The sequence below is a fragment of the Leptospiraceae bacterium genome, from assembly GCA_025059995.1.
Lineage (GTDB): Bacteria > Spirochaetota > Leptospiria > Leptospirales > Leptonemataceae > SKYB61.
Genome location: JANXCF010000005.1, coordinates 57,672 through 115,342, shown reverse-complemented (window position 1 = coordinate 115,342; position 57,671 = coordinate 57,672). Strand labels below are relative to the sequence as shown.

Annotated in this window: 49 protein-coding genes (2 of these 49 cut by a window edge); 30 read left to right on the top strand and 19 right to left on the bottom strand. The window is 35.0% G+C overall.

Translation table 11 applies throughout. The annotated features are described in order from the left end of the window. Positions 1-373 carry the 3' portion of a 4Fe-4S binding protein gene (locus NZ853_08275; GenBank protein ID MCS7205680.1) on the top strand. The gene continues 263 nt to the left of window position 1, outside the view, so the window shows 373 of its 636 coding nt (coding positions 264-636); its start codon lies beyond the left edge, outside the window; the stop codon is at positions 371-373. On the opposite strand, the gene NZ853_08270 is transcribed toward NZ853_08275, so the two are convergent. Genes NZ853_08270 through NZ853_08255 form a run of 4 tightly spaced genes read right to left on the bottom strand, consistent with a single transcriptional unit; the run spans position 374 to position 4,465 of the window. Continuing rightward, positions 374-1,300, bottom strand: coding sequence for a hypothetical protein (locus tag NZ853_08270; GenBank protein MCS7205679.1), 927 nt, complete (start codon positions 1,298-1,300; stop codon positions 374-376). Between the two features lie 5 nt (positions 1,301-1,305). Then, positions 1,306-2,058, bottom strand: coding sequence for a 3-deoxy-manno-octulosonate cytidylyltransferase (gene kdsB, locus NZ853_08265; GenBank protein MCS7205678.1), 753 nt, complete (start codon positions 2,056-2,058; stop codon positions 1,306-1,308). Positions 2,059-2,068: 10 nt separating this feature from the next. Beyond that, positions 2,069-2,884, bottom strand: coding sequence for a dihydropteroate synthase (gene folP / locus NZ853_08260; protein MCS7205677.1), 816 nt, complete (start codon positions 2,882-2,884; stop codon positions 2,069-2,071). A gap of 9 nt (positions 2,885-2,893) precedes the next feature. Further along, the gene (locus tag NZ853_08255; protein MCS7205676.1) at positions 2,894-4,465 is read right to left on the bottom strand and encodes a tetratricopeptide repeat protein; all 1,572 of its coding nucleotides are present in this window, start codon (positions 4,463-4,465) and stop codon (positions 2,894-2,896) included. 56 nt (positions 4,466-4,521) lie between these two features. Here NZ853_08255 and NZ853_08250 point away from each other — a divergent pair, with 56 nt between their 5' ends. The 8 genes from NZ853_08250 to NZ853_08215 are packed head-to-tail and all read left to right on the top strand — an operon-like array spanning position 4,522 to position 11,730. Beyond that, complete coding sequence (locus tag NZ853_08250; protein MCS7205675.1) at positions 4,522-5,259, top strand: ABC transporter ATP-binding protein; 738 nt, start codon at positions 4,522-4,524, stop codon at positions 5,257-5,259. Continuing rightward, positions 5,252-5,983, top strand: a complete 732-nt coding sequence (locus tag NZ853_08245) for an ABC transporter permease (GenBank protein ID MCS7205674.1) — start codon at positions 5,252-5,254, stop codon at positions 5,981-5,983. The genes NZ853_08250 and NZ853_08245 overlap by 8 nt, the downstream gene beginning before the upstream one ends. A 21-nt stretch (positions 5,984-6,004) precedes the next feature. Further along, positions 6,005-7,861 (top strand): GldG family protein, encoded by a 1,857-nt coding sequence (locus NZ853_08240; protein MCS7205673.1) that lies wholly within the window; start codon positions 6,005-6,007, stop codon positions 7,859-7,861. Beyond that, a complete protein-coding gene (locus tag NZ853_08235; GenBank protein MCS7205672.1) occupies positions 7,858-8,823 on the top strand; it encodes a hypothetical protein in 966 nt (321 codons plus the stop codon). The genes NZ853_08240 and NZ853_08235 overlap by 4 nt, the downstream gene beginning before the upstream one ends. After that, entirely contained in the window at positions 8,820-9,338 is a 519-nt protein-coding gene (lptE, locus tag NZ853_08230; protein MCS7205671.1) for an LPS assembly lipoprotein LptE, read from the top strand. The genes NZ853_08235 and lptE overlap by 4 nt, the downstream gene beginning before the upstream one ends. Positions 9,339-9,361: 23 nt before the next feature. Beyond that, positions 9,362-10,465 (top strand): dihydroorotase, encoded by a 1,104-nt coding sequence (pyrC, locus tag NZ853_08225; GenBank protein MCS7205670.1) that lies wholly within the window; start codon positions 9,362-9,364, stop codon positions 10,463-10,465. Further along, positions 10,437-10,925 carry a phosphoribosyltransferase domain-containing protein gene (locus NZ853_08220; GenBank protein ID MCS7205669.1) on the top strand — a complete coding sequence of 163 codons (489 nt, stop codon included), beginning with the start codon at positions 10,437-10,439 and terminating at the stop codon, positions 10,923-10,925. Before pyrC ends, NZ853_08220 begins: the two co-directional genes overlap by 29 nt. Before the next feature lie 4 nt (positions 10,926-10,929). Further along, on the top strand, positions 10,930-11,730 hold the full coding sequence (locus NZ853_08215; GenBank protein MCS7205668.1) for a hydroxymethylpyrimidine/phosphomethylpyrimidine kinase: 801 nt from the start codon (positions 10,930-10,932) through the stop codon (positions 11,728-11,730). Here NZ853_08215 and NZ853_08210 read toward each other — a convergent pair. Continuing rightward, the gene (locus NZ853_08210) at positions 11,725-13,434 is read right to left on the bottom strand and encodes a hypothetical protein (GenBank protein ID MCS7205667.1); all 1,710 of its coding nucleotides are present in this window, start codon (positions 13,432-13,434) and stop codon (positions 11,725-11,727) included. The genes NZ853_08215 and NZ853_08210 overlap by 6 nt on opposite strands. Between NZ853_08210 and NZ853_08205 the strand changes: the two genes are divergently transcribed. Beyond that, positions 13,433-14,269, top strand: a complete 837-nt coding sequence (locus tag NZ853_08205; protein ID MCS7205666.1) for an endonuclease/exonuclease/phosphatase family protein — start codon at positions 13,433-13,435, stop codon at positions 14,267-14,269. The two genes, NZ853_08210 and NZ853_08205, sit on opposite strands and share 2 nt — an antisense overlap. Here NZ853_08205 and NZ853_08200 read toward each other — a convergent pair. After that, positions 14,262-14,894, bottom strand: coding sequence for a hypothetical protein (locus NZ853_08200; GenBank protein MCS7205665.1), 633 nt, complete (start codon positions 14,892-14,894; stop codon positions 14,262-14,264). The two genes, NZ853_08205 and NZ853_08200, sit on opposite strands and share 8 nt — an antisense overlap. Positions 14,895-15,073: 179 nt before the next feature. Between NZ853_08200 and recN the strand changes: the two genes are divergently transcribed. From recN to NZ853_08180, 4 genes are all read left to right on the top strand, one after another. Then, entirely contained in the window at positions 15,074-16,792 is a 1,719-nt protein-coding gene (gene recN / locus NZ853_08195; GenBank protein MCS7205664.1) for a DNA repair protein RecN, read from the top strand. Positions 16,793-16,876: 84 nt separating this feature from the next. Beyond that, positions 16,877-17,410: a helix-turn-helix domain-containing protein gene (locus tag NZ853_08190; GenBank protein MCS7205663.1), complete on the top strand. Its 534-nt coding sequence runs from the start codon at positions 16,877-16,879 to the stop codon at positions 17,408-17,410. A gap of 239 nt (positions 17,411-17,649) precedes the next feature. Next, a complete protein-coding gene (metK, locus tag NZ853_08185) occupies positions 17,650-18,813 on the top strand; it encodes a methionine adenosyltransferase (protein ID MCS7205662.1) in 1,164 nt (387 codons plus the stop codon). Positions 18,814-18,996: 183 nt separating this feature from the next. Then, a complete protein-coding gene (locus tag NZ853_08180; protein MCS7205661.1) occupies positions 18,997-20,865 on the top strand; it encodes a cache domain-containing protein in 1,869 nt (622 codons plus the stop codon). Positions 20,866-20,976: 111 nt separating this feature from the next. Here the strand turns inward: NZ853_08180 and NZ853_08175 are convergent, their stop codons facing one another. Both NZ853_08175 and NZ853_08170 read right to left on the bottom strand, forming a co-directional pair. Further along, positions 20,977-22,173, bottom strand: coding sequence for a GAF domain-containing protein (locus NZ853_08175; protein ID MCS7205660.1), 1,197 nt, complete (start codon positions 22,171-22,173; stop codon positions 20,977-20,979). 46 nt (positions 22,174-22,219) lie between these two features. Next, positions 22,220-22,726, bottom strand: a complete 507-nt coding sequence (locus NZ853_08170; protein MCS7205659.1) for a hypothetical protein — start codon at positions 22,724-22,726, stop codon at positions 22,220-22,222. 85 nt (positions 22,727-22,811) lie between these two features. On the opposite strand from NZ853_08170, the gene NZ853_08165 reads away from it, so the two are divergent. From NZ853_08165 to NZ853_08150, 4 genes are all read left to right on the top strand, one after another. Next, a complete protein-coding gene (locus tag NZ853_08165; protein ID MCS7205658.1) occupies positions 22,812-24,119 on the top strand; it encodes a TolC family protein in 1,308 nt (435 codons plus the stop codon). A 2-nt stretch (positions 24,120-24,121) separates the two neighbouring features. After that, positions 24,122-27,262: a CusA/CzcA family heavy metal efflux RND transporter gene (locus NZ853_08160; GenBank protein MCS7205657.1), complete on the top strand. Its 3,141-nt coding sequence runs from the start codon at positions 24,122-24,124 to the stop codon at positions 27,260-27,262. A 96-nt stretch (positions 27,263-27,358) separates the two neighbouring features. Next, complete coding sequence (locus NZ853_08155; GenBank protein ID MCS7205656.1) at positions 27,359-27,958, top strand: hypothetical protein; 600 nt, start codon at positions 27,359-27,361, stop codon at positions 27,956-27,958. A gap of 263 nt (positions 27,959-28,221) precedes the next feature. Further along, entirely contained in the window at positions 28,222-29,076 is an 855-nt protein-coding gene (locus NZ853_08150) for a DHHA1 domain-containing protein (GenBank protein MCS7205655.1), read from the top strand. 2 nt (positions 29,077-29,078) lie between these two features. On the opposite strand, the gene dut is transcribed toward NZ853_08150, so the two are convergent. The 8 genes from dut to NZ853_08110 are packed head-to-tail and all read right to left on the bottom strand — an operon-like array spanning position 29,079 to position 37,877. Beyond that, complete coding sequence (dut, locus tag NZ853_08145) at positions 29,079-29,528, bottom strand: dUTP diphosphatase (GenBank protein ID MCS7205654.1); 450 nt, start codon at positions 29,526-29,528, stop codon at positions 29,079-29,081. Continuing rightward, positions 29,528-31,822: a polyribonucleotide nucleotidyltransferase gene (gene pnp / locus NZ853_08140; GenBank protein ID MCS7205653.1), complete on the bottom strand. Its 2,295-nt coding sequence runs from the start codon at positions 31,820-31,822 to the stop codon at positions 29,528-29,530. The genes dut and pnp overlap by 1 nt, the downstream gene beginning before the upstream one ends. Positions 31,823-31,832: 10 nt before the next feature. Then, positions 31,833-32,102 (bottom strand): 30S ribosomal protein S15, encoded by a 270-nt coding sequence (gene rpsO / locus NZ853_08135; GenBank protein ID MCS7205652.1) that lies wholly within the window; start codon positions 32,100-32,102, stop codon positions 31,833-31,835. Positions 32,103-32,160: 58 nt separating this feature from the next. Beyond that, positions 32,161-33,072 carry a tRNA pseudouridine(55) synthase TruB gene (gene truB / locus NZ853_08130; protein MCS7205651.1) on the bottom strand — a complete coding sequence of 304 codons (912 nt, stop codon included), beginning with the start codon at positions 33,070-33,072 and terminating at the stop codon, positions 32,161-32,163. Further along, positions 33,069-33,446: a 30S ribosome-binding factor RbfA gene (gene rbfA, locus NZ853_08125; protein MCS7205650.1), complete on the bottom strand. Its 378-nt coding sequence runs from the start codon at positions 33,444-33,446 to the stop codon at positions 33,069-33,071. The genes truB and rbfA overlap by 4 nt, the downstream gene beginning before the upstream one ends. A gap of 7 nt (positions 33,447-33,453) precedes the next feature. Continuing rightward, a complete protein-coding gene (gene infB, locus NZ853_08120; GenBank protein ID MCS7205649.1) occupies positions 33,454-35,847 on the bottom strand; it encodes a translation initiation factor IF-2 in 2,394 nt (797 codons plus the stop codon). A gap of 5 nt (positions 35,848-35,852) precedes the next feature. Further along, positions 35,853-37,292: a transcription termination factor NusA gene (gene nusA, locus NZ853_08115; protein MCS7205648.1), complete on the bottom strand. Its 1,440-nt coding sequence runs from the start codon at positions 37,290-37,292 to the stop codon at positions 35,853-35,855. A gap of 21 nt (positions 37,293-37,313) precedes the next feature. Next, the gene (locus NZ853_08110) at positions 37,314-37,877 is read right to left on the bottom strand and encodes a hypothetical protein (GenBank protein MCS7205647.1); all 564 of its coding nucleotides are present in this window, start codon (positions 37,875-37,877) and stop codon (positions 37,314-37,316) included. A gap of 213 nt (positions 37,878-38,090) precedes the next feature. On the opposite strand from NZ853_08110, the gene NZ853_08105 reads away from it, so the two are divergent. The 8 genes from NZ853_08105 (at position 38,091) to NZ853_08070 (ending at position 45,486) form a co-directional block, all read left to right on the top strand. Next, positions 38,091-38,780 (top strand): hypothetical protein, encoded by a 690-nt coding sequence (locus tag NZ853_08105; GenBank protein ID MCS7205646.1) that lies wholly within the window; start codon positions 38,091-38,093, stop codon positions 38,778-38,780. Positions 38,781-38,843: 63 nt separating this feature from the next. Next, on the top strand, positions 38,844-40,124 hold the full coding sequence (locus NZ853_08100; GenBank protein ID MCS7205645.1) for a hypothetical protein: 1,281 nt from the start codon (positions 38,844-38,846) through the stop codon (positions 40,122-40,124). A gap of 12 nt (positions 40,125-40,136) precedes the next feature. Then, entirely contained in the window at positions 40,137-41,024 is an 888-nt protein-coding gene (locus tag NZ853_08095) for a metal ABC transporter substrate-binding protein (GenBank protein ID MCS7205644.1), read from the top strand. Beyond that, on the top strand, positions 41,021-41,671 hold the full coding sequence (locus tag NZ853_08090) for an ATP-binding cassette domain-containing protein (GenBank protein MCS7205643.1): 651 nt from the start codon (positions 41,021-41,023) through the stop codon (positions 41,669-41,671). Before NZ853_08095 ends, NZ853_08090 begins: the two co-directional genes overlap by 4 nt. Next, a complete protein-coding gene (locus NZ853_08085) occupies positions 41,668-42,495 on the top strand; it encodes a metal ABC transporter permease (protein MCS7205642.1) in 828 nt (275 codons plus the stop codon). The genes NZ853_08090 and NZ853_08085 overlap by 4 nt, the downstream gene beginning before the upstream one ends. Before the next feature lie 21 nt (positions 42,496-42,516). Beyond that, positions 42,517-43,731 carry a Re/Si-specific NAD(P)(+) transhydrogenase subunit alpha gene (locus NZ853_08080; GenBank protein ID MCS7205641.1) on the top strand — a complete coding sequence of 405 codons (1,215 nt, stop codon included), beginning with the start codon at positions 42,517-42,519 and terminating at the stop codon, positions 43,729-43,731. 9 nt (positions 43,732-43,740) lie between these two features. Beyond that, positions 43,741-44,058: an NAD(P) transhydrogenase subunit alpha gene (locus tag NZ853_08075; GenBank protein MCS7205640.1), complete on the top strand. Its 318-nt coding sequence runs from the start codon at positions 43,741-43,743 to the stop codon at positions 44,056-44,058. 15 nt (positions 44,059-44,073) lie between these two features. Next, positions 44,074-45,486 (top strand): NAD(P)(+) transhydrogenase (Re/Si-specific) subunit beta, encoded by a 1,413-nt coding sequence (locus NZ853_08070; protein MCS7205639.1) that lies wholly within the window; start codon positions 44,074-44,076, stop codon positions 45,484-45,486. Positions 45,487-45,519: 33 nt separating this feature from the next. Here the strand turns inward: NZ853_08070 and NZ853_08065 are convergent, their stop codons facing one another. Further along, complete coding sequence (locus NZ853_08065) at positions 45,520-46,464, bottom strand: histone deacetylase (protein MCS7205638.1); 945 nt, start codon at positions 46,462-46,464, stop codon at positions 45,520-45,522. A gap of 51 nt (positions 46,465-46,515) precedes the next feature. Next, entirely contained in the window at positions 46,516-49,281 is a 2,766-nt protein-coding gene (locus NZ853_08060; GenBank protein ID MCS7205637.1) for a biotin carboxylase, read from the bottom strand. Between the two features lie 175 nt (positions 49,282-49,456). On the opposite strand from NZ853_08060, the gene NZ853_08055 reads away from it, so the two are divergent. From NZ853_08055 to NZ853_08040, 4 genes are all read left to right on the top strand, one after another. Beyond that, the gene (locus NZ853_08055) at positions 49,457-50,155 is read left to right on the top strand and encodes a hypothetical protein (GenBank protein MCS7205636.1); all 699 of its coding nucleotides are present in this window, start codon (positions 49,457-49,459) and stop codon (positions 50,153-50,155) included. A gap of 60 nt (positions 50,156-50,215) precedes the next feature. Further along, positions 50,216-51,244 carry an aldo/keto reductase gene (locus tag NZ853_08050; protein ID MCS7205635.1) on the top strand — a complete coding sequence of 343 codons (1,029 nt, stop codon included), beginning with the start codon at positions 50,216-50,218 and terminating at the stop codon, positions 51,242-51,244. 192 nt (positions 51,245-51,436) lie between these two features. Further along, positions 51,437-56,020: a glutamate synthase large subunit gene (gene gltB / locus NZ853_08045; protein ID MCS7205634.1), complete on the top strand. Its 4,584-nt coding sequence runs from the start codon at positions 51,437-51,439 to the stop codon at positions 56,018-56,020. Beyond that, positions 56,013-57,449, top strand: coding sequence for a glutamate synthase subunit beta (locus tag NZ853_08040; GenBank protein MCS7205633.1), 1,437 nt, complete (start codon positions 56,013-56,015; stop codon positions 57,447-57,449). Before gltB ends, NZ853_08040 begins: the two co-directional genes overlap by 8 nt. A gap of 75 nt (positions 57,450-57,524) precedes the next feature. Here NZ853_08040 and NZ853_08035 read toward each other — a convergent pair whose 3' ends face one another. Next, positions 57,525-57,671, bottom strand: partial view of a hypothetical protein gene (locus NZ853_08035; GenBank protein MCS7205632.1) — the final stretch only. The gene runs 468 nt beyond the window's last position; 147 of the gene's 615 nt are visible here — the last part of the coding sequence; its start codon lies off the right edge, out of view; it ends in the stop codon at positions 57,525-57,527.

Sequence of the window (57,671 nt, the reverse complement as noted above, 5' to 3'; positions counted from 1 at the left end):
CTGTAAAAACTACGCCATATTCCGTATTCCAGAGATTGAAGGTCCTGTGATGAATCCGAATTACAAAGCATGCCTTTTATGCGAGGATTATCCTTGTATTTCTGCATGTGATACAAAAGCTCTCAGACCCTTAGAAGAAGGAGCACTTCCCTATTTTGGCTTTGCCAAAGTGAAAGAAGAAAAATGCCTGAATTTCCCATTGAAAAACACAAAAAAGAGAAAACTGAATTGTAATTTGTGTTATGAACATTGTCCTATTGAAGATGCGATATCGTTAAAAAATAAAGTTCCTGAAATTCAGTCAAGCTGTGTGGGTTGTGGAATTTGCAAGAGTAAATGTCCTACGAATGCTTTTGAAATTGTTTTGGAATGATTAGCCTTCGTATTTTTTTCTCAATAATTGAAATTGATTGATTTTGAGTTGCGCAATACGCTTTAGTTCTCGTATCTCTTGTAAGTGATTTCTTAATTCTTTGTCGAATAAACTTCGTTCTTCCATTTTTCGCAAAGAATCTCTTAAAAAAATTAAATCCTCTTCTCGAGCTATTCGTTTTTGTAGAAGTAACTTCTTCAAAATATCAAATTCTAATTTCCTCAAATGGACCCGTATCAAAAAGTTAACCCCGAATTTTTGGACAGCCAATCCCCAATTCCCTGATAAATTCATTCTGGATAATTCTTGGTATTCTTCGGTATCGACTGCTCTTCTTTTGGGAGTTTCAACTGAAATGGTAGTTTCTTCTCTTTGGATTTTCTTTTCTTGGAACTCATCTTCTTCTTTAGGTAGATATTGTTTTAACTTTACAAAACGATAAGTATCCTGGTATTCCTCCGGTTTTTCTTTGATAATACGAATAAACTGATCCAACATGATGCAAACATTGAGAACCTTCCCTAAGTTAGAGTTATTATATTGTTTGATGTAGGGTATCATTTCTCGAATGATCGTATCTGCTGAGGCTTTTTTTTGTTTTTCCATTTCGTAGAGGATTTCTAATTTCTTGTTGAACTCTCTCAGTAAAGACTCTATGATTTCTAATTCACTTACCACATATCCGTAAATTCCGGGAATACGTAAAATAGGGTCAGGCTCAACGATATGTAATATAAAAATAAAATTGGTTTCACTCAAGATTTTCAAAAAGTACAAGGTCTGATCTTCTGAATCGGTGAGATCCATAAAATATCTTCTATATATAATGTCCGATGTTGGTATGGGTTCTTCGTAAATTTGTTTATTGATATCTCGGATTCTATCGCGAATTTGAATTAGCGTCGAAAACAAATCCCGGCTTGGCATATGAGTTATTTAAGCTTATTTGATTTTCTGAATATCTCTGTGATTAGTTTTAAATCTTCTGGCGTATCAACTCCTGGCAATGAGTCATCAGTAATATAAACTCCAATGTTGTAATCATTCTCTAAAACTCGTAGTTGCTCTAAAGATTCCACTTCTTCAAAGACAGAACGAGGAAGTGTCGTAAAATGAAGTAAAAAATCCCTATCATAAGCATAAATCCCCAAGTGTAAATAAACAGTATGGTGAAGGTTATTTCTTGGAAAAGGGATCAACGACCTCGAAAAATACAGAGCTCTTCGTTTTTTTGTGATTACTGCCTTCACACGATTGGGTTGCAGTGGGTCTTCGTTTTCTTTGAAGGGTCGAACGGCAGTTGCAACTTCCCATTCTGGGTGTTGAAGTTTTTCTAAAATAACCCCATCAATCAGACTTGGTTCAATCCCCGGTTCATCACCTTGAACATTGACAACAATTTCATACTCAGGAAATAGATTCGCAACCTCTGCTACTCGATCTGTCCCACTTTTATGTTCTTCACTAGTGATGATACATTCCGCACCAAAACCTTTTACTACTTCTCTGACTCGTTCATCTTCTGTTGCAATGATAATTTGATCCACCATCTTTGCTGACCTTACAGCTTCGTATACATACTGAATCATGGGAAGACTTCCAATCTTCTGAATGACCTTGCCGGGAAATCTCGTAGAAGCGTATCGAGCAGGTATTACTGCTAAGACCTTTTTTTGTTTTTCCATAAATCACTCCTCAAATCTGAATGTGTTTTAACACCTTGATAGCATCTCGTAAGGCTTTAGGTTGATGTGTGCGAATCCAATCAATATTTTTCGATAAAAGAGCGATTTCACAAGCCAAAGTCGCATAATCTCGATCTTTGGGATTTTCAATTCCTGCTGCAACTCCCAAAAAAGACTTTCGAGAAACAGAAACATAAATGGCTTTTTTATAACGTTTTTTGAGTTCAGGAAGTAGATTGATCATACGAAATGAATGTAAATAATCTTTCCCTAAAAAAAACCCCATACCTGGATCCAACAAAATCCGATCTTCGGAAATTCCATGAGAAAGAAACTGTTCTATTTTTTTATCAAAAAATTGTATCATTTGTTGCCACAACTTATCAAATTCTATCTCATAAGTTGGATCAGCTTTACCAGGATTGTTTGAAACTTGATGCATCACTATGCATTTTGTTTCTGTATCTTTTAGTAAAGAAAAGATTTCGGGATGAGAAAACCCTGTAATATCATTAATAAAATCAACATGATATTCTAAACAAAATCTTTGGGTTTCAAATCGCCAAGTATCTACCGAAATGGGAATTTGATTTTTCTTTGCTATTTCCAAGATGGGTTGGAGTCTTCTGATTTCTTCTTCGATGGGAACGTCTTTTCCTTTGGGATTGCTAGACACTGCTCCGACATCCACGACATCTGCACCTTGTTGAAGTAAATCCCACATCTTTTCTTCCGCCTTTTCTAAAGAAAGATACTCCCCTCCATCAGAAAAAGAATCTTCAGTGATGTTTAATATCCCTGCAATTTTTATGTTCCAATTCCACATGAGGATTTTTTATAAACTGAGGATATTGGTGTTAGTTTCAATCAATTTTTGCCATTTTTCATCTTTTGAGATCAGTTCTTGATAAAGAGGAAGTTCTTTTAGAATTATCTTATAATCTGAGTTTGACGAAATCACCTTTTGAAGTAATTCATAACCCTCATTGTAGGATCTTGCTTCTAAAAAAGATAATGCTTTGAGGAATAAAAATAAATTTTTCTCATTGAATGAATTCAGCTGATTTTCAATTGGAATAAGAATCTCATAAGCTTTTGTATAGTTTTCAATTTTTGTAAATCCCAATGCCAAAATCAGTTCTTTATGGAATTGAGATTTAAAAAATTCTTTTTCCAAAAAAGTCAAAGGTTGGGTCAAATAAAAATTGTATTCATTCCAAAAAACAGAACCCACTTCATTCTTAAAAATTCCTTCGAAGTTGGAGTTGTTCAAAAAGTTCAAAAGAACTTGTAGCCGATTTCTATCATTTCGAAATTCCATGATCAAAACAAGATAAAATTGATTTATATATCTTGACCAACGAGGAAGATTAGGATATTGATAAAAATCATTTATAAATAAGTTATATAAATTTTCATAATCTTTATTATAAAATGCTTCCATCATTCGATAGAGGTAAACTTTCTCATCCCTCTCATCAAAAGAAACATACGTAAATACTCTTTCTTTGATTAACTTTAACATGGCTTGTAGAACCTCATAATTTCTTTCTTTTTGAAAGTGAAAGTTAAGTTTATCGATATGATTTAAAATTTCTTCTACTTTTGAGAAATTTTCTAATCCCATGAAAACAGACGCACGTATCAAAAGTAGATTATAGTAATTACGAGATTTTTTGTTTTCGATGTTTATTTGGGATTTGTTTAAATATTCTATGCTTTTTTCTAAATCCCCTTTTTGATAATGATACATTCCTACTTGGTAGTTGGCATACCAATTTTCTGGATAATAGCGAATTACTTTTACAAAAACTCTGTGTGATTCTTCTATATCGTTAGCTTCTTTGAACAAATTCCCTGCTTTCATCAAAAACTCTATTTTTGGATTAAGATCATATAAACTTTCGTAAAGGTAAGCTGCTTTTCGAAATTCATTTTGTTCTTCCCATTCCTTTGCTTGATTTAATTTTTCTTGGATTTCGTTGGAGTTTTTATCTTTCTTTTGTTCTGCTATGTTTACGTATTTTTCAACTTCTTTGTTGTATTTGAAACTCAAAAAAGATTTTCCAACTTGATAAATGTTGTTCCAATCTTGGAGGAATTTATAATAATTAAAAGCCTTCCAGTAAGCTTGTTCTTTTAGGTCTGGTGAGCATGAGGTTTTCGTTGCTTGAACAAAATACTCAACGGCTTTTTGTTTTTGATTGAGCTTTTCGTAGGTAATCCCTAAGTAGTAATACCCCTCACAACGTTGAGGATTTTTTTGTATTTCTTTTTGAAAATGTTTGATGGCTTCATTGTAGTTCTGGGTGGCTATGGCTTTTTTTCCATAGATGATGTTTTCTGATTGCGTGTAAAGAGGAAAGATTACAATCAAATGGACGAAAATTTGAAACAAAATCTTCATAAAATTCTCGCCAAAAAGAATTGACGTAAAACATCGAATTTTGATTTCATTCCCTTGTGTCAATCACATTGATTGAAGTTAGCAAACTCAAAAAACAATACGAAAACAAAGTTGTTTTAAATTCTATCAACTTCACAATCCAAAAAAATGAAGTATTAGGAATTTTAGGACTCAATGGTGCTGGGAAAACAACCCTTTTAAAAATCTTGGCAGGCATACTTCCCCCTACTGAAGGAGAAATCTATCTCAATGGCAAATTGGTTTATTCTTCTTTTGACTCACAAAATAATTATGACTTTCTCAATTACAAAAATATCATCAAGATTGGATACCTTCCCGAGTTCGTGACATTATATCCAGAGCTCACAGTCAAAGATTTTTTGTATTTCATCATGACCATAAAAAATATCCCCAAAGATAAACAAAAAGAAGAGTATGAATACATCATTCGAAAAGCCCACTTAGAAGGTTATCAATCCGTTTTCATAAAACATTTATCACAAGGGTATCAAAAACGAACTGGGATTGCCCAAACCATAGCAGGGAATCCTGACTTCATCATTTTAGACGAACCCATAACGGGATTGGATCCAAAGCAAATCATTGAGATCCGAAACCTCATCCGAGAGCTGGTCAAAGAACATACAATCATTTTATCCAGTCATATTTTATCCGAAGTAGCACAAACCTGTGATCGGGTCTATATCCTACACAAAAACACTTTCGTGAAAGAAGTCACGAAAGAAGAAATGCCAAACATAGAAAAAATCTTTATGGAGGCTACCAATGCTTGATCGTTTCCAAGCCATCCTCAAAAAAGAATTATTAGTTTTACCCCTTTCTACCATTCCTTTGGTTTCGATTGGGATTTTGAGTTTTTCCGTTGGACTCATTTCCATCATGCTTCTTCTATCGCGGGGACTTACTTATGATAGTGCTTCCTATGTGCTAATTCATTTTTTTTATATTCTCAGCTTATTTACAGGTATGTTCTTAGCCGTGCCCTCTATCATTTATGAAAAGCGCTACAAAATGTTAGATTTCCTGTTTATTTATCCTGTTACTGAAACAGAATTTATCACAGCCAAGATTGTTTTTTATACCCTACTGAATTGGATTGTGATTAGTATCTTGTTTTTTGTTTATGCCTTCTTTTTTCTTCGAACTCCTTTGTATGTGATTTTCCCCACAATTTTGGGATTTTTGTTTTTGTCGTATTATGCCTCTTCGATCGGAGTTTTTGCTTCTACTCTTGTCAACAGCATTACTGGTTCTTTGATTTTAGCAGGATTTATTTTACTTTTGATTGATATTGGGGGATTTTTATCAGGTTTGTTTCCTTCTCCCGCTAAAGAAATCTTTTCGTATTTTCATGCCATTGTTCAGTTTCTTCCTTTAACAAAGGGAATCATCACCCTTAAGGGTTTATTTTTCTTTTTTAGTATCGGCTTGTTCTTTCACTATCTGAGTATTTTGATTTTACAATTCTATAAAACCAAAGGAGTCAAAGATTCCTAAATTTTCCAAAAGGAGCAAACCATGAAAAAATATACAATCGGACTTTTAGGCGCTTTTATCCATTTGATTGGAATTATTTTTTTGAGTTCTGTTTTGTATTTGCTTCCCCAAAACCCTTGGGGTTATTTGGTTTTGGCAATAGCAATGATTTTTCTGGGGTATGATTGGTGGCAAATCCTAACGGAAAAACAAAACCTAACCGAAAAGATTTCTTGGAAATGGTTAGCTATTTTTGATGTCGTAGTATTACTTCTATTTTTGATTATCTGGTTCATTGAAGTTCCAGCACTAAAAGGTGAAGACAAAACCTTCTGGAATAATCTAAAAAACTTTTTTATCTTTTTGTTTTTGCTGGGTTTGTTTATCAATTTTGTTTATCGAAACTACATTGGCTTTTATCTTTATAACTTGATTTATCAAAAAGCGAATATCCAAATCCAATTTCGTAAATCCTTGAACCAAGTGGTTTTTTTGATTGTGATTTTGGTTTTAATCAACATTCTTTTGGTGAAGTGGGAAATTACGTGGGATATTACCCCGGGGTATTATTCAATAAGTAGCAAATCCAAAGAAATTATCCGAAACATAAAAGGACAAAACATCAAAATCTTTGTATTTCTTCCTGACCAGCAAATGGTCGTTTCGAAAAGGGATACCACAACAGCAGAACTATTTAATTTTTCAGAAGAACTCCGAATTTTGTTTCAAGAAATTCCCAAAATCAACCCCGAAATCCAAGTTGAAATTTACAACGCAGATTTGATAGAAAGCAACCACCAAGTTTTTGGAAATGTATCCAATGGAACCATCATGATTCGCAACTACAAAAGCGAATTAACTACCCTTCCTTATTTAGAAAGAAGGTTTTATGTTTTTACTGAGTCTGACATGGAAAACTTAGAACAAAACTTGATTCGGTCTCTACTTCAAGTAGCAAGTGAACCCATCAAGGTTTACTTCTCAACGGCTCTGGGAGAACGTTTTACAAGTCCTCATAAAAAACCCTTTCAGATTGACCTTTTTGTGGATGTGCTCAAAGTCTATAACTTTGAAATTTATGAATGGAATGAAAACTCAGGCTTTCCAAGAAGTATACCTGAAAATGCCCAAATCTTAGTTTTTGCTGGAGCTCAATTTCCCTTTCCAGAAGAACTAAAAACAACGTTAATAGATTACATTTCCAACAAAAAGGGGAAAGTTCTTATCTTAGCTGACTCATCAGGTAAAGAAAATTATGATTGGTTGTTCCAAGCTTTTTCAAACTTTTATCGCTATGAAAAAGTTCCCTTACATCAATTAGAAGGAAATCCTCAACTTCTCTATACGGATCAAATAAGCATCATAGACCTTACCCAAAATATCAAAACTTTCGATAAACCCAAGTTTTTGCTTCATGGTGGAGGATACCTCAAAAAACGAATCACCGAAGAATCATCACAACATAAAGACTATATTACAAAAGAATTCCTATTCACCACTTACACAACTTGGGTAGACGTAAATCGAAATGGTAAAAAAGACAACCTCCAAGAAGAAGAAAACAATCGATTCCCATTAGGAGTCTTGATTTACAAAGAAGACTCAAAAATTGTTTTCTACTCTGATGTAGAATGGATTACCAATCGATATTTGTCGCAGAATATCTATAATTTAAATCTCCAATTGATGACTGATACGTTGTTTTATTTGGGGAATCGAATGGAAGTGCCCGGTATCTTAGAAGAAAGGCGCGAAAAACAAAGTATTTTACTTGAAGACACCACTAAAACCCAAATCTTAGTGTTTGGGATAATCATCATTCCGTTGTCGATGATGGGCTCTGTTGGATTCCTAATTTTTCTTTACAACAAAAGACACAGACCTATCGAAAACCTATGAGTAGAAATAATGATAATGACAACCAACTTATAATCATGACGCTTACTGCTACAACGATAATTTTGATGGCAGTAGTATTGAACATGAATTCTAAGAAAAACTGTGATTCTCAAAAAACATCTTATTTGGTTTTAACGAAAACTCCCTTCGAAGTTCGTATTCGAAAACAAAGAAAAGAATATTACTTGGATATAAAAAAAGATCAAATCCAAAGGTCCTATGTTGCATCTTCTTATATTGTGAATTTTTTTCAAAAAGTTGTTCCTCTGTGTTCGGATATAATTTATGATATTTCGAAAGAATACTTTACTGAATCTTTTTGTTTTGAAGCCGATGATTATTCCATTTGCAGAGGAAAAACCCTACAAAAAGGATATCCTGTTGCCATAAAAAAGAACAATGAATTTTCATCAAGAATGTTCATTCTCGATACTTACCCTTGGTCCCGCATCGAAGAGGCTTTGAAAGAAGACAACGAAAAAAAAATCCAAGAAATTGAAAGCTGGATTGATACCAAAATCTTTTTCTTACCCGAAAAATCCTATGTAAAAAGAATCAAAATCATTGATCAGGATCAAAAGCAGTTTTTTTTAATTCGGGGTCCCAAAAATGAGTGGATTCTTCAAAATCGTAATGTTTCTTCTTCGACAGCCGTTAGTTTTGTCAATAGTGTGATTACTTTAAGACAATTAGTGGATTTAAATCAACTTCAAGACATACAAATACCTGATAAGCCATACTGGACGATCGAATTTGATTTAGGGTTTGATGAATGGAAATTTTCTCTTTTTGTTCGAAGTAAGTTTCAAGCAGAATTATACGTAGATGAAGAAAAACAAGTTTATGTCATTAAGTTTGATGGTCAAGTATACCCCATTTCGAAAGACTATTTTGATGCCATGAAAAGTAACTTTGAACTTCTACTGAAAGAATTCGAATCACCCAAAGAACAAAAAGAGTGAAGTTTCATTTCTCTTTCTTTTTGATTTTTGTTTTTTTCATTCAGTGCCAAACGTATCACAAAGAATTGAAGGTTTATCCCGAGGATTTACGTTCCATCTACATCGAAAATTTTTCGAATTTTACCTTTGAGCCCTACGTTCATCAAGAATTTTACGATATTCTTCTTCAGAAGCTCCATAGGAGAAATACCCTCAAAGTAGTCAAAAACTATAACGAAGCAAGCTACTTTTTGAAAGGAATGGTCACACTATTTCGAAGAGAGGTGCTCTTATATCGAGATGATTTTACTCCTTCTTATTACAAAATTGATGTGGTGGTAGAAATCAGAATTTCCAATCGGCAATCCCAAATCCAACAATATGAAATTTACGAAACTTTACGATATTCTACTTATGATCCCATGAGGGATAATGACTTTTTAACAAGGAATCGTATTTATGAAAGGTTGAGTCATAAAATCCTACAAACCACCGAACAAGTAATCCTTTCAGACCTCAAAGGGAAAATCCCATAAAAACATGAAAAACACGAAAAAATATGAAAAGCACAAAAATTCTATTCAAACTTCCTAAGGCTGATGATTTTCATTTACATCTTCGCGATGGAATTTATTTAAAACACACAGTTCCCTATACAGCAAAATCCTATGCGAGAGCTGTCATCATGCCAAACATAAAACCACCGGTAACATCTATTGTCTTAGCAAAGAATTATCGTGAACGGATTATACAAAACGTCCCCTCAGACACAACGTTCGAACCCTTGATGACGTTATACTTAAATCCTCAAGTGAAACTCCAGGAAATCCAAGAAATCCCTCATCACCCAGAGATTATAGGGATCAAACTTTATCCATCAGGAGCTACCACCCATTCCGAAGAAGGAGTCGAAACCATAGAGGATTTTTATCCTTATTTTGAGTTCATGGAAAAGTATCATGTTCCTTTGATGATCCATGCAGAAGTAGTTGATCCCGATGTTGACATATTTGACCGAGAGAAGGTTTTCATCGACCGACATTTGATAAAAATTCGAGAGAGCTTCCCAGAACTAAAAATCACCTTTGAGCACGTCTCAACAAGAGAAGCCGTGGATTTTGTTAACGCATATCGCAACACAGCAGCCACCATCACCCCACAACATTTACTCCTTACAAGAAATGAACTTTTGGTTGGTGGGATTCGTCCTCATCATTATTGTTTACCTGTTGTGAAAACCAAAGAGGACCAAAAAGCAATCTTAGAACAAATCGTAAAACAAAATCCAAAGTTTTTTGCTGGCACAGATAGCGCTCCTCACCCAAAGCAAAAGAAAGAAAGCCATCGAGGACCAGCAGGAATTTTCACTTCTCCTATTTCGATTGAACTATATTTTTTTGCTTTTTTTTCTTACATAAAAAATCAATCTTTAGATATAACAGTTCTCGAAGACCTCATGCAAAATTTTTTGTGTCGGTTTGGATCTGAGTATTATGGACTACCTATTAATCAAAATAAGGAACTATATCTCGTAGAAGAAGAATTTGTCATACCTGATAGTTATCCTTTTGGAGATGAAGAAGTTGTTCCCCTTTGGGCTGGAGAAAAGCTTCCATGGAAAATATACACAAAAGATGAGTTCGAAAAGTACCATAAGATTTGAAATTGATTTCACTTACCAAGATTTTCTTTTGGTAGCAAACAAAGGATACTTAATCATAAAAGAAATTTTAGAAAAGAATCCGAATTACTACGCAGGAATTTTGTGTCCATTGCGAGGTGGATTTTATTTTAGTGATTTTCTTTCACGAAAGTTAAATCTGAAGCTCTTTTTTCTTTCAATCACATCATATGGAAATACGAAGACTCAAAAAGATTTTCAAATTGATTTCTACCCAGAACTTCAAGCAAAACAACGATATTTGATTTGTGATGACATCATTGCAACAGGAAATACAATTCGCAAAATCCTTAGCTTATATCCTAACGTCGAATTCGAAACGATCGCTCTATTCAAACATAAAGATAGAAAGTATGATTTTAAGCATTACGCTATAAGGGAAGTTCCTTCTTTTGTGTGGGTTAATTTCTTCTGGGAAACTTACGATAAGCTTTCTTTTTGAGATTATGAATGTTTGTTTGACGATTGCTGGAATTGATAATCTTGGATTTTCTGGAGTTTATGCGGATTTAAGGACGTTTCATGCTTTGGGTTGTTATGGTGTGGCTGCTATTACTGCTTTAACCATTCAAACTCATGATCAAGTGATGGAAATCAAACCCACATCAGAAGAATTCCTCAAGAAACAGATCCAAGCTGCTTTCAATGTATGGAAGATTGATGCCATCAAGATTGGGATGATTTATTCTCTTTCTCATATTTACGCCATAAATGATCTTCTATTAGCAAATTCTCTTTCTTTTCCCTGCGCTTGTGTGTTGGATCCAATCATAAAGTCATCATCTGGAAAAGAACTTTTAGAACCCAGAGCTCAAAAAGAAATCACGAAATTATTCCCCCACGTGAAATTAATAACCCCAAATCTACCTGAGATATTATTTTTTCTCAAAAAAGACGAAGAACCTCAAAACATAAACGAACTCAAAAAATTAGTAGAAGAATTCTACCTTCGATATCAGGTTCCTGTTCTTCTAAAAGGAGGACATTTTAATAGCAATATAGCATATGACGTTTTTTTTGATGGTGATCAGATTTATACTTTCGAAAAAGAAAAAATCCCAAAATCAAATATACGTGGAACCGGTTGTGCTTTGAGTTCTGCTATCACGGCTTATCTTGCTCAAAATATGAGTTTATTAGAAGCCATCAAAAATGCAAAAGAATACATCAATCTTCAAATCCAAAACGCTCAAGCATTACCAAACACGGAATATCATTTTCTTTTACATAGACCGGATTTTTCATGAAATCAGTTTTTTCTTTTCTTCGATAAAATCCGCTAAAACCAACTTCCCTAAATCTTTAGGATGAGGGTAAAAAATCCTTCCTTTTGAACTTCGAGCAAAATCATAAATAAAGGACCTACCTTCGAAAAAGTGAAGATTCCATTCATTGGTCAACAAAAAGGTATTAATAATGATACCTTCTTCTCTACATGCAATAGCTTCTTTAATGGCAAAATCAAAATCCGCTGGTGATGGAGGATAATTGATATGCAAAACAGAACCTTCGAAATGAGCGGTTGGAACGCCATCAGTGATTAGAATAATTTGCTTGTTTTTGGTTTGTTTGTTACTCAAGAGTCTACGGGATAGTGCTAGTCCCTTTTGCAGGTTGGTAAAATACTCAGGTATGCCTCGATAATCGCCTGGTTTTCTTTTAGACAAATCAAAACGAAGTCGAATGTAGGGATCAAAAAGTGTCACTGGATAGGGTTGTAATTTAGGAACTTGAGAAATCGTATACGTCTTCGCAAAAGTTCCAAAACCCACGATATGAAGGGTATCTTCTTTGAATTCTTCTCGGATTAGACTTTCTAATGCTAAAATCACTTTTTTTGCATAGAAAAATCGATCTACTCGAAACATGGATCCAGACATATCCAGAAGAATCACAATACTACTTTTTGCCATCCCTCGACTCTTAAACACTTCTAAATCAAGAAATGTAGGTTTAGGTTGTCTTGTTCGAATCAAAGCATTCAAAATACTATTTGGAAAATCCACATTTGTGAAGTTATCCCCCATTTGGTATTCTCTTGTTGAGGGAATGACTTGTTCGTTATCTCCTTCTTCTTTGGAATAGAAACTTCCTCCAAGAGAATCTGATTTCATGTGCTTGAAGATTTCCTCCAGGCTTTTTCTTCCAATACGCCTAAGACTTTGAGGTGAGAATTCATACTTTCCTTCTTCGTTCTTGACAATCCTTCCTTGTTTTTCTAATAATTCCGTTATGTGCTTGTATATTTCTTCTCTTCTTTGTAAAAACTCTTGGTAGGATTCCGGACCAAGGAATCTTTTAAGTTTCTCTAAATCAAAGTTATAAATGTCCCCATCTTTTAACGATTGTTTGAGCTGCTCAATGAACTTTTCAAGTTCTTCTAACTGATGGAGTAATTTGATGGCTTCATTTCTTTTTATGCCTTGGTTACCACGAAAGCGATATTTTTTCATTCCTTCTAAGATGTAATTGTAATCTTCTATGTCTCTTAGCAATTGACTGAGTTCTTTATAGAGTTCCTTGCTTTCTCGACTACTTACATTCAATAAGGACCACTTCATTTGTTGGAGTTGATCGTAAGAACGTTCTTTAATCGCTTTTTGAAGTTGTGAGAGAAAGTCATTGTCTTTTTGGAATTTATGGTAGGTTTCGGAATAGTGGTTTTGTAAATCTTTTTCTGTTTCTTCCAGTGCGGGACGTAAATCAAACTTTTCTTGGATTTCTTGAATTTGATTTTGTAGCTTTTCGATGAATTCTTGTAATAAATCCTCTATGCCACCTTGCTTTAAAAACAAATTCACAGGTAATCCTTTCTGAAGGAGTTCTCTTAAGGCTTCTTCTAATTGGATGTCATACCTCATCACCAAATCAGATAGCAGTGACATTAATTGATCGATTGTCCATTTTTCATTGTCTTCAGGTTGATACGGAATATAGCGGTAAACAATCATGCTTCGTGTCCTTACGTATAATATTCATAAAGCCATCGGAAACGATGGGAAATTCTCTCTTAGTAGAATCATAGAAATTTTGAAAAATAGTCAAGCTGATATTATTTGTTTGCAAGAGGTGGATTATCTGGTTCCTCGTTCTTCTTATGAAGACCTAGCACTTCGCATCGCAGAAGGATTAAACTATCACTATGAACTCGGACTTAACGTTTACCTTAAAAAAGGCGCATATGGAAATGCTATCTTCAGTCGTTTCCCTATCCTACATTCAGAAAATTTAAACATCACGTGGGGAATCAAAAAAAGAAGGGGATGCCTCATGAGTAAAATTTTGGTTCCTGAGGAGTTGTTAAAAAATGATTTAAATTTTGCTCAGTATAAAAAAGAAGAAAGCCAAAAAACTTCTCCTATTTCTACAACTGTAATTGGTGTTTTGAATTTGCATTTGGGATTAGCAAATTTTGAACGCCTGTGGCAAGTAGAAAAGATTCTTTCTTCTGCATTTTTAGAAATCACAAAAAACATCCCCCTAATCATAGCTGGTGACACAAACGATCGCTTGCAACATGTAGATCGTATTTTCAATGCTCATGGTTTCTGGGACTCAAGTTATCTATTCAAAAAAGAACATCCAAAAAAAAGAAAAAGATATGAATTTTATACCTTTCCTTCTTACACTCCTTTGATAAGAATCGACAAAGTCTTTGTCAATGAATTCTGGTTCGTAATAGATCATAAAGTTATCAAAGACAAACTAACAAAAATAGCTTCTGATCACTTACCTGTTTATGTAGATTTGAAACTTCAAGAAAAACAAAATCATTCTTCTAAATAAACTTCTTCAAGAGGCTTCGCAACTCTTCAATGTTTCTTGAGGTGAAAGAACCCTTGTTCATTTTTTGGATGAGAAAAACATCTTTTGCTATATGATTTTCTGTTTCTACATCGAAGTCCAAGATATTCAAATCTGACAAATAAAAAATCTGTGTAATAGAATAGATAATTCCTACACGATCTGGAGTCTTAATCGAAACTTTTAAGACTGTATTCCCTTTATCTAAAACTTCAATTTCAATTTCAGTTGAGGGATTAGGAACGAGACTTTCCATTAATTTTTGTGTTTTTTCAGGATACTTGGAAAGGTAATCTCCAATAGTAATTTGACGATTTAAAAGAGATTCTAAGTCTTTCTCCATAGCTTCTATCATAGAAGGTTTTATTTGGTCAGAAGTGATTGATGATGTTGGCTCAATGGTAATGACATCTTCGATAAAATCATTTTTGTTTTGAATCTTTGCGGAGAGGATACTCCATCCATACACATAAAGAACAACAGAAATTTTATATAAGACTCCTGGTTCATCCTGAAAATCACTAATAATCAACTTGGCTTTTTTGATTTGTTTTCCTTCAAACTCAATAGGTTCGAACAGCACTTTGCAACTTTTACTTAAAATCATCTTTACCTCCAATCAAAATCTTGCAAAATATTTACCTGAATTTTTTTCAGCAATAAACTATCATTTTGCTTATTTTTTGAACATTTTTAATCTTCTTTATTACACAAAAAACCTTAAAAGAAAAATCAAAAATACTAAAAAATGATTGCTTAATTTTTGTTTAGTTTTAATTTGGTAGTATGTTAGTAGAACTTCGTATTGAGAACTTCGGAATTATTGAGGAATTGAAATTTCGTCCAGGGAAAGGTTTAAATATCATCACGGGTGAAACAGGTTCAGGAAAGTCATTGATAATCCAAGCATTGGGGGTTGTTTTGGGTGAAAGAGCTGGATCGGCTTTTGTAAGGAATGGCGCAAATCGTGCCATTGTAGAAGCTGTTTTTGATTTATCAAAACGTGAAGCAAAAAGAAAAGAAATCCATTCTTTGCTCGAAGGATACCACATCCCCTCGAATGGTGAACTATTAGCCTTAAAAAGGGAAATCACTATAGATGGAAAACCCAAAGCCTACATTAACAATACACTTGTTTCTGTTCAAATCCTAAAAGAAATTGGTTCACGATTAGTGGAGATTCATGGGCAGTATGAAAACCAAAGACTGATGGATCCCAACTATCATTTAGACTATTTGGATACTTTTGGTGGCTTGGATGTTTTAAGAAATAAAGTTTCTGAGTTATACAAACAATGGACAGAACTTAAAAAAAAACTGAAAGTCGTTTCGATGAAAGAAGAAGAAAAAAGATTCCGCAAAGATTATCTACTTTACGCCATCCAAGAAATTGAAACCTTTTCCCCAAAAGAGAATGAATTCGAAGAACTACAAAAAGAAAAACTAAAAATCCTCAATGCAGGAAAGCTATACGAAGACTTTCAATTTGTTTATTATACACTACAAGAAAGTGATTCATCCCTTTTGTCTAATCTTCAAAAAATCAAAAAAATTTTCGAAAAGAACCAATCGATCGATGGTGAGATTACTGAATATTATGATATGCTTAACGAATGTATTTACAACATTGAAAGTATTATTAACTTTGTTCGAGAAAAAAAGGCTACTTTAAATTATTCACCTGAAAGATTAGAAGACATTGAAGAACGCTTGGATGGTTATAGAAAACTTTTCAAAAAATACGGTTCCTCCACAAAAGAGGTTCTGCAAAAGAAAGCAGAATTTCAAAAAGAACTCCATTCAATCGAAATGAGTGATGAAGAAAAAGAACTTCTACGTTCCAAAATCCAAGTAATCGAAGAAGAGTTGAGAGAAATGTCGGATGAACTATCGAAAAAAAGAAAAGAAGTGATCCCTGTTTTAGAAGAAAAACTCAAAGAAGGACTCGAACAATTAGGAATGAAAGGCGCAAGAATTCAAGTTTCTTTTCTATATGAAGGTAATGAAGATAATTCCAAGTTTACAGAAAAAGGTTTTGATCAAATTGAATTCTTATTCTGCGCTAATGAGGGAGAAATACTATTACCTTTACGAAAAGTAGCATCTGGTGGTGAGTTTTCTCGAATTGCATTGATTATGAAATCTCTATTGATTGATCAAAATGGTCCTCTTTGTGTGATATTTGATGAGATTGATTCAGGTGTGGGCGGTGAGACTGCCTACACTTTGGGGAAAAAACTAAAAGAAATTTCCCGAAATGACCAAGTGATTGCAATCACTCATCTACATCAAGTGGCAAGCATGGCGAACCGACATTATCGAATCTATAAAATCAACAAAAACTCGAGAACGTTCACATACATAGAACGCTTGATTGGAGAGAATCGTCTAAAAGAATTAGCAAGAATGTTAGGAGGGAGTGAACCTATTGTTCTCGAACATGCAAGAGAAATTTTACAAAAATCCCAATCCCAATCTCAAAAAGAAGAATCACTTTTGGTATAAATATGAAAAAATTTTAATTATACAGCATTCTTGATTTCAATATTTGAAACTAAAAAGAAATTTTTTGCGCTAATATTGTTCTAAATGGAAATTCCACTGATACATTCTTTTCTTTCATTAGAAGATTTATTTATGGAACATGATATTGAAGATTTGAAAAAACAACTTCGTTCTCCACAACAAAGAAATGAACTTTTTAATTTATTCATGAATGTAGGCGATATTATCAAAACCTATAGACAAAAAAGAAATATTAAACTACATGATTTATCATCAAAAATCCAACAAAAACATGGAGAAATTATTCATCCAACAATACTATCACGTTATGAAAATAAAAAACTTGAAATCAAAAATACACATTTAGCTTATATATTTGATGTTTTAGAAATTTATCTTGATGATCTTTTTCCTGAGAAGATCGTTCTAGTGAACTTAAAAGAATATGTTACAAACATAAAATTTCAATATTTAGTTTCAGAATTGCGAAGTTTCTTTACAGATGATGAAATTAGAAATTTTATTATAAAACACTTAGAAATGATATTACATTGTAGCTGGAGAGCGATAGATATATATTCGAAATCAAAGGATTTTAAAGAAGTATCAGAAGAATAAAGCTTTATAAGGCAGTATTACTCAATCTAAAGAAAAAAATATGATGTTTATATTTATACAAAATTTTTTTGTTTTGACATCAATCCTATGTTTGAAAATTTTTTTTCTTACTTAAATAAAATTACATTACTTCTCCTCAATTAACTTAAAAGAGACAGTTGGATATTACACAACTATCATTCTATTGACGATAAAGATTGAATAAAAAACTTTGATATTATTTTGTTTGGGAGAAAAGAATGCAAAAAAATTTTTTGTTTACTTCCGAGTCTGTTTCTGAAGGTCATCCGGATAAAATTTGCGATCAAATTTCTGATGCTATATTAGATGCATTCATTCATCAAGACCCTTATAGTCGTGTTGCTTGTGAGACCTTAGTTACCACTAACTTCGTATGCATAGCAGGTGAAATTTCTTCTTTAGCAAATGTTGATGTCGAAAAAGTTGCAAGAGAAGTTATCAAAAAAATTGGATATGATGATCCTGAAATTGGTTTTGATTACAAAAGTGCTGAGGTTTTGGTTAAACTTCACGCTCAATCACCTGATATTGCTCAAGGTGTTACAGGGCAAGGTTTATACAAGGGAGAACAGGGAGCAGGGGATCAAGGGATGATGTTCGGATTTGCAATCAATGAAACCGAAAACTATATGCCCTTACCCATTGAGCTCGCTCATAAACTTGTAAAGTATTTAGCAGAGCTTCGACACAATGGCACATTAAAAGATATACTTCCAGACTCAAAAAGTCAAGTAACAGTAGAATATCGTGATGGTAAACCATATCGTGTCGATACTGTGGTTCTCTCTACACAACATAGACCTCATTTGGAACATAAACAAATTGAAGAAATGATCATAGAAGAAGTAATCAAGAAAGTCATCCCTTCCCATTTTTTAAAAAACACACGATATTTAATTAATCCCACAGGTAGATTCGTGATAGGCGGACCGCATGGGGATACAGGTTTGACAGGGAGAAAGATCATTGTTGATACTTATGGTGGATATAGTAGACACGGTGGTGGTGCTTTTTCTGGCAAAGATCCATCAAAAGTAGATCGTAGTGCTGCTTACATGGCACGTTATATTGCAAAAAACATAGTTGCCGCTGGGCTCGCAGATAGATGTGAAGTTCAAATCTCCTATGCAATTGGATACCCTGAACCAACTTCTGTTTTAATTGATACGTTCGGAACTAATAAAGTTGACGAAGAGAAAATCTCAAAAAGAGTAAAAGAAATCTTTCGATTAACCCCAAGAGGTATCGAAGAATCCTTAGAACTCCGTTCGAAAGAAAGAAAATACATACAAACTGCAACTTATGGACACTTCGGGAGAAATGAACCTACTTTTTCTTGGGAAAGATTAGACAAAATAGAGCTTCTTAAAGAATTACTATAACAATAAATAATCATTATCATTTCAGAAAAACATTGACTTAGCATTTTTATCAGAATATCCGAATATAACTGTATGAGATTAAAATTATCATTTTTTGCAAAGATTCTTATTATTTTTTTTATAATTTTTACCCTGATTTTGGTTTTTTTTCGTTTCGTAATATTTGAAGAGTTTAAACAAAACATGTTTGATCAAATCATCACTTCATTAAAAGAAAAAGTGACGTTATCTCATCAAATGATAGAGAGAATTTATCAACAATACGAAAAAGGTGAGATCACACAAAGTGAAGCTAAAAAATTAGCCATTAACCTCATCTCAAGGCTTGAGTCATCTAAAAACGAATATTTTTTTATTTTTGATGATGAATATTTGATGATTTACCATATAAATCCCAAACTTCAAGGAACTAATGTAAAAGAATTAACTGATATTAATGGTAAAAAACTAATCCAAGAAATGCTAAAGCAAACTCAAGAAAAAAATGAAGCATTAGTGGATTATTACTGGAATAAACCCCAAAGCGAGATTATAGCTCATAAATTTACTTATGCCAAAAGGTTTGAACCATGGAAATGGAATATTGCAACAGGAGTATATGTCGACGATGTGGAAGAACGATTTAAGGAATATACAAATAAAATGTATTTGAACTTAATTATTATTTTTATATTAAGTTTAGTAGCATTTTATATTTTTATAACTTTCATAAGAAAAAACTTGAAGATCGTAGAGAAAATTCAAGAAAACCTTGAAAAGGGAATATTCATACTCCCAAAAATGAAAGTCTCTAATGATGAAATTGGTTTACTCCAAAATTCAATAATAAAAGCTACTGAACATATTTCTAAGTTATTTGATCGTATTATGCCATCATCCATAATGGTTGAAAATGTATCTTATGATTTAAAATGCTTATCAAATGAATTAAAAGAAAGCATTCAAAATCAACATCAACATTTTGAACAAATTAGTGCTTCTATTGAAGAAACTTCTGTGACAATAAATGAAATAGCAAAAATCATCCAAGAAACAAGTCGAGATTCTTCTGATGCTATGAATTTAGTAAACAATACCATAGCTATGTTGAATGAGACATCGAAAACAATTAATAAAATCTTTAACTTATTCGAAGATTTAAATCATCAGTTTGATAACATTCAGAAGAATTCTCAAAACGTCGAAGATATATTAAAAATCATCCAAGAAATTGCAAACCAAACAAATTTGATTGCACTGAACGCCTCTATTGAAGCTGCAAAGTCAGGAGAAAAGGGAAGTAGATTTTCGGTTATTGCAGAGGAAATCAGAAAGCTATCACAAAACTCAAAAGAGTCATCCCAACAAATAGCCCAAACCATTAAAGATATCACAAACAGTATTATTAATTTTCGTGATCAAATCCACAATTTTGGCAATGATATTATTCAAACAAAATCTAATTTTGATAAATTCAATCAAATCCTACAAAAGCTGATTACTTCATTTCAAAATATAAATCTAAAAATCTCACATTTTGCTTCTTCATTAGAAGAACTAAATGTAGCATCAAAAGATATCACCAAAAACGTAGAGATCAATCTTTCAGAATCAGAAAAAATTTTAAAACTTTCAGAAAAATCAAAAGAACTAAATCTAAAACTCACTGAAGCTTTAGACGATTTCAGAGAAGCTACAAAAGGAATAAAAACAGCTAACTATAATAAATATATCTTTGATTTAGCAAAAACAGATCATATCATCTTTAAAGATAAAGTGGAAAATTTCATTGATGGCTCAATTCAAATGTCGGAACATCAACTATCTGATTATACTCAGTGTAGATTTGGTAAATGGTACTATGGAGATGACAGCACTTCCTATCGACATCTGAAAGAATTTTCTGAAATTGAAGAACCTCACAAAAACTTTCATAATCTTTGCAAAGAAATTTATCACCACGTAAAAAGAAAGGAAATTTCAAAAGCAAGAGAATTGTTTAACCAAGTAGAAAGTGAATCAAAAAAAGTGATTGAATATCTAGATAAACTGAAGTCCTATAATTTTGAATAGAACTAATATTACTGTGTAACTAAAGCAGCCGTTTTCATCCACGAGAAAATCATTTTAGAAAAGAAAGCGAATTTTTTTCTTTATCATCTCAATAAACTGTTATTTAAAAGACTACCTTACTAAATAATAAGCAACAATATGACTTCCATTTTCTAAATTGATTTGTGTGGATTCAGAAAAAAGAAATTTATCTTTTTGTTCTTTATAAACCTCCTCACTTACGATAATTTGGTTGTATTTGCATTTTCTTTGCATGAGGTTTAAAAGCCTTATAGTCTGACCGTAGCGCATCCAGTTTTTTCTCTTTTCACTTCCGATAATACCGAAAAATGTTTTTCCATACTTGATTGAAATTTGAAAGGTAAAAGGTTTTAAAAACATCTCTTGGCGTTTTTGATTCACAGAAAATATGATTTCTTTTATTTTTAGTGCTGATAGTAATACATTGTAAGAATCCTTGTAAATTGCAAGGATTTTATCTTCAAGAAATTGTTCTATGTCACCGCCGTGTTCCAAAATAACATCTATAACAGGTGCATAATAACTTTGTATAGTTTCATAAATCTTTTGAATGGGAAAAACTTCACTAAAAGGTAGAATTCCATTTATATTTAACAACAAATAATAGTTTTCTTCTATGTCAAAAGAAATCTTTTTTTTGCGTTTGTCCTGGTTTTGATATTTTAATATAGTTTGAGGCACATAGGTTTTTACTAATTCTTCTAATGTTTGAATCTTTTTTAAATTTTCAATCATTAATTCATTTGTTCTTATTAGCTTTACAATCGAATATTGATATTCACTTTCGAATTGATACTTCAAAATTACCATCGATAGAATTGATGCTAATTGCTTTAAAAATTCTATGAGTTGTTCATTTTTTTCTTCACCATCTTTTATATACAAAAACAAAACTCCTAACAATTGCTCGTTTTGAACAATGGGGACGTTATAGTGACCATGTGGTAGCATACCTTCTGGTCGATTTTCGTGATCATCATCAATATGAGCTTTGTATAAGACTTCTCGTAATTCTGCTGCTTTTCCACATAAACATTGTCCTATGGCAACTCTACCACACATTTTTACTAAACTATCAGATACATTTTTATAGGAAATTAACCTTAATTCCCCTTCATGATAGATCATAAAACCAGCTTTTTTTTCTACGTTAATACCTTCTATTTCTAATAAATAGTCTAAGACTTTATCGATAAATGTTTTTAAATCAGCAGTTTCTAAAGAAAGCTTGATAACTTCAAAAAAAATTCTGATATATTCATTAGATACAGTCAATAGATTTGACATAAACATATGATAATAAATTTAAATTTTGTGTCAATTGGATTATCTTTTATTCTGATTTAAAAACATCGTGAAAAAAATAACCAACAAAATCACTTCGACCCAGCATTCCAGACTTTCTGTAAATAGAAAGGCTTTGATTTCGCAGAGTCTTTATACTTTTGTTCATAACTCCTGATATTTGTTTAAATGAATATCCTAAAAGTAAATACCGAGCTAATTTTTTTTCTTCTTCTGTAAGTCCCCACGCTTGAAATTGCTCTTCGATTTCTTTGCGTATCTTCAATAATGAACTTTTATATTTCTTTTTGTATGTTTTGACTAAAAAATCCCTTTCTTGTATGAAAGTTTGAAATCTCATCCATTCCTTTTTTGAAAGAAATTTAAGCCAAACCATCAAACCAGAAATAAAAAATATTAAGACAGCTTCTAATGTTTGATGAAAATTCAAGTAACCATCAAAAAATATATGATACAGAATATCGTATATATTTACAGCAATAAGTAGAATTATCAAAATAGTTAACTTTTTTTGGATTTTTGTTTCATCAATCATAAACTACCTCAAGGACAAATGACCTATTGATAATTAATATCATATGAAATATAATTTCTTTAAATTCAATTCAATGTTGGAGAAAATGGTGAAAAAAACTTTGATAATATTTTTAACTTTCTTTTACTTAAAGGCAATAACATCACAAACTCCCTATTATAAAAAATACATAGAAATTCTCAATAAAGAAAACATAGATTTGAAAGTTCAAATGATTAGAAAACAAAAATCAGATCTTAATATAGAACAGAAGAAAAAAATGATAAGTCCATTCCAATTAGAACTTCAATATGAGACAGGAACTAAAAACTATCCTACAAATTTACTACAATTAGAAGAAGCATCATCTCAAAAGATCAAACACTATATTATTGGACTAAGCAAAGCCATCGATGTCTTATCAAAACAAAAAACTAAATACGAAATAGCCCAGTGGGAAAAAGAATTAGAAGATAATTATAGCTATTTAATGAAAAAACAAATTCTTTCAGAATTTCGACTTTCTTATTTTCGTTTGATTTACTTACAAAGAATTAAAGAACATCTTTCAAAACATATCAATCAGTTTGAACGCTTAAGTTCCAAATATCATAAGAATTATTTCGATAAAAAATTAGGAAATTACACAAGAATGGCACTGCAAATTGGAATTTCCAAGCTCAAATCAGAATACACAGAAGCAGAAAGTGAAATTCAAAAAGAATTATCATATATAAGACAACTTCTGAATTTCGATAATTATTTGATTTATGTTGACAAGATTGAAGACATCTCTCAACTTTTTCCCACAGAGTTAAACGAAAAAGAATTACAAAAAGACTACGAAGAGAGCCCCATCTATAAAGCAGAACTCATAAAACTCAAAATCAAGCAAAAAGAAAAAGAACTAGCCAAAAAAGAAGAATTTCATTCATTTGAAGTGTTTTTTCAATATGGCGAAAGGGAGACAGGGAACTATAAAAATCTTACTTTTGATCCTATAAATCCAGAAAAAGAAACAACCTATACTTTAGGTTTACGTATTCCCATCCCCTATGGGACCGAAAGTTCAATGAACAAATTTCTTATACAAAAAGAAGAGGAAATACAAGTTCTACAAATAGAGAAAACAAAAGTATTTCTCAAAAATCAAATACAATACTTAACACAAATATATAAAAATAATTATCAACTTTTTCAACAAAATATTCAAACTTTGTATCAATCCGAACCTTACCTAGAAATGTTAGATGATTCCCTTTTGAATCGCAGAATCTCTTTTTTTGAATACTGGGGAGAACACGAAAAATTCCATGACTTACTCCAACTTACTTTAAAGACTTTTGAAGTCATTGTAGAGTCCTTAAATCTCTTGGAGCTCTATACTGGTAAGAATTTATTTCAGGACATTTAACTATGAAGAGATTGCAAGATTACTTAATTGATAATCCTGTTTGGACTTTTCTGGTTATAAGTCTTATTATTATCGTTGGGAGCTTGAGTGTTTTGCGACTTTCTATTGATGCTGTTCCCGACATCACAGGTATACAAGTAATGGTTCAAACAAAAACAAAACATTTGGATCCCGAACAAGCAGAATTTTTAGTCACATATCCTATCGAAATGGAACTTTCTGGGATTCAAAAAGTTCAAGAAATTCGTTCTATTACAAAGTTTGGTCTTTCCCTCATCACAGTCGTTTTTGATGATGATATGGATCTCCTTCTAGCAAGACAACTCATCAATGAAAGATTACAAAAAGTTCAAAAAGAATTACCCGAAGGCATTATCCCTCAGCTAGGACCTATAAGCACGGGTTTGAGTGAGGTCTTCATGTATGTTTTGAAAAACAATGACATTTTAAACGAAAAAGAAAAGCTTTTATATTTAAGAACTGTGCAGGATTGGATTATCAAACCACAACTTAGAACCATTCAAGGTGCTGCAGAAGTAGACTCTATAGGTGGATACAGCAAAGCAATATTCGTAGAATATCTTCCAAATGAATTGAATAAATATGGGATAGGTCCTTTGGGGCTTCTACATGCTATCGAAGGGATAGGTGAAATCTCAAGTGGTGGATATTCAGAGTTTCAAAGAAAACGCTTTATTATCAAAAATGATAATCGTTTTTTCTCTCTAAAAGAAATTCAAAATTTTCCCATTCGCATTTATTCAATCGGACCTGCATTGAAATTAAATAATTTTGCCAAAGTACTAGAAAAAGAACAACCAAGAATTGGGGCAGCTACATTCAATGGAGAAGAAACCGTTCTTGGAACGGTCCTAATGAGAATGGGAGAAAACAGCCGAGAAGTCGCAAAGAATGCAGAAGAAGCCATCAAAAGTATTCACAAACCTCAAAATGTTAAGATCCATCCAGTTTATTCAAGAAAATATTTGGTGGATCAAACCATCAAGACTGTTGAGAAAAATTTGTTCGAAGGATCAGTTCTTGTTATTTCTATTCTTACTTTGATTTTAGGAAACATTCGAGCTGCGATTTTGGTAAGTCTTTCGATTCCTTTGTCGATGTTGATTGCTTTTACAGGAATGGTTCAAAATAAGATTTCTGCTAACTTGATGAGCTTGGGAGCTATCGATTTTGGACTCATTGTCGATGCCTCTGTGGTAATGGTAGAAAACATTCTGAGAAACTTAGAAATGAATCCTAACATCTCCAAAGATCAAAAAAAAGAACTAATTCAAAAATCCATTCGTGAAGTTACCCCTGCTATCATCACTGGTATTTCTATCATTATCATTGTTTATATTCCAGTCCTATTTCTTGAAGGTATTGAAGGAAAGATGTTTCGTCCAATGGCAATTACGATGATCATTGCTCTTTTGGGATCATTAGGAATTGCTTTGTTTTTGATACCTTCTTTATCAAGGTTATTTCTAAGATCAGAAGTTCATGAAAATAAATTTCTAAAATTTAGCTTCGAAAAAATAATTAAGAAAATTTATAAAAAAATTATAATTTTTAACTTAAGATTTGGGTTTATTTTTTTAGGAATTACTATTATTCTTTTTTTTGTTTCGTTATATATATTCTACAAAATGCCAACAGAATTTGTCCCAGATTTAGATGAACAAGACTTAGTAATTGGAATTGTAAGGAATTCTGATATATCTTTAGAAGAAATGGTAGAAAAACAAAAAATGGTGGAGAAAATCATTTTAGAATTTCCAGAAGTTGAACATGTGTTTTCTCGGATTGGGATACCGGAATCAGCAACTGATCCTATGGGGATCAATTTTGCCGATACTTTTATTATCCTGAAAAAAGACAAAAATCTTTGGAGAAAAAACGAACACGGGCAACCCATAACAAAACAAGATTTACTCATTGAAATTCGAAATAAAATCCAATCATATCCCCAATTCGAAAGAGATGAAATCTCTCCAACACAGCCAATTGAAATGAGATTTAACGAAATGCTGGAGGGTTCTCGTGCAGACATCAGCCTTAGAATCTTTGGTCCCGATTTGGAAACTCTGTTTGAATTGATTGAAAAAATTAGAGCTATTTTAGAAAGCAACCTTCAAAAAGAAATCAAGGAATTAGTTCAAGATGAATTGAGTGCATTAACAAAAACTCCCATCTTGAAATTTGAAACTAACCCTCAAGCTTTGATCAAATACGGTATTTCACAAAAAGACGTTAATACAATTTTTGAATACAGTTTGGCAGGAAAAGAAATCGGAATTTATTACGAAAATCAAATGAAATACCCAATTATCTTTAGATTAGATGATAAATATCGAAATTCTATTGATGGGATCAATTCCATCCCCATTGATCTTCCTGAGGGTGGCGTCATTTCTCTTAGAGAACTGTCAAACTTCCGCATCGTAGAACAGGTTACTACAATATCGAGGGTCAATTCGAAACGATATGCGGCTTTATCAATCTATTTAAATAGCCGGGATATTGAAGGGTTTGTCAAAAAATCCGAACCACTTGTTCGAGAAGTTTTAAAAGACTATCAAGACTATTATTTTGAGTGGGCAGGACAATATAAAAATTTACAGCGAGCAAAACTTCGAATGATGATATTGATTCCACTAACAATCTTTGTGATTGCTTTAATATTATATCAAAATTTGGAATCTTTTGTGCATACGTTACTTATCATTACTGCTATTCCCTTTGCGAGTATTGGAGGGATTTTTCTTCTTTGGATCAGGGATATTCCATTTAGTGTTTCTACTTCTGTGGGGTTTATTGCCCTTTCTGGAATTGCCATTTTGAATGGAGTTGTCCTTTTGAATGTTTTTAAACAACTTAGACAAGAGGGATTAGATCTTCAAACCACTGTGATTGAAGGAGCTCTGATGAGGATTCGTCCTATCCTAATGACAGCTCTTGTAGCTGCGTTTGGATTTATCCCGATGGCGTTCAATACAGGCATTGGCGCAGAAGTTCAAAGACCTTTAGCAACAATCGTTGTGGGAGGTTTAGTAACTTCAACAATATTAACTTTGCTTCTTTTGCCATATATGTATTATAAAGTTGAAGCTTTTCTTTTAGAAAAGTTTAAAAAAACATGATTTTTTATCTTTTTTCATTAATTATTGAATTACAAACACTACTTCAAAAAATACTTTACAAGTTTTTGATTAACTTTTAACTTTATTATGTCAATCATGAACCAAAGTGAACTAAAGTCCCTTGTCTCTTCCATCTTAGACGAACTCCTAAAAGAAAAATTTGATGAACTCATCTCTAAACACGAAAAACAAGTAAAAAAAATCTCAATCCTAAAAAGACTCCTCAGAGTAGAAAAAGAACTCAAAGCCCTAAGAAAACTCGAAGACAAAAGGTTTGAAGCTTTAATCAAAGAAATCAACACAATCAATGCCCGCATTGAAGCTCTACGAAAAGAAATGAACGACCGTTTCGAAGCCATGAATGAACGTTTCGAAATCCTCTATAAAGAAATTAACCTTCGATTTGAAACTCAACAAAAAGAAATGAACGCTCGCTTCGAAACTCAACAAAAAGAAATGAATGCCCGTTTCGAAGCCATGAATGAACGTTTCGAAATCCTCTACAAAGAAATGAACCTTCGATTTGAAACTCAACAAAAAGAAATGAATGCTCGCTTCGAAGCCATGAACGCTCGTTTCGAAGCCATGCATGAACGCTTCAGAGCCGTAGAAAAAAAACTCCAGTTCCTACAATGGATTATAGCCACGGGTCTTACCTTCTTAAGCGTCCTTATCGCTTTCGTTAAGTTCGAGTAAGAAAAGGAAGATGAGATTGATGTTGATTATGGATATGTTTTTTTGATTGTATTTTGAGTTTTTTGTAGCTCAATTTTAGTAATATAACTTCTAGTTTTTTGTATATAAAATTTTACTTCTTACAAAAATTTTTAACCTCTCTCCGATAAAAAATTTCTTTTAACTAAACAAACTTAATCGGTTTCATATCAGACTTCAAACTAATTCAAAGAAAATTGATGTGATGTTTCAAATTTGTCGATAATTTTATATATATTATTGTTATGTGGGTTTTGTTTCATAAGCATTGTCTGGATGGGACGGCTTCAGCATCAGCTGTCGTAAAAAAATTCGAAAATGTTCGTGTATTTCCGATCAGTCATGGATATTCTCAAGATGAGATTGAAGAAATTCTATCTACAAAAAATGATACCATTTATGTAGTAGATTTTTCATTGAAAAGATCTGATTTTGAAAAACTCCTTCTTAACGGAAATCGAGTCATTCACATCGATCATCATATTACAGCCAAAGATGAGATTGAAGCTTTAGAAAAAGCATACTCCAATTTTGAAAGTATATTCAACTTACAACATTCTGCGGCTTATTTAAGTTGGGATTATTTATTCGGTGATGTGCCAAAGTTAATAAAAATCATCGAAGATCGAGATCTCTGGAAGAAAGAGTATCCAGAGACGGATATTGTCTGTTATTATCTTTTTTCGAAGGTTTTAGATAAACCACAGGAACTCTTAAATCTAATAGAAGAACCGATTTCATCTCTATATGAAAAAGGTTTAGGTATTAAAGAATATATTGACTCCAGCATAGATCAAACCCTGAAAAAAATTGAACCTATTTGGCTTGAGTTTGGAGGTTTTTTAAGAAAAAGATTTCGCATCCCTGCAGTGAATTCTAATACTTATTTATCAGAATTAGGTAACGAACTCGCCAAAAAATACGATGGTTTAGGGTGTGTTTATTATATCACTGGGGAAGAAGTAAAGCTTAGTTTTCGAAGCGTCGAGGGTTCAAAAGTAAATGCTCAAGAGGTAGCTACGTTCTTAGGAGGTGGTGGACATCCACATGCCGCTGGTGCAAGAATTTCTTTGAAAAAATTTATAAAGATGTTAAAGTAAAATCATGCTAAGCCTGTGCTTCCAAAACCACCCTCTCCTCTAATAGAAGGAGATAAATCGGATTTACGAGAAACTACCTCCCATTTAAAGGGAATCTCTTTTTCAACAATGATTTGGGCAATACGTTCATGATTGCGAATACGAAAGGTTTGTTTTCCCAAGTTTATCATAATAATTTTCAGTTCTCCTCGATAATCAGAGTCAATAGTTCCAGGAGAGTTCAAAAGTGTCACACCATATTGATTTGCCAAACCTGAGCGAGGTCGCACAGATAGAAAATAACCTTGTGGAATCTCAAAATACAAGCCCGTGGGAACAGAAAACCAATCTCCTGGTTCCAAGATGATTTCTTGGTCGAACGGCAAAAACGCACGAACATCATAAGCAGCTGCTGCAGAAGTTGCTTTCTCGGGGAGTCGAGCTCCCTTTTCACAAAATACTTTTATTTTCATCAATAGCGATATCTTTTATCTACTCTTGGGGGTCTGTTGGGTGTTGTTGATTTGGGACCTTTGTCTTCTTTCTTTTCGTGCAGGTCTTTAATGATGAGACTTATTCTTCCAGTGTTGTCTATATCAAGAACAGCGACTGAAACCTCATCCCCTACATCCATTACTTCTCGAACTGAACTTATGCGGTGTGGCGACATTTTGGAAATGTGTAATAAACCTTCTTTTCCGGGCATGATTTCGATAAAAGCTCCAAAATCAGTGATACGTTTTACAACTCCCTTGAATATTTGACCTACCTCTATCTTTTTGAACATGTTTTCAATGATTTGTTTTGCTTTTAGGGCAGATTCTTGATTCGATGCTGATATCATGACTTTCCCATCTTGTTCTACCCACACATCCGCACCTGTTCTTTCGATAATGCTTTTTATGATTCTACCGCCAGGTCCGATCAACTCACCGATTTTTTCAACGTCAATTTGCACAGACAAAATGGATGGAGCTGTTGGTGCCAATTGCTCTCGAGGTTTTGAGATCACTTCTTCCATTTTGTCTAAAATATAGTTTTTTCCTCGGGTTGCTTGTTCAATAGCATCTTTTAAGATCTGCAAAGATAGACCCTCAGTTTTGATGTCTAACTGAAGTGCAGTTACCCCCCTTCTCGTCCCTGCAATTTTAAAGTCCATGTCTCCGAAATGATCTTCTATTCCTGCAATGTCAGAAAGAATTAGATATTTTCCTGTTTCATCGTCTTTGATGAGTCCCATAGCTATTCCAGCTACATGACGTTTGATGGGAACTCCTGCGCACATCAGTGCCAATGAGCCTGAGCAAACACTCGCCATTGATGAAGAACCATTAGACTCCAAAATTTCCGATACAACCCTAATGATGTAAGGAAATTCTTCTTGATTTGGTATTACTGCTTTGAGGGCTCTTTCCGCTAAGTGTCCATGCCCAATCTCTCTTCTTGCAGGTGGACCTAAGCGTTTTACCTCACCCGTAGAAAAGGGCGGAAAGTTATAATGCAACATGAACTTTTTGATTTCTTCACCATACACAGTTTCTACCAATTGAAAGTCATCACCTGCACCTAATGTGACTACCCCCAGAGATTGGGTTTGTCCACGGGTAAAAACCGCTGAACCATGCGTTGAAGGTAAAACATCTATTTCAATTTGAATTTCTCGGATTTCATCTACTTTTCTACCGTCAGCTCGAATTCCTTCTTCAAAGATGGTTCTTCGAACTACGTCATATTCGAGCTCGTGAAGAAAATTTTTTGCTTCTTTTAGAACCGAGTCAGCTTGGAGTTGGTTTTGAGTCACATAATTCGAACGGAGTATATAATCTAAGGTTTGTTTATTGATTTCTTCAATTTTTCTTGCTCGCTCTTTTTTATCTTTTGTCTTGTTTGCTTGGTAAACTTGCTCGTAGGCATAATCATACACAAGCTTTTTGAGATTTGCATCGGGTAATTTCAATGAGATTTCTCTTTTTTTTGGTTGGAGTTCTTGAACTAGGCGTTTTTGGATTTGGATTTTTTCTTTGATTTTTTCATGAGCAAATTCAATGGCTTTTAGGAGTATGTCTTCGGGAACTTCTTTTGCCTCTCCTTCTATCATCGTTACAGCACTTTCAGTTCCTGCCACGACCAACTCCATTTCACCTTCTATGAGAATTTCTCGCTTTGGATCACAGTAAAACTTTCCGTCTTTATATCCTACTACTACACCCGCCACCGGTGCATGAAAAGGAATGTCCGAAACTTGAATCGCCGCTGATGCCGCAGTTATGGCATGTCCTTCTAATGAACGTTCAGGGTCTGCCGAAAGCACAGTTACAAGCAACTGAACCTCGCAAAAATAACCTTCGGGAAATAAAGGACGAATAGGTCGATCGATCAATCGAGAAATTAATATCTCGTGATCCAATGGCTTACTTTCTCTTTTGACAAATCCACCTGGAAACTTTCCTACTGCATAAGACTTCTCTCTATATTCCACAGTTAATGGGAAAAAGTCCTGTCCTTCTTGAGGTTCTTTTTCAGCACAAACGGTTGCCAACAACACCAATTTTCCACAACGATATACTACGGCTCCGTGTGCTTGCTTTGCCCAATTTCCTGTTTCAATTGTGATTTCTTGATCTTCCCAAGGCTGAGATAAAGTGACGAATTTTTTTTCTAAAAACAAATTTGAATTAGAAATTTTAGGAATATTCTCACCACTATCTGGAATTTCATCTGAGTATTCTTCGCTTGAAACTACATCATATTTTTCGTCAATATTCATCGATACCTTCTTACCTTCTTAAATTCAATTCTTTTATGATTTCTCGGTATTTTGCAGGATCAGTTCGATGTAGATAGCTTAATAGACGTTTTCTTTGGCTTACTAATTTTAGCAATCCTCTTTTTGAATGATGATCTTTTTTATGAACATTAAAATGATTTTCCGTTAAGTCTTTGATTCTTGCTGTTAAAAGGGCAATTTGAACCTCAGGCGATCCCGTATCTTTGTCGTGCCTTGAAAATTTTTGAATGATTTCTTGCTTTTGTTCGTGGGTTATCATACCATCCTTCTTAAAACACTAGTATTTTTAAATCAATTTGTTATTTTTTTCCTCTCGATTATCTTGTAAACACCTTTTTATAGATATATTCTTTTGAGTGGATTTTCTTACCCCAAGCCAAGATTTCTTTTTTTTCATTTAATAATAAAAAATTTTCTTGTTTTACTTGACTTAAATCCAAGCGAATTTTTTTTCCATGTAAAATCCTTTTTTCTAATTCTATAGGAACCACAATCTGATCCCAATCTCGAAGTACCTCCAACAAAGAAAAAAACTGGATTTTCGACATATCTTTCGTTAAAATTGAATCATATATTGACCAATTACCTATTTTAGTTCGTATCAAACTTCGAACCATTATAGGAACTTGAATTTGACTTCCCAGATCCCGTGCTATTGCTCGAACGTAGCTCCCAGAAGAAACGTGGAGTTCTACTTTTATTATTCCATCCGGATGGAATTCCAAAATTTCGCTTTTGTAAATCTCAATTTTTCGTGGAGGTAAATCCACTTTTACTCCCTTGCGAACCCAATCCGACGATCGTATTCCCTGAATCTTGATGGCAGAATAATCAGGTGGTATCTGTTCTTTGAGTTTTGTCAAGCCCAATACAGCATTAACGATTTTTTCTCGATGAGATTGCAAGAAATCCTTTATTCTTTCAAGATTCCATTCTTCCAGAATCTTCCCTTCAGGATCAAGGGTATCCGTTTGCTTTCCTATCAAAAATTCAACGATGTAGGTTTTGTCTTTTTTGAGAAAGTATTCACTAAAACTCGTTGCTTGCCCAATCAAAAGGATTAATAATCCTTCTGCGAATTTGTCTAGTGTGCCTGTGTGTCCTACTTTTAATTTCGCTTGATACAACTCTTTGAGTTTTTTTTTGAAAAGATTGATAAAGCCAGCAGAGGTTATGCCAGCAGGTTTATAAGCAAAAATGACACTTTCTCTTTTTTCTGCATATATCATGCATCAGGATTATCTTTTTGTTCTGAGGAGGATTTTTTTTCTATCAATTCCAATATGCGATCTCCTTCTTTGATGGATGTATCGATAAAAAACTCAAACTTTGGAGTTCTTCTCAGTCGGATTTGTTTGGATATTTCTGATTGCATCTGCTTTCGGTATCGATTGATGATATTCCAAGTAGTTTGATTTTCTTTTTCATTAGGAGAGAATAATGAAAAAAATATTCTTGCAAAACCAAAATCTTCTGTTAGTTCAACTCTTGTTACAGAGACAAAGGCTATTCGATCATCTTTCTTTTTAATCTTTTGATAAATGTATTCACTAACCTCTCTTTGTATGAGAGATTCAATCTTCCTTTTACGAACGGGATCCATTTTGAAATTAGTTTTTAACTACTTCAACGACTTTATAAAATTCAATCACATCCCCTTCTTTGATATCATTATAGCCTTTGATGGAAATTCCACATTCGAAACCTTCTGCAACTTCTGATACGTCTTCTTTGAATCGTTTGATTTGTAAAACCTCCCCATCATATACCACAATTCCATCTCGTATAATGCGTATTCTTTCATTCCGAGAGATTTTTCCTTTCCGCACCATACAACCTGCCACGTTTCCTACTTTTGCTATTCGGAATACTTGACGAACTTCAGCCTCTCCTGAAACTACTTCTTCGACTTTGGGTTCAAGGAGACCCTTCATCGCCTTTTCAATATCTTCTAAAAGATTGTAAATGATACTATAATATCTGATTTCGACATTGTTCTGTTCTGCGATTTCTTGAGCTTTTGGCGTTGCTCTCACTTGGAAGGATACAATTAAAGCGTTAGATGCTAATGCCAGATTCACGTCGGACTCCGTTATAGGACCTGCAGCTCCATAAATTACATTTACTTTCACATCCTCTGTGGAAAGCTTCATGAGACCATCTCGTATTGCTTCTACTGAACCATGAACATCCGCTTTAATAATCACTTTTAATTCTTTATGTTCTTTGGTCCATGCATCTAAGTCTTTCCATGTGGGTTGTTTTGATTTTGCTTGCGTGATTTGTTTATAGTATTTTCGTTTGGCGGCAATTTCTCTTGCTTCTTTTTCTGATTCTACGACATGGAAAGGATCACCTGGTTCTGGTACATCTTCAATACCAATAATTTCAATAGGAGTGGAAGGCTCAGCAACTTGGAGTCTTCTTCCATAATCATCAAACATTGCGCGCACCTTTCCTGCATATATACCCACCACGAAAGGATCACCTTCTTTTAGAGTTCCTTTTTGAATCAAAATTGTAGCAACTGGACCTTTCCCGGGATCCTTTTTTGACTCAATCACTCTACCTACGGGTCTGACTTTGGGATTGGCTTTAAGTTCCATCATCTCGGCTTGAAGAAGAATCATATCCAAAAGGTTATCTATACCAATATTGTTTTTTGCAGAAATTTCACAAAAGATGGTATCTCCCCCCCATTCTTCGGGTTGAAGTCCATACTGAACTAACTCTTTTCGAACCTTTTCTGGATTAGCTGTGGGTAGGTCAATTTTGTTTATGGCTACGATGATAGGAACGTTTGCCGCCTGAGCGTGATGTATCGCTTCGATTGTTTGTTCTTTGACTCCATCATCAGCTGCAACCACTAATACAACTATATCTGTAATTGAAGCTCCCCTCGCCCTCATGGCTGTGAAGGCTTCGTGCCCTGGAGTATCCAAAAACGTAATTTTCCCTTTTGGGGTCGTGACTTGATACGCTCCTATGTGTTGGGTGATGGCTCCTGCTTCTTTTTCTGCCACGTTGGATTTTCTTATCACATCCAGTAGTTTTGTCTTCCCATGATCCACATGTCCCATGATGGTTACTACTGGAGGTCTTGGTACCCTATCTTCAGGACGATCTTCATCTTCTTTGATAATGGTTTCTTCAAAAAGAGATACTACTTTTACTTCGGTGCCAAATTCCGATGCAACTATGGCTGCTGTATCTGCATCCAAGACTTGATTGATTGTTACCATCTCCCCTAACTTCATGAGCCTAGCTATGATTTCACTAGGTTTTACGTTTAATTTCTTAGCAAGTTCAGAGACTTGAATACTTTCGGTGATTGTAATTTCTTTAGGAATTGAACTACTATGATGTTTTTCAAAATCTTTACTTTCATCTTTCTTTTTTTGTTGATCTTTTTGATTCCATCTTTGTTCATTTTTTTTGTTGAAGATCCTTTCACTTTCCTGCTCTTTTTGTTGTTTCTTCGAACGAACTTCGACTTTCTCTTCACTGACTTCTTCTTGCACTTTGTGATGGTAAATTTTTTTTAACGGCTTCTTGTTCTGTAGCTCAGATAGTTCTTCTTCTTTTTTTACTTTTACATCTTGTAGAATGGTAGGAGTTTCATCTCTTTGTGTTTCTTCTTTTTGCTCTATTTGTTCTATGGGTTCAGGGGCTGGTTTTCGTTCTTTTTCTTCTTTTTTGTTGGGTTCTTGAGGTTTTTGTTCTTTTCCTGCTTCTAGTTCTGCTTCATGTGTTGTTGTATTCTTAGAAGGTAGTTCTGGAGGTTTTTTTACGCTTTTTAATATTACTTTCTTTTGCTCATTTTTCTTTTCCAAAGAGATTTCTTTTTGAATTGTGTTTGATGTTTCAATTGTCTTTTCATTTTTTTGTTTGCTAGAAACTCCTTCACGAAAAACATCTGTAATATCAGATGGTAAATCTTTTCCTTTATCTTTTGTTTTTCCCTTTACTACTACTTTGATCTTTTTTCCTGATGATTCTGCCATAATAACTATTCACTTTCTTGTTGGATTTCTACATTTTCTAATAAGATTTTGATGATGTATTCGGCGGTTGTTTTGTTGATACCTGGTATTTTTTGCAACACTTCTGGTTTTGGTTGTAAATCCTGATCCAAAACGACTTCAACTAATTTTTCTACGCTTTCTATTCCAGCACTTTTCAAAAGTTCAATAACTCGTTTTGTCAAACCGGGAAGTTCAGTTAATGGAGTTAGTTCAGCTTCTTGTTCTTCCTCTGATTTTTTCTTATCTTCTTTTGGAAAGCTGAACAATGCTTCTAATTTTGCTTTTTTTTCAGGATCACTCATTTCTTCTCTATATTCACGCTGAGTCTTTATGTTGATTTTATATCCCAGGAGCTGAGAAGCTAACCGAACGTTTTTACCTCCCACCCCTATGGCATTGCTATATTCATAATCAGGAACTATCACTAACGCTTCATTTTGATCTGTGTCCAAATAAGTTTCTGAAACTTTTGCAGGACTCAACGCATTCGCAATCATGTTTGCTGGGTTTTCGCTATAAGGAATGATATCAATTTTTTCATTATAAATTTCCCTTTGGATATTCTGAATTCTACTTCCTCGAATACCCAGACAAGCGCCAACGGGATCAACATCACTTCTTTTACTATAAACTATCATTTTAGTTCGAAAACCTGCTTCTCGAACAATCCCCAAAATTTCAACAATCCCTGCTTGAATTTCTGGGATTTCTTGCTTAAAAAGTGCCTTTACGAAATCTGCTGACCCTCTTGATAAGATTATATAAGGTTCATTTACCCGTCCTTTCCCATCTTTTCGATACATCACTTCTTTGACTACCGCCTTGATAATTTTTCCCGGTGCATAACGATCTTTCGGCATTTGTTCACTTTTAGGAATGACCCCTGAAGCTTTCCCAATCATCACTGGCACATCTTTATTCCCCACAAAGGACAACACTTGTGCGCTTACAATCTCTCCTTTTTTGGTTATAAATTCAGAATAAATATACTCATTTTCTAAATCTTTTAATCTTTGGTGGAAAGTCGTTTGGATTTCATTTGCATTGTATCGGGTGAAGCTTTCAAAACTCTCTTGGATAGTGATAGTTGAACCAATCTTAGCTTGAGGATCAATCGCTCTTGCTTCTTCTAAGGATTTTTCATAGTCTGGGCTTTTGACTTTTTCGACTACTGTATAGTGAATATAGATATCGAATATTCCTTTTTCGGGATCCATGATGATATCAATGTTGGCATTAGAGCCATATTTCTTGTGTAAAATCGATAAAAAAGAACCTTTGAGAATTTCGATGGTTTGCTCTAAAGTTAGATTTTTTGCTAAGGCAATATTTTTCAAATCTTCGTAAAATTTCGAAAAATTAGGTTCAGTTGGTTTGTTTCGAGTAGACCTTGTGTTTGCCAAACCCACATCTTTTGCTACCATAAACCCCTCAAACAATTAAATTTAAACATCTAAATACAAATTTATCTTTATGATATCTTTTTTTGGTATGATGTAATTTTCTAAATTAGCTTTTTTTTTCTTCAATTTTCTTTCTTTTTTTGGTATATACAACGAAAAAACAAAATTTTCTTCATCTTGCGAGACATATTTTAAAATTTTTTCTTGGTACATTGAATTTTCGGTTGAGTCTGACTTGTGATAAACCTTCATTGGATATTGCTTGAATCTTTCCAAGTCTCTGGGTAGTTTTAGCTCTCGTTCAGCTCCCGCAGAAGAAACCTCAAGCGTATAATTATCAATCTGTAAATCATAAGGAAGAAGTTCGTCGTGATTTGCTTGATCTCCATTTGCGTGGATGATTTTTTCATCCAAAACTTCAATGAATTTCTTACTAAAAGACTCACAAACATCTATCGAAACTGCCCCAAGAGGATGATGAAGATTGTCTAACTCAATCTGAATGTAATAGTCGTTCCTTAATTTTGAAACCTTTAAGTCATAGATTTCAATCCCAGGATAATTTCGTAATAGTTCTTCAGAAATCTTGACAAATGCTTCTACCATAAAACTTGATTCTATAAAAATTTTATTTTCTATCCATTAAAATAAGGATGTATTAGTAGTCAAGTAAATCTTTTGTTCTTTTAAAAAACGATCACTCTTATTCTTCAGTGTGAAAAAATTAAATAAAAATCACACTTTTAGGTTGACGAAAAAAAACCAAAAAAGAAATGTGATTTCTGGGATTAAAAATCACATCAAAATTGGAGAAAAATCATGAGAATAAAAAAAATAAGTATAGTAAGCTTGATAGTTGCGATAACGTTTGCTATCAGTAATTGCACCATCTTCAATCAAAAAAAAGATGACAACCAAGATACCATTGTGGGGTTTTTGCTTCTTCAAGCTTTGAATCCTCAATATTGTACCGCTGCTAATACAAAAGATCATCAAAACAACGATGTGGCATTAACACTCTCAGGTCAGTTAATTTGTGATGGAAATGTCATTAGAGGAACAGGAAGGATCACAGCTCCTGATGATCCTTTAGCAAATGCAAGCATAACTTATAAACTTCTTGGAGATGACTCAAAGATCATTTTTTATGGTTCTTCGGATCCAAATGATTCTAACAGACGAATTGGCTTCGAGCTAGCACTGAATCAAGGAAAAGCTTTCAACAGAGCCTCAAACAAACAAAAAGATCTAACTCCACAACTAAAACCTACTGAATTAAACAAAGAATACAGAGTTTGTTTAGAAATACACTATGAAAATTGTAAGCCACACCTTATCGCAGGAAATGGTGATTGTGGAACTCCCAGGTCGAATCAACCAGCCAAGCTTTTCGATGAAGAAGAGTTTGGAACCTGTGGTGGACAAGCAAGAGGATTCGAAATCAAAAATGCAGAAATCACTATTCAAAAAATGTATTCAAAACCCAATTTTGTTTGGCCACATGACTAAGTATCTTTACCCAACACCCCGTGCCCATTAGCAATTGCTAATGGGTTTTTTTGGAATAAAAAAATGAAACACAAACAAGTATTGGCTTTTTTAGTTTTTGTCTTTAGCCTTCATGGTCAAGAGATTGAAAAACTTTTCGAAGAAGAAATCAAAAAAACTTCCCCTCAAAAAGAAACCCAAAAAGAAACCTTCACAGGAAGCCCCACCCAATTTCAATTCCAAGTATTCAATCGAAGTTGGACCTTGGATTTGATGGCAGCAATCGATAGTGTATATGAATGGGACAACAACAAAGTTCGCACCACAGACCGAAAATACATCATTCGAACAGGAGAGTTTGGTTTTTATAGTGCCATCGATCAACTTGCTTTTGGAACCTTGACGTTTGCCGCTCATTACGAAGAGGGAAAACTTTTTCCTGAGGTTCACGAAGCCTTTTTTTTGTTTCCCGCAACCATCATTCCGAGAGTGAACATACGTTTGGGAAGAATGTTTCCTGATGTAGGAAGGCTCAATGGCATCCATCAGCATGATTGGCCCTTTACTACGCCACCGGTGGTTCACAAAGAACTCCTTGATTACGAAGGTATTTTAGATACAGGATTGGAATTAAGTTATCTCTTCCCTTGGAGCTTTTGGCAGGAATTAAGCTTAGGTGTTTACAATGGAAGAGTCTTTGGTCATGCCCACTCAGAAGGAGAGCTCAAACAAAATCCTTTATACACATTGCATCTTAAACACTTCTTTCCTTTATCAAATTACTGGGGAACGGAGTTTGGTTTTTCCTTCTTGCGATGGCATCCTACAGAACTTCCCAATGAATGGAATCAACAAGTGGGTTTTGATTTTTATTTGAAATACAAAAAGGGAAGATACAAAACCTTTTTTCTTCAATCTGAATTCTGGTATCGAGAAAACTTAATACGACAAAAAGAACGATGGCGATATTTTGTAAAAGAAGACTTTACCTTAAAAGAACCAACTGACTTCTTTGGTGATACTTTTGATTTCAACCCTCCTGAAAAGATCGATATAAAAAGCCGAAACTTTGGAGTGTATCATTTTCTTGAATACCAATTTTTAGATGGTTGGTTCATTGGCTATCGTTATGATTATTACTTCATCCCTTCTTTAGAACAAGTCAATCCCTACAAACGAACAAGAGAATATAAAAAAAACGGAACCGAAGAAAATAGTCTTGTTTTGACGTATAAGCCTTCAGAATTTTCGTATTTTCGTATCCAAGCTACCAACACGGGAGATTTTGGAAACGGACAAAAAACACGGCAGTATTACTTCCAAGCTGTGTTTATCATAGGGATGCATCCTGCTCATAAATACTAAAGGAGTCCAAAAATGAAACGATGGTTATTTGTAGTTTTGTTATTTTTACCCATAAGTATTTTCGCCAAAATCAAGATTGTTACGACATTGAGTGTTTTAAAGCACATTGCAGAACAAGTGGGAGGAAACAAAGTTCAAGTAGAATCGTTAATCCCGAGTGACGTGGATCCCCACTTCGCCGATGCAAGACCTGATTACATTCTTAAACTCAATCAAGCTGATTTGCTTGTGTATATTGGAATGGATTTGGAAGTAGGTTGGCTTCCAAAGTTGATTGAACAGTCAAGAAATCCCAAAATCTACACAGGAATGCCGGGAAACTGCGATGTGAGTGTGGGCATTCAAGTCTTAGAAAAACCTACAACCCCTGTTGATCGTTCGATGGGAGATATTCACATTTATGGAAACCCTCATTACTGGCTCGATCCTCTCAATGCAGTGATCATAGCCCGAAATATCAAAGATCACCTACAAAAAATCGACAACGCCAATGCCAACTACTACGAAGAACAGTATCTGAATTTTTCCCAAAGGATCAAAAACTTCACAATAGAAAAAATCAAACAATACCAAAACCTCAAAGGTGTAAGGGTAGCTGTTCATCATAGAGAATTCATCTACTTTCTTAATCGTTTTGGATTTGTGGAAGTAACATCTTTAGAAGAAAAACCCGGAGTTCCTCCTTCAGCGAGCTACTTATTAAAAGTTGTGGATATTGTTAAAGCTCAAAAAGTTCAATTGATTTTAATTGCGCCTTACAACAATCCCAAATATGCTCAGTTTGTTTCCGAAAGAACTGGAGTCAAATACGTAGTAGTGCCCACGAACATCACAGATAAAATCCCAACCTATGAAAAATTGATGGAGACAATCTTGGAAACCATCTCTAAAAATATATGAGTTTCTCTGAAAATCTTCTGGTCAAAATTGAAAATGCTGAGATTGGCTATAAAAAAAATATCTTAATTCAAAACCTTTCTCTTCAAATCCATCGTGGTGATAAGATTCTTTTACTTGGTTCTAATGGTGTAGGAAAGACCACTCTTATCAAAACGATTTTAGGTATTCAAAGACCTCTGCAAGGATCGATTTCTTTTTTTTATTCATCTTGTTCGTATGTTCCTCAAGCCTTAGAAATACCCAAAGAGTTTTTATTAACCATTGAAGAGACATTAGAACTATACTACGACACTAAGCTATTTCCAAACAAGAGAAAACATGAAAGACAAAAAGAAATCAATGAGGTTCTAAAGAAAACCAATCTTTTCGAAAAAAAACATCTTCTTTTACGGGAATGCTCAGGAGGAGAGCTACAACGAACCTTCATTTCCAGAGCTCTTCTTCGAAAACCAGAACTCATTGTCTTTGATGAACCCTTGGCTGCGGTAGATGTGGATAATCAAAAACAGTTTTTCTCTTTGCTTGATACCATTCACAAAGAATACCAAGTTTCCATCCTTATGACTTCTCATATTATGAACGAAGATTTCTTGAAGTTCTTTTCTCGGAAGCTTTTGATTAAAAACAAAGTCTTGATGGAAGTATGATCGACAAGATTTTATTTTATCTGCCTCAAATTCTCTTGGGTGGAGTTTTGGGAGTTTTTGTAAGCTGGATGGGAGTTTTCGTAATCCTTCGAAAAAGCGTTTTTTTAGGCATAACGTTAGCCCAAGCCATTACGTTAAGTGTGATTTTTGTTTTACTTTTAGACATCCATAGTGAGTTACTTACTTTGATTTTGGGGATTCTCTTTTTTCTTCCCGTTTTTGTTGCGTATGAGCGTTTCAACCTCAAAGAAGCGATTTTAGCTGCTGGTTTTGTTTTCTATGGTGCCCTCGGACAAATCCTTACTTCTCTTAGTGGAAATGTGCAAAATCACATCATTGCCGCTTACTTTGGAAATATTCTTCTGATTTCCGAAAAAGAATGGAGTCATATTTTAATCCCTTTGATTGTCATTCTTTTTTTATTTGTAATTTTTTATAAAAAAATTTTAGCAATTAGCTTTGATCCTCTTTTTTCGAAAATCTCAGGAATACGTGTTTCTTTTTATGAAGGAATTTATTTCTTGATTCTATCTGGGATTTTGACGTTATCCATTCACTTTATGGGTTCTTTTTATACTATTGCCCATTTGGTGATACCTCCCACCATTAGTTTGTTGATCTCAAGAAACTTTTTCTTTACTTTTCTTTCCTCTACCCTCATATCTGTATCATCTACGATTTTGGGTTTTGTTGTTTCTTTATGGGAATGGGAAATTACATTTTTAGACAAAACCTTACATTTACCAACATCAAGTTCTATTATTGTAATTCTCAGTCTTTTCTTGATACTACTTTTGATGAAACCAAAGTCCCACTACCAATAAGAGAAGAAACTTGTTTTTTTCTTGTCTTTCGCTCATCCTTTAGATTTTTTACTATTAAATTTTCATTCAGGAAGGTGTCCCTTGATCATTAGTGTTCCAAAAGAGATCCATACAGGCGAAAAGCGAATTTCCTTAATTCCTGAAACAGTTGCTAAATTCAAAAAAATGGGTTATACTATTTACGTTCAAAAAGATGCTGGAGTTGAGGCAGGATTTTCCAACAAGCAATACGAAGAAGCAGGTGCCATCATTCATGATAACATTGAAAAAATCTATAATGAAGCTGATATTTTAGTCAAAGTCAATGTTCCTTCAGTTCATCCATTAACTAACAAACAAGAACTCCACATGATGAAAGAAAATTCTTACTACGTGGGCTTTTTCTTTCCTTTGATTAACCTAGATCTCGTTCGCATAGCTCTGGAAAAAAAAGTCAATGTCTTAGCAATGGATGCCATCCCAAGAATCACAAAAGCTCAAAGAATGGACGTACTGAGTTCCCAAACAAACTTAGCTGGGTATCGTGCGGTAATTATCGCTGCCAATCATTCAAGAAAAGTTTTTCCTTTGATGATGACCGCAGCTGGAACTGTTTCTCCTGCAAAAGTGGTGGTTTTGGGAGCTGGAGTTGCAGGGCTACAAGCAATTGCCACTGCGAAGCGCTTGGGTGCTGTCGTTGAAGTTTCTGATGTTCGAAAAGAAGTTAAAGAACAGGTCCAAAGTTTAGGTGCCAAGTACATCGAACCGCCAGAAGTAGTAGAAGAAGAAGGGGGTTACGCAAAAGAAGTTTCAAAAGAATTTCTTCAAAAACAACAAGAAATCCTAAAGAAGCATCTTTCCAATGCGGACATTGTCATCACCACAGCTCAAGTACCTGGCAAACGAGCTCCCTTGTTGATCCCCGAAGATATGGTAAAAGTCATGCAACCTGGTTCGGTAATCGTTGACTTAGCAGCATCAACGGGTGGAAACTGCGAACTCACAGAACCTGATAAAATAGTCGAAAAATATGGAGTCAAAATCATTGGTTTTACAAATGTGGTTTCTGATGTGGCTTTTGATGCAAGTCAACTCTACTCAAAAAACATCCAAGCATTCATAGAATACTTAACCAACAAAGAAGGTAAATTCCTAACAAACTTAGAAGATGAAATCGTCAAAGGCTGCTTAATCACTTATAATGGGGAAATCCTTCATCCCAAAGTAAAAGAACTTATCACTTCAGCTAAAACTTAGGAGGTTTGTATGTCATTTCATGAATTGGTTTTATTGTTTACTGTTTTTGTTTTGGCGGTTTTTTTAGGTTTTGAGTTAATTTCGAAAGTTCCCCCTACTCTTCATACTCCTTTGATGTCGGGTTCCAACGCCATTTCGGGTATTACCTTAGTGGGTTCTATTGTGAGTGCTGGTTCTGAGTTGGATGCAAACGTCCTAATTTTTGGATTTGAAACCAGCATTTCTGCTTTGTTGGGTTTCATTGCTATTTTCTTAGCCACCATCAACGTGGTTGGAGGATACTTAGTAACAGACCGAATGACAAGGATGTTTAAGAAGAAAGAATAACCTCAAGGAGACGATATGAGCCAAGAGATTTTGATCATTATTTATTTAATTGCGGCTGCTTTATTTATTTTTGGTATCAAACAACTGAGTAAAGTCAAAACAGCCCGAAGAGGAAACTTCACCTCCGCATTAGGAATGCTCATTGCCATTATTGCAACCCTTTTAGATCAAAATGTCGTATCTTATGAATTAATCATCGTGGGATTGATTATTGGTTCCATTGTGGGAAGTATCATGGCGCTAAAGGTTCAAATGACGGCAATGCCTCAAATGGTAGCTTTACTTAATGGCTTTGGTGGTGGTGCCTCTTTGCTCGTTGCTATGGCAGACTTCTACAAAGAAGTTCCTTCTGAACTGTATGTGGGTATTACGATTTTCTTGTCTATACTGATCGGTGGGGTAACTCTTACTGGTTCTATTGTGGCTTTCGGAAAACTTCAAGGTATCATCACAGAAAAAGCTGTGGTATATCCTCTACAACATCCCATCAATTTTGCTTTGCTCTTGATTGCAATCATTCTTGGGATTTTATTTGCTACAGACACTACTGAAATAACAAGTGTTTTTCAATCTATAGGTTGGGAGGTGAATGTTGTTTTAATTACCATTGCCATCTTGTCTTTGATTTTGGGGGTTTTGATTGTGATCCCCATTGGTGGTGCTGACATGCCCGTTGTGATTTCTCTTTTGAACTCCTACTCAGGTATAGCTGCTGCGATGACAGGTTTTGTTTTGAATAATGCAGTTCTCATTATCACAGGATCTTTGGTAGGAGCTTCAGGTATCATCCTCACTGACATTATGTGTAAAGGAATGAATCGATCTTTAATTAATGTGATGTTAGGAGGATTTGGTTCCACAACAGCAGGATCTCCTGTTGCTGAGAAAAAAGACATCGTTGTCAAAGAGGTCGGTTCTGAAGAACTCGCCATGATGCTTGATGGAGCAAACAACGTGATCATCGTTCCAGGTTATGGGATGGCAGTTGCCCAAGCCCAACATGTAGTAAAAGAACTCATGGATGAATTAGAAAAACGTAATGTGAATGTTCGTTTTGCCATCCATCCAGTTGCCGGAAGAATGCCAGGACACATGAACGTTTTACTTGCAGAAGCAGCAGTTCCGTATGATCGACTTTACGAAATGGATCAAATCAATGATGAGTTTTCTAATTGTGATGTGGCTTTGGTGATTGGTGCAAATGACGTGACAAACCCCGCCGCTCGAAGTAATCCCAATAGTCCCATTTACGGTATGCCCATATTAAATGTTGACAAAGCAAAAACAGCTGTTGTTATCAAACGAAGCCTGAGACCTGGTTATGCTGGTATTGACAATGAACTCTATGGGTATCCTAACTGTTTGATGTATTTCGGTGATGCAAAAGAGGCAATTTCGAAACTAATCCAAGAACTCAAAGCTTTATAGAAACGCAACTACGGTTGCGTTTTTACCCATTTTTTATCCATCAAGAAGCACTTCTGCGTGAAGTTTCACTGACTCAGCCAAAGCAGGTAGTGAATACCCTCCTTCCAAATAAGAAATGACCTTTCCACCACAACATTCATTGGCAATCTTCACAATCTTTTCTGTCATCCATTCATACATTTTTGAAGATAACTCCATTCCTCCTAAGGGATCCATCTTATGGGCATCAAAGCCAGCTGAAATCAAAATCAACTCAGGCTCATACTCTACGATTTTGGGAAGTATACGATCCTCAAATGCTTTTTTATACTCAGAGTCTCCTGAACTCCTAGGCATGGGAACATTCAAAGTAAAACCTTTTCCTTCGCCTTCCCCTATTTCATCAATCGCACCTGTCCCCGGATAAAACGGAAACTGATGAATGCTAATAAACAAGACTTCTTTTTCTTGATAGAATTCATCTTGAGTTCCATTTCCGTGATGAACGTCCCAATCCAAAATTACGATCTTTTTTAGTCCTTTTGATAGAGCATATCTTGCGGTGATTGCCACATTGTTAAAAAGACAAAACCCCATACCCCGAGATCTCAAGGAATGATGACCAGGTGGTCGAACAAGAAGTAACGCCCTTTGGACATGATTTGAAAGAACCTTATCAACAGCCTCTAAACCACAACCAACGGCAAGCAAAGCCGAATCAAAAGAATCTTTACTTACCGGAGTATCTCCATCTAAATAACCACCACCTCTTTGAGAAACCTGCCTTACGTAATCAATGTAAGATTTTTTGTGAACAAGTTCTATTTCTTCCGTTGTGGCAAAACGTTTAGGCAACATAGTGAAACGATCATAAACCCCTGATTTGAGCAATTTTTCGTGGATTGCAATTAGTCGTTGCGGCGTTTCGGGGTGATAACTTCCTGTGTCGTGCTTTAAAAACAAATCATCAAAAAACAAACCTACTTTCATTCTATCAATTTAATATAAATTTCTTCTTTAGTACATTGTTTTTTCGAATATGCCCTTTTCTTACATGCTTTGGTATATATTGTCCATGATTTTTCTTGTATATTCTTTTCTTCGCTTTTCTAGAATTTCTGGAGTTTCGATTTCAACTTCCTCATCAGGCTTTACTTTAAAAATTGCTTGTCCCTTTTGAACAACTACTCCATCCTGTTTTACTAATTTTTCAACAATAGTTCCTGAGAATTCCGCTGGGATTTTATTGAACATTTTCATCACTTCAATTACGAATAGAGGTTGACCTGTTTCAAAATGACTTCCCACTTCAACATATGGTGGACTTGTGGGTGTTTCTCGGAAGTAAATCATTCCTCCCATGGGAGCTACAATAGTATCTGAAGTTCGTGGTGGTGGTGGAGATAAATGCTTAATGTATTCTTTTTGTCTTTGAGGATCATAATATTCACTTGGGAAAACAAGCCTTAAGTTCCGATCTAAATAAACATCAAAAATCTTACTTTCTAAACCTACATAGATAAGAATCTCCAAAAGTTCTAAACCTAAAGTATGTCCAATGTGAGCTGAAAGGATTTCCTTTTTTCCATCAATTTGGAATGTTTCTGTTAGTATTTTGTGAAGTTCGTAGAAGTTTTCCGGTAAATTTTTGTAATGATGATACAAATCTCGATAGAATTCCAAGCCCTTTTGAAGAAGTTCATGATCATGGAACCAGATTTTTTGAGAAGGTGGTGTATCCCGCTCATCGAGGTGTAAAAACCTATATAGATCATCTAAAACAATCAAAGGATTTTTTATCCATCGCACTCTTTGATTGGTGTCTAAAACAAAACTTTTGTTATAATTGTATCTTAACCAACCCGCTAAAAGATGAGGTTCTTTAAGGATTTGCTTTAAGGGTCTTGTTATAAGAGTAAGTTTGTAATCGATAATGTTTTTGATTGTATTTCCATAGAGCTTGATGTAGAAATTTTCCATGATTTCCCATGCTGTATCTACATCGATATTTCTCGCATGTTGAGCCAAATTGCCTACCATTGCAAGATAGGGCATTGTGACTTTTGTGTCGGGTCTTGCCATCTCATCCAAACCTAAAAGAAAATATACCATGCCCATGTGGAATTCTCGGTTGGTTTCTAAATCCACACCTCTTAACTCCATTCTTCTTAAAATATCCCCTAAGCGTTCCAAATTTTGCTTACGAGAATTTCCCCAAGAAACAATCAAAGCAATATTGGAGTCATAAGCACCTGCTAAGTGATAGTGAATAAAAGTTTTTGTATCTGGGTTTCGAATTCCAATTCCTTGATCATCCCGTAATTCATATTCTACGGGATCAGACCAATATTCAATGATTCCTCCAGCATGAGGTTGGAGAGCTTGATTCATGGCATTGAGACGCACCTCACCGCCAGCCAAATTCTTTAGATACCTTTCTGGTTTAGGAAGTCGCTTCCCATGTGCTGCACATAAAACCATAGCTTCGACAATGGATTCAACCTCAAAGTAATCATCAGGATTATTAGGGTTTCGGAAGCGAAGACCATAGACCATTTCCGTCACTCGATGTTCAACTTGAATACGAGTATTTACTTCCATGAAGTAAAAACCTTCATCCGAAACAATACACTCAAACGTAGAAGCTGAATTCAATCCCACAGCTTCCCCGAAACGTGCTCCTTGTTCTTCCATTTGACGAAGGAACTCTCGATCACGCTCTAAACGTTTTGCCCATTCGACTTTACCTTCTTTGTAGAGACGTTCTATCTCGTATGCATAAAGCTCATCGGTTATGGAAAGCTCCACTAATTTTTGTTCATACATTTGGATACTGCAATCACGTCCACCCAATGCAATTGCCCATTCTCCATTCCCTAAAAGCTGTATTTCATTGTGACGTGTGTTTTCTATATTTAATTCAATGAGAAAGTTTTTATTATCTGCAGGACCTAAAGCTTTTGCTTCTGATAAAACTTCCAATACAGCTGAAGGAACTTGATCTGCTGTTGTTACAATCCTTTGTCCTTTTCCACCACCTCCACCTACGTGTTTTAGACGAACTCTTTTCCCAGGATTTTGTTCTAAGATTTTCGCAATTTCTTCTTTTGCTTTTTTTTGTAAATCCTCTAGCGTAATGAGAGGAACACCTTTTTTGTAGCTTTGATTTAAAATTTCTTCGGCAAGTTCTTCATCATTGAGTTGATCGATGTTGGGTATATCAAATTGATGTTTTTGAATCAAATCTAATAAACCATTACGACCTTGAACTTTGTCAATTAAGGTTAATGAAGTGATATTATCAATACCTGGTGTAACTGAAACTTGAACTTTACGTGCAATTTTTTTAGCATTATCTTTGGAACCTGCCTTAAGGTGAACTCCTGATTCAGGTCCAACGAAACCAATACCTGCATTCTCAAGAGAAGAAACAAAGTGAGCATCCTCTGCCATGAAGCCATAACCAGCAAACACATGAGTATAATTATATTTTTTGCAAATGTTGATGATGTCTTGGATTCTCTGGTTGCGTTCATCTTGAGTTGCACCTGTATAATCGGGGATTCGGTGGACACGTTCAGGATCCCTGATTTGACGGAGCTCAGGAGCAAGAGTCTGAGGATAGACTACAGAATCTTTTTCTGATAACAGAATTCCATATCGTATCCCTAAGCCTTCGAACACATCCATTGCTTCTTTACGAATGGGACCTCTACACACAATCAATATGCTTAAGTGGTTGCAAGCGAAACTACGAACCCATTCACTTGGGGAGTCCAAATATTTGATTTTTGTGATTTCCTTTACAGACTTCATGGGCACCTTCTTTTGCTCAAAGAATTTGCTATACAACTTTCTTTATAAATACGTTTTTGTCAAATGTTTAAGATGGTTTATCCATCTGAAAATAAAGTCAAAACGAATCAGGTTTAAATTTATGAATAAAAAAACAAATTGAAAATAGAAAAGTCTTTCTTTTCTTAGTTTCTATATGAACCAAACTTTTGAAATCAAAACTATCTTCGACATCCTTCGTATCCTCAAAGAACACCCAGAAATTCTCCTACAAATCCGCTCCCTCATCCTCACCGAAGACCTCATCGAACTACCCAAAAAATTCGAAACCTTCGTTAATACTCAATTCCTACCTCTAAAACAAGACGTCGAAACCTTAAAACTAGATGTCGAAACCCTAAAACATAACTACATCTCACTAAAACAAACCGTAGACATCTTAAAACAAGATGTCGAAATCTTAAAACAAGATGTGGCTAAACTCAAGAACGACGTAAACGCTCTCAAAGGCTCAGACTTCGAACGTCGTGTCCGTGAAAAAGCCCCCGCCTTCTTCGGTAAACTCATCCGAAACTGCAAACTCCTGCACATCGAAAACCTCGCCACCTTCCTCGAACAAAAAGTCGATGAAGGCATCATTTCCGAAGATGAAAAAGACGACCTCCTCAACATCGATGTCGTAGTCTCCGGATACCTCAAATCCAACAAAAACATAAAGGTCCTCATCGCCGCCGAAGTCTCCTTGACCCTAAACGAAAATGACCTCATCAGAGTCAAAAGACGATCCGATATTCTCTCCAAAGCCTACCAACTTCAAACCATCCCAGTCCTCATCGGTGAAGCTGACCAATCCCTCCATTCCAAAGCCTCTGAACTAAATGTGATATTGATATAGTGTTTTTTAGAGTAAATCATTTGATTTGACATCCCATTGATAGCAAAAACACGTATTAACATGAAGCATAAAAGATTGGGTAGAAGTCCTATTTTCGTGTCTCAACTCTGTTTGGGAACTATGACTTTTGGTTCTTTTGTTTCAGAAGAAGAAAGTTTTCGAATCTTAGATAAAGCTTATGATTTTGGTATAAATTTTTTTGATACAGCTGAAATTTATCCTGTGCCACCCGATGAAAAATGGGTCTTTCGCACAGAAGAAATCTTGGGGAAATGGTTCAGGACCAAGCCTCGAGATTCAATCATTATAGCAACAAAAGTCAGTGGACCTTCTCATGGTTGGTTTGTACCCCCAGTTCGAAGTGGTTTGACTACTTTAGATCAACACCACATTACAAAGGCAATCGAAGGCAGTTTAAAAAGACTTCAAACGGATTATATTGATTTGTATCAAATCCACTGGAATGATCCGAGAGCTGATCACGAAGCCTATTATTACGAAATTTTATCTTCCCTGACGAAACTTAAAGAACAAGGGAAAATCCGGATTGCAGGCTGTTCCAACGAAACCCCGTGGGGATTAATGAAAAGTCTATGGGTGAGCGATAAGTATCACCTCATCCGATACGAAACCATACAAAACAATTACAGCATATTGAACCGAAGATTTGAAGACTCATTAGCAGAGATTTCTCGTAAAGAACAAGTGAGTTTACTTCCCTATTCACCCTTAGCTGGAGGTGTAACCACAGGAAAATACAACCAAGAAAATCCGCCAGAAAATGCTCGATTCAGTATTTACAAAAACATGGGGGAAAGACAAAAAAGACAAGTAAAAAAATACATCAACGAAAAAACCTTAGAAACCGTTAATAGACTTAAACCAATAGCAGAAAAACTCAACATTTCAACTACGACCTTATCCATAGCTTGGATTTTACAACAAGATTTTGTCGCATCTGTAATCTTTGGTGTAACAAACTCAGAACAACTTGATGAAATATTCAGTGCAACAGAAATTAAATTAGATAAAGAAATTTTGAAGGAAATTGATCAAATTTCGAACGATATCATGTATCCATTGGGATAAAGTATTTGTTTTCGTATGTTTCTTTATTATTATTTACAAAATAAAGTAATCTTAAAATTTTGGTAATTGATATTTTCCTGACACGATAAATTCAATTTAAAAAAAGCAATTTCAAATAACAGTCAGGTTTTTAAAATCAAATTTCAAATATAACTAATAACCTAAAAGGATTAGACCTAAAGAGGGAAAAAAATGGAACTTAACAATCGCACCTTAAAAAACCTAGAAAAACCTCAAGGTTTGTATAGACCAGAATATCATAAAAACTCCTGTGGTGTGGGATTTGTAGCAGATTTTACAGGAAAAAAATCCAATCATATTGTCCGATTAGGATTACAAGTTATAAAAAAATTAGAGCATCGTGGTGCTGTCGGTGCTGACCCAGAAACAGGAGATGGCGCTGGCATCCAAATCCAAATCCCTGACAAGTTTTTCCGAAAAGTTATAGAAAATGAAAAACTACAAATACAACTTCCTGATTACGGAAGGTATGCTGTTGGATTTTTTTACATGCCACGAAGAAGAAGCCTTCGAGAAAAAGTCCAAAACATCATAGAAAAAGTAGTTCTTGATGAAGGACAAATCTTCTTAGGTTGGAGGGAAGTTCCTATCAACGAACAATATTGTGGTGAGTTGGCGAAAAAAACCCTACCGTTTTTTATGCAAGCTTTTGTAGAAGCAAATGAAAACATCCAAGATCAAATGGAGTTTGAACGAAAGTTGTTCTTGATTCGAAGAGTGATTGACCGAAGAATTCGGGCAGAGCTCAAATTAGATCGAAGTCAATACTACGTGCCTTCTTTTTCAAGTAGAACCATTAATTACAAGGGAATGCTCAAGGCTGATCAATTGATTAACTTCTATCCTGATATTACTGATCCTGATATAGAATCCGCTTATACCATGATACATATGAGATTTTCAACCAACACTCTACCCACATGGGACTTGGCACAACCATTCCGAATGATTGCTCATAATGGTGAAATCAATACCCTACGTGGAAATGTGAATTGGATGGAAGCCCGACAAATGGTAATGGCATCCAAATACTTTGGGAAGGACCTCAAAAGGATGCTTCCCATCATTATGGTGGGGCAAAGTGACTCTGCTACATTTGACTCGGTAGCAGAACTACTTTACATGGGGGGAAGAAGTTTACCTCATGCAATTATGATGATGATTCCTGAGGCATGGTCCAAAAATCCTGACATCGATGAAGATAAAAAAGCCTTTTATGAATACCATGCCATGTTGTTGGAACCATGGGATGGGCCAGCTGCGATTGTATTTTCTGATGGAAATGTAATTGGAGCTACGTTAGATAGAAATGGATTACGTCCAGCACGTTATATCGTTACAAAAGACAACATCGTAATCATGGCATCTGAAGTAGGTGTGATTCCCGTTGAACCAGAAAGGATTGTCAAAAGTGGAAGGTTGCAACCTGGAAAAATGTTTTTTATCGATCTCAACGAAGGAAGGATTGTTGAAGACGAAGAAATCAAACATAGGATTGTTAAACAAAAACCCTACAAAGAATGGATTAAAAAATATACAATTCGATTAGAGGAACTACCTGATCCTCCTTTTATACCTCAGCCAGATCATTCAACCGTTGTTGAAAGACAAAGAATCTTTGGATACACTACAGAAGATGTTTATCAGACAATGAAACCGATGGCGGAGAAAGGAGAAGAACCTACGGGAGCAATGGGAGATGATGTTTCTTTAGCAATCTTATCGTCTGAACCCCAACCCTTGTTTCGTTATTTTAAACAAGTATTTGCTCAAGTTACTAATCCTCCGATTGATCCCATTCGTGAAGAAATTGTAATGGATTTGACAAGCTACTTAGGACCAGAAGGAAATCTTTTGGATGAAAAACCTGAATATGCACATCGAATAGAATTGAAAAATCCCATACTCACCAACAACGAACTAGAAAAAATACGAAGCATTTCCATTGGAAAATTCAAAACCATAACGATAAATATTCTCTTCGATCCTGATCAAAAACATGGAATGAGAAATCGTCTAGATCAAATTTGTGATGAAGCTGCACAAGCAATACGAAAAGGTTATAACATCATCATACTTTCCGATAGGGGCGTTGCAAGAAATATGGCTCCTATACCTAGTTTATTAGCCACCGCAGGAGTTCATCATTTTCTCATACGTGCAGGTTTAAGAACAAAAACCAGCATTATTGTTGAGTCGGGAGAACCACGAGAAGTCGCTCATTTTGCGATGTTGATTGGTTATGGAGCGAATGCAATCAATCCCTACTTGGCTTTTGAAACTATTTACGATTTAGTGAAACAAGGTATTTTAGGAGAAATCCGAGATTTCCGAGAAGCCCGAAAAAACTACATCAAAGCAATCCAAAAAGGATTATTAAAGATTTTTAGTAAGATGGGAATTTCTACATTGCAAAGTTACTGTGGAGCTCAAATTTATGAAGCAGTGGGATTAGACTCAGAGTTAGTAAATCTATACTTCACTGGCACACCCACCCATATCGAGGGACTCAGTCTTGAGATGCTCGAAGAAGAAACAGTACGTCGTCATCGAAAAGCATTCGATAAAAACTTAATTCCTGGTCAGCTCCACGTAGGTGGGATACATTATTGGAGGAAATACTCAGAGTCTCACCTTTTGACTCCCATGACCATTTTTAAACTCCAGCAAGCTGCCATAAGAAATGATTATGACTTATACAAAGAATTCAGTCGAGACATCTATGAAGGAAATAAAGACAAGATCACTTTACGTAGTCTTTTTGAATTGGATTATTCAGAACCTCCTGTCCCTATTGAAGAAGTCGAACCAGAAGAATCCATTCTAAAAAGATTTCATACTGGAGCCATGAGTTTTGGGGCTCTTTCTTGGGAAGCTCATGTCAATATCGCAATTGCAATGAATCGAATTGGCGGAAAATCCAACTCCGGAGAGGGTGGAGAAGATCCAATACGATATAAGCCACTACCTAATGGGGATAGCATGAATAGTGCCATCAAGCAAGTAGCTTCTGGTCGATTTGGCGTAACAACGAATTATTTGGTGAATGCATCAGACATACAAATCAAAATCGCACAAGGAGCTAAACCAGGAGAAGGTGGACAACTCCCCGGCTTCAAAGTGGATAAAATCATTGCCAAAATCCGGCACTCAACGCCAGGTGTGACTTTGATTTCTCCACCACCACATCACGATATTTATTCCATTGAAGATTTAGCCCAATTGATTTTCGATTTAAAAAACGTCAATCCCACAGCAAGAATTAGTGTAAAATTAGTTTCTTGTGTGGGGGTAGGGACAATTGCAGCAGGAGTTGCTAAAGCTCATGCTGATCACATCCTGATCTCAGGACATGATGGAGGAACCGGAGCAAGCCCCATTTCTTCGATACATTACGCAGGAACTCCATGGGAAATCGGACTTTCAGAAACTCAACAAACATTGCTCATACAAGGACTAAGAGACAGAGTTGTGTTAGCCACTGATGGAAAAATGATGAATGGTTTAGATGTTGTTTATGCCGCATTACTCGGAGCTGAAGAATTTGGTTTTGCCACTTCTGCCATGATTGTCATGGGTTGCATTATGATGAGAAAATGCCATCTCAATACTTGTCCTGTTGGGGTTGCAACGCAAAATCCTATACTTCGTAAAAAATTCACGGGAAAACCAGAGTATCTAATAAACTACCTCTATTTTGTTGCAAGGGAAGTTCGAGAATACATGGCGAAACTCGGCTATCGAACAATGAATGAAATGATAGGTCAGGTTCATCGTATTAAGTTTAATAAACCTCGTGATCACTGGAAAGCTCGTGGTATCTACATGGGAAATATTCTAAGAAAAGTCACCCCTTATCCTAATACACAACTCTACTGCACCAAAAAACAGGATCACGGATTAGAAAAACAGTTGGATTATAAAATCATGGATAAAATCAAAGATGCTATTGAGAATTTCAATCCGGTTGAACTCCATCTGGACATTAACAACGAAAATCGAGCTTTCGGAACCATAATCTCAGGAGAAATTGCAAGAAGATATGGAAACGAAGGATTACCAGAAGATACTATCAAAATTTACTTAAGAGGTTATGCTGGTCAAAGTTTCGGTGCCTTCTTAACAAAAGGGGTTACACTCCACTTAAAAGGACAAGCAAATGATTACGTTGGGAAAGGCTTGAGTGGCGGAAAAATCATTATCCAAACTCCAGAAGAGTCTGAGTTAGATCCATCAGAAAACATAATTATTGGTAATACTTGTTTCTATGGTGCTACATCAGGGGAAGCTTATATTAATGGAGTAGCGGGAGAAAGATTTGCCGTCAGAAACTCAGGCGTGTATGCAGTGGTTGAAGGTGTAGGCGATCATGGCTGTGAATATATGACTGCTGGCAGGGTAATCATCCTGGGTAAAACAGGAAGAAACTTTGCAGCGGGTATGTCCGGTGGCATTGCGTATGTTTGGGATCCAGAGAAAGTATTCGAAAGAAACGTCAACTTATCTATGGTGGACATAGAAGAACTTATCAACCCAAAAGAAATAGAGTTTGTGAAGAATATGCTCACTAAACATTATCAATACACAAAATCAAAAAGAGCAAAAGAAATCTTAGACAACTGGGAAAACGAAATTGGTAATTTCGTAAAAGTAATGCCAGGTGATTACAAATTGGCTTTACAGAAATTAGAAGAAGAAGAATTATCAGGTTTAAAAGAAAAAGAAGAAGAAATCGAGGAGGTGCTCCATGGGTAAAATCACAGGTTTTTTAGAATACAAAAGAAGTGACATCCCAAGGGAACCAGTCGAAAAAAGAGTCACTCACTTCAAAGAATTTGAAAAATCCTACGATGATACAACAGCGCGAATCCAAGCAGCTCGCTGCATGGATTGTGGAATCCCTTTTTGTCAAGGTGATACTGGATGTCCTGTTGATAACTTAATCCCTGAGTGGAACGAATTGGTTTATCACGGACAGTGGAAAGAAGCATTGGATCGACTGCATCAAACGAATAATTTTCCTGAGTTTACAGGTATGCTTTGTCCAGCTCCTTGTGAATACGCCTGCACATTAGGTTTGATTGATAACCCCGTCTCTATCAAAAATATCGAACGAACGATCATTGAAAGAGGTTTCGAAGAAGGTTGGGTAGAACCTCTTCCTCCTGATTTTTTAACAGGTAAAAAAGTTGCCATCGTGGGATCAGGTCCAGCAGGATTAGCTGCTGCTCAACAACTTGCAAGAAAAGGACATTCCGTTACCGTCTTTGAACGTGAAGATCGAATCGGCGGGTTACTTCGATACGGAATACCGGACTTCAAAATGGAAAAGTGGCGTATTGATCGAAGACTGGAACAGCTTAAGATGGAAGGAGTCAAATTCAAAACCAAGGTTAACGTGGGAGTGGACATTTCTATCCAACAACTCCAAAAAGAATTCGATGCTATTATATTAGCTATAGGAGCTGAAGAACCAAGAAAAGTAAACATCCCCGGGTCTGACTTAAAGGGAATCTACTATGCAATGGATTATTTGGTTCAAGCCAACCGTATCGTTGCAGGAGACAATGTCGAAAATCCTATCGATGCAAAAGGCAAACACGTAGTAGTAATTGGTGGAGGGGATACTGCTTCCGATTGTATTGGAACCGCCAATCGGCAGGGAGCAAAATCTGTGACACAATTGGATTATAACCCCATTCCTCCTCTAAAACGAAGTCCTCAAGAACCATGGCCTTTGTATCCACGTATCTTGAGAACTTCTACCTCTCAGGAAGAAGGAGTAATACGAAAATGGGCAGCTCATGCAAAAGGTTTCAAAGGTGACTCCAACGGAAACGTGATAGCTGTTTATGGAAATGAAGTCATGAAAAAATCAAGAATTGAAATTTATGATATCCCCAACACAGAATTTGAGATTCCAGCAGACTTAGTTTTTATCGCTATTGGATTCAGTGGTCCAAAGAAATCGCCTCTCATAGAACAATTAAAAGAAATCGGAGTCGAATTTGATCCATTCGGAAACATAAAAGCTTCATTTGGAATTGGAGGAAATCACTTTAAAACCACTGTCCCAGGAATATTTGCTTGTGGTGATGCTCGTAGAGGGCAATCCTTGATTGTTTGGGCAATTTCAGAAGGAAGAAAATGCGCTGACGTAGTGGATGAATATTTGCAAGAATAAATTACTCGTTGGGAAATACTTTTAAAGGAATGGATCGTCTATATTGATTGCTGAAACTGATATTTAAAAAATACTTTATTCTTCGAAAATTTTTTCCCGGATACTTTCGTTCAACATCAAAGAAGAAATGATACTTGCTCGTTCAGGCGGTAATTGTGAAAGTAAAAAAGGAACAATTGAAGGAGTTCCTTCCTCTTCTGCCAATTCTTCCATTCTTAAAAA

Excerpts from the sequence above, each read along its gene's own strand:
- NZ853_08270 (MCS7205679.1), bottom strand. The coding sequence starts at position 1,300 with ATGCCAAGCCGGGATTTGTTTTCGACGCTAATTCAAATTCGCGATAGA.
- kdsB (MCS7205678.1), bottom strand. The coding sequence starts at position 2,058 with ATGGAAAAACAAAAAAAGGTCTTAGCAGTAATACCTGCTCGATACGCT.
- folP (MCS7205677.1), bottom strand. The coding sequence starts at position 2,884 with ATGTGGAATTGGAACATAAAAATTGCAGGGATATTAAACATCACTGAA.
- NZ853_08255 (MCS7205676.1), bottom strand. The coding sequence starts at position 4,465 with ATGAAGATTTTGTTTCAAATTTTCGTCCATTTGATTGTAATCTTTCCT.
- NZ853_08245 (MCS7205674.1), top strand. The coding sequence starts at position 5,252 with ATGCTTGATCGTTTCCAAGCCATCCTCAAAAAAGAATTATTAGTTTTA.
- NZ853_08240 (MCS7205673.1), top strand. The coding sequence starts at position 6,005 with ATGAAAAAATATACAATCGGACTTTTAGGCGCTTTTATCCATTTGATT.
- NZ853_08235 (MCS7205672.1), top strand. The coding sequence starts at position 7,858 with ATGAGTAGAAATAATGATAATGACAACCAACTTATAATCATGACGCTT.
- pyrC (MCS7205670.1), top strand. The coding sequence starts at position 9,362 with ATGAAAAGCACAAAAATTCTATTCAAACTTCCTAAGGCTGATGATTTT.
- NZ853_08220 (MCS7205669.1), top strand. The coding sequence starts at position 10,437 with ATGAGTTCGAAAAGTACCATAAGATTTGAAATTGATTTCACTTACCAA.
- NZ853_08215 (MCS7205668.1), top strand. The coding sequence starts at position 10,930 with ATGAATGTTTGTTTGACGATTGCTGGAATTGATAATCTTGGATTTTCT.
- NZ853_08205 (MCS7205666.1), top strand. The coding sequence starts at position 13,433 with ATGCTTCGTGTCCTTACGTATAATATTCATAAAGCCATCGGAAACGAT.
- NZ853_08210 (MCS7205667.1), bottom strand. The coding sequence starts at position 13,434 with ATGATTGTTTACCGCTATATTCCGTATCAACCTGAAGACAATGAAAAA.
- NZ853_08200 (MCS7205665.1), bottom strand. The coding sequence starts at position 14,894 with ATGATTTTAAGTAAAAGTTGCAAAGTGCTGTTCGAACCTATTGAGTTT.
- recN (MCS7205664.1), top strand. The coding sequence starts at position 15,074 with ATGTTAGTAGAACTTCGTATTGAGAACTTCGGAATTATTGAGGAATTG.
- NZ853_08190 (MCS7205663.1), top strand. The coding sequence starts at position 16,877 with ATGGAAATTCCACTGATACATTCTTTTCTTTCATTAGAAGATTTATTT.
- metK (MCS7205662.1), top strand. The coding sequence starts at position 17,650 with ATGCAAAAAAATTTTTTGTTTACTTCCGAGTCTGTTTCTGAAGGTCAT.
- NZ853_08180 (MCS7205661.1), top strand. The coding sequence starts at position 18,997 with ATGTTTGATCAAATCATCACTTCATTAAAAGAAAAAGTGACGTTATCT.
- NZ853_08175 (MCS7205660.1), bottom strand. The coding sequence starts at position 22,173 with ATGTCAAATCTATTGACTGTATCTAATGAATATATCAGAATTTTTTTT.
- NZ853_08170 (MCS7205659.1), bottom strand. The coding sequence starts at position 22,726 with ATGATTGATGAAACAAAAATCCAAAAAAAGTTAACTATTTTGATAATT.
- NZ853_08165 (MCS7205658.1), top strand. The coding sequence starts at position 22,812 with ATGGTGAAAAAAACTTTGATAATATTTTTAACTTTCTTTTACTTAAAG.
- NZ853_08160 (MCS7205657.1), top strand. The coding sequence starts at position 24,122 with ATGAAGAGATTGCAAGATTACTTAATTGATAATCCTGTTTGGACTTTT.
- NZ853_08155 (MCS7205656.1), top strand. The coding sequence starts at position 27,359 with ATGAACCAAAGTGAACTAAAGTCCCTTGTCTCTTCCATCTTAGACGAA.
- NZ853_08150 (MCS7205655.1), top strand. The coding sequence starts at position 28,222 with ATGTGGGTTTTGTTTCATAAGCATTGTCTGGATGGGACGGCTTCAGCA.
- dut (MCS7205654.1), bottom strand. The coding sequence starts at position 29,528 with ATGAAAATAAAAGTATTTTGTGAAAAGGGAGCTCGACTCCCCGAGAAA.
- pnp (MCS7205653.1), bottom strand. The coding sequence starts at position 31,822 with ATGAATATTGACGAAAAATATGATGTAGTTTCAAGCGAAGAATACTCA.
- rpsO (MCS7205652.1), bottom strand. The coding sequence starts at position 32,102 with ATGATAACCCACGAACAAAAGCAAGAAATCATTCAAAAATTTTCAAGG.
- truB (MCS7205651.1), bottom strand. The coding sequence starts at position 33,072 with ATGATATATGCAGAAAAAAGAGAAAGTGTCATTTTTGCTTATAAACCT.
- rbfA (MCS7205650.1), bottom strand. The coding sequence starts at position 33,446 with ATGGATCCCGTTCGTAAAAGGAAGATTGAATCTCTCATACAAAGAGAG.
- infB (MCS7205649.1), bottom strand. The coding sequence starts at position 35,847 with ATGGCAGAATCATCAGGAAAAAAGATCAAAGTAGTAGTAAAGGGAAAA.
- nusA (MCS7205648.1), bottom strand. The coding sequence starts at position 37,292 with ATGGTAGCAAAAGATGTGGGTTTGGCAAACACAAGGTCTACTCGAAAC.
- NZ853_08110 (MCS7205647.1), bottom strand. The coding sequence starts at position 37,877 with ATGGTAGAAGCATTTGTCAAGATTTCTGAAGAACTATTACGAAATTAT.
- NZ853_08105 (MCS7205646.1), top strand. The coding sequence starts at position 38,091 with ATGAGAATAAAAAAAATAAGTATAGTAAGCTTGATAGTTGCGATAACG.
- NZ853_08100 (MCS7205645.1), top strand. The coding sequence starts at position 38,844 with ATGAAACACAAACAAGTATTGGCTTTTTTAGTTTTTGTCTTTAGCCTT.
- NZ853_08095 (MCS7205644.1), top strand. The coding sequence starts at position 40,137 with ATGAAACGATGGTTATTTGTAGTTTTGTTATTTTTACCCATAAGTATT.
- NZ853_08090 (MCS7205643.1), top strand. The coding sequence starts at position 41,021 with ATGAGTTTCTCTGAAAATCTTCTGGTCAAAATTGAAAATGCTGAGATT.
- NZ853_08085 (MCS7205642.1), top strand. The coding sequence starts at position 41,668 with ATGATCGACAAGATTTTATTTTATCTGCCTCAAATTCTCTTGGGTGGA.
- NZ853_08075 (MCS7205640.1), top strand. The coding sequence starts at position 43,741 with ATGTCATTTCATGAATTGGTTTTATTGTTTACTGTTTTTGTTTTGGCG.
- NZ853_08070 (MCS7205639.1), top strand. The coding sequence starts at position 44,074 with ATGAGCCAAGAGATTTTGATCATTATTTATTTAATTGCGGCTGCTTTA.
- NZ853_08060 (MCS7205637.1), bottom strand. The coding sequence starts at position 49,281 with ATGAAGTCTGTAAAGGAAATCACAAAAATCAAATATTTGGACTCCCCA.
- NZ853_08055 (MCS7205636.1), top strand. The coding sequence starts at position 49,457 with ATGAACCAAACTTTTGAAATCAAAACTATCTTCGACATCCTTCGTATC.
- NZ853_08050 (MCS7205635.1), top strand. The coding sequence starts at position 50,216 with ATGAAGCATAAAAGATTGGGTAGAAGTCCTATTTTCGTGTCTCAACTC.
- gltB (MCS7205634.1), top strand. The coding sequence starts at position 51,437 with ATGGAACTTAACAATCGCACCTTAAAAAACCTAGAAAAACCTCAAGGT.
- NZ853_08040 (MCS7205633.1), top strand. The coding sequence starts at position 56,013 with ATGGGTAAAATCACAGGTTTTTTAGAATACAAAAGAAGTGACATCCCA.